Annotated in this window: 60 protein-coding genes, 1 tRNA gene and 1 pseudogene (1 of these 62 running past the window's edge); 40 read left to right on the forward strand and 22 right to left on the reverse strand. The window is 66.0% G+C overall.

All coding sequences use genetic code 11. The features are described from left to right. The first annotated feature begins 595 nt into the window (after positions 1 to 595). Positions 596 to 1837 carry an alkane 1-monooxygenase gene (locus tag ACGF7Y_RS34940; protein ID WP_393241756.1) on the forward strand — a complete coding sequence of 414 codons (1242 nt, stop codon included), beginning with the start codon at positions 596 to 598 and terminating at the stop codon, positions 1835 to 1837. Positions 1838 to 1959: 122 nt separating this feature from the next. Here the strand turns inward: ACGF7Y_RS34940 and ACGF7Y_RS34945 are convergent, their stop codons facing one another. The 4 genes from ACGF7Y_RS34945 to ACGF7Y_RS34960 form a co-directional block, all read right to left on the reverse strand. Then, entirely contained in the window at positions 1960 to 2874 is a 915-nt protein-coding gene (locus ACGF7Y_RS34945; RefSeq protein WP_393241758.1) for a class I SAM-dependent methyltransferase, read from the reverse strand. A gap of 666 nt (positions 2875 to 3540) precedes the next feature. Next, positions 3541 to 4365: an MBL fold metallo-hydrolase gene (locus ACGF7Y_RS34950; RefSeq protein ID WP_393241761.1), complete on the reverse strand. Its 825-nt coding sequence runs from the start codon at positions 4363 to 4365 to the stop codon at positions 3541 to 3543. Positions 4366 to 4517: 152 nt separating this feature from the next. Beyond that, positions 4518 to 5306 (reverse strand): oxidoreductase, encoded by a 789-nt coding sequence (locus ACGF7Y_RS34955; RefSeq protein WP_393241764.1) that lies wholly within the window; start codon positions 5304 to 5306, stop codon positions 4518 to 4520. A gap of 74 nt (positions 5307 to 5380) precedes the next feature. Further along, on the reverse strand, positions 5381 to 5956 hold the full coding sequence (locus tag ACGF7Y_RS34960) for a TetR/AcrR family transcriptional regulator (protein ID WP_393241766.1): 576 nt from the start codon (positions 5954 to 5956) through the stop codon (positions 5381 to 5383). A 175-nt stretch (positions 5957 to 6131) separates the two neighbouring features. Here ACGF7Y_RS34960 and ACGF7Y_RS34965 point away from each other — a divergent pair, with 175 nt between their 5' ends. From ACGF7Y_RS34965 to ACGF7Y_RS34990, 6 genes are all read left to right on the forward strand, one after another. Continuing rightward, complete coding sequence (locus tag ACGF7Y_RS34965) at positions 6132 to 6857, forward strand: GNAT family N-acetyltransferase (protein ID WP_393241769.1); 726 nt, start codon at positions 6132 to 6134, stop codon at positions 6855 to 6857. Positions 6858 to 7173: 316 nt separating this feature from the next. Further along, positions 7174 to 7881 carry a hypothetical protein gene (locus tag ACGF7Y_RS34970; protein ID WP_393241772.1) on the forward strand — a complete coding sequence of 236 codons (708 nt, stop codon included), beginning with the start codon at positions 7174 to 7176 and terminating at the stop codon, positions 7879 to 7881. A gap of 544 nt (positions 7882 to 8425) precedes the next feature. Next, positions 8426 to 9610: a cytochrome P450 gene (locus tag ACGF7Y_RS34975; RefSeq protein WP_393241774.1), complete on the forward strand. Its 1185-nt coding sequence runs from the start codon at positions 8426 to 8428 to the stop codon at positions 9608 to 9610. A gap of 101 nt (positions 9611 to 9711) precedes the next feature. Beyond that, positions 9712 to 10332 carry a TetR/AcrR family transcriptional regulator gene (locus tag ACGF7Y_RS34980; RefSeq protein ID WP_393241777.1) on the forward strand — a complete coding sequence of 207 codons (621 nt, stop codon included), beginning with the start codon at positions 9712 to 9714 and terminating at the stop codon, positions 10330 to 10332. Then, positions 10329 to 11132: an SDR family oxidoreductase gene (locus tag ACGF7Y_RS34985; protein ID WP_393241780.1), complete on the forward strand. Its 804-nt coding sequence runs from the start codon at positions 10329 to 10331 to the stop codon at positions 11130 to 11132. The genes ACGF7Y_RS34980 and ACGF7Y_RS34985 overlap by 4 nt, the downstream gene beginning before the upstream one ends. 104 nt (positions 11133 to 11236) lie before the next feature. Beyond that, positions 11237 to 11310 (forward strand) — tRNA-Pro (locus ACGF7Y_RS34990). 42 nt (positions 11311 to 11352) lie between these two features. Here ACGF7Y_RS34990 and ACGF7Y_RS34995 read toward each other — a convergent pair. The 11 genes from ACGF7Y_RS34995 to ACGF7Y_RS35045 form a co-directional block, all read right to left on the reverse strand. Further along, complete coding sequence (locus ACGF7Y_RS34995) at positions 11353 to 12306, reverse strand: tyrosine-type recombinase/integrase (protein ID WP_393241783.1); 954 nt, start codon at positions 12304 to 12306, stop codon at positions 11353 to 11355. Positions 12307 to 12563: 257 nt separating this feature from the next. Further along, entirely contained in the window at positions 12564 to 12782 is a 219-nt protein-coding gene (locus tag ACGF7Y_RS35000) for a helix-turn-helix transcriptional regulator (RefSeq protein WP_379054456.1), read from the reverse strand. A gap of 15 nt (positions 12783 to 12797) precedes the next feature. Beyond that, complete coding sequence (locus ACGF7Y_RS35005) at positions 12798 to 14495, reverse strand: replication initiator (RefSeq protein ID WP_393241786.1); 1698 nt, start codon at positions 14493 to 14495, stop codon at positions 12798 to 12800. Then, entirely contained in the window at positions 14496 to 15122 is a 627-nt protein-coding gene (locus tag ACGF7Y_RS35010) for a hypothetical protein (protein ID WP_393241789.1), read from the reverse strand. Next, positions 15119 to 15499, reverse strand: a complete 381-nt coding sequence (locus tag ACGF7Y_RS35015; protein WP_393241792.1) for a hypothetical protein — start codon at positions 15497 to 15499, stop codon at positions 15119 to 15121. The genes ACGF7Y_RS35010 and ACGF7Y_RS35015 overlap by 4 nt, the downstream gene beginning before the upstream one ends. Next, the gene (locus ACGF7Y_RS35020; RefSeq protein ID WP_393241795.1) at positions 15496 to 15696 is read right to left on the reverse strand and encodes a hypothetical protein; all 201 of its coding nucleotides are present in this window, start codon (positions 15694 to 15696) and stop codon (positions 15496 to 15498) included. The genes ACGF7Y_RS35015 and ACGF7Y_RS35020 overlap by 4 nt, the downstream gene beginning before the upstream one ends. Continuing rightward, positions 15693 to 16019 carry a hypothetical protein gene (locus ACGF7Y_RS35025; protein ID WP_393241798.1) on the reverse strand — a complete coding sequence of 109 codons (327 nt, stop codon included), beginning with the start codon at positions 16017 to 16019 and terminating at the stop codon, positions 15693 to 15695. The genes ACGF7Y_RS35020 and ACGF7Y_RS35025 overlap by 4 nt, the downstream gene beginning before the upstream one ends. Further along, positions 16016 to 17344 (reverse strand): FtsK/SpoIIIE domain-containing protein, encoded by a 1329-nt coding sequence (locus ACGF7Y_RS35030; RefSeq protein WP_393241801.1) that lies wholly within the window; start codon positions 17342 to 17344, stop codon positions 16016 to 16018. Before ACGF7Y_RS35030 ends, ACGF7Y_RS35025 begins: the two co-directional genes overlap by 4 nt. A gap of 314 nt (positions 17345 to 17658) precedes the next feature. Then, positions 17659 to 18336, reverse strand: a complete 678-nt coding sequence (locus ACGF7Y_RS35035) for a DUF2637 domain-containing protein (protein ID WP_393241925.1) — start codon at positions 18334 to 18336, stop codon at positions 17659 to 17661. Next, a complete protein-coding gene (locus ACGF7Y_RS35040; protein WP_393241804.1) occupies positions 18336 to 18557 on the reverse strand; it encodes a hypothetical protein in 222 nt (73 codons plus the stop codon). The genes ACGF7Y_RS35035 and ACGF7Y_RS35040 overlap by 1 nt, the downstream gene beginning before the upstream one ends. Beyond that, positions 18557 to 19027 carry a hypothetical protein gene (locus ACGF7Y_RS35045; RefSeq protein WP_159930681.1) on the reverse strand — a complete coding sequence of 157 codons (471 nt, stop codon included), beginning with the start codon at positions 19025 to 19027 and terminating at the stop codon, positions 18557 to 18559. The genes ACGF7Y_RS35040 and ACGF7Y_RS35045 overlap by 1 nt, the downstream gene beginning before the upstream one ends. Positions 19028 to 19133: 106 nt before the next feature. Between ACGF7Y_RS35045 and ACGF7Y_RS35050 the strand changes: the two genes are divergently transcribed. From ACGF7Y_RS35050 to ACGF7Y_RS35065, 4 genes are all read left to right on the forward strand, one after another. Further along, positions 19134 to 19487 carry a GntR family transcriptional regulator gene (locus ACGF7Y_RS35050; RefSeq protein WP_393241808.1) on the forward strand — a complete coding sequence of 118 codons (354 nt, stop codon included), beginning with the start codon at positions 19134 to 19136 and terminating at the stop codon, positions 19485 to 19487. 253 nt (positions 19488 to 19740) lie between these two features. Beyond that, a complete protein-coding gene (locus ACGF7Y_RS35055) occupies positions 19741 to 20775 on the forward strand; it encodes a hypothetical protein (protein ID WP_393241811.1) in 1035 nt (344 codons plus the stop codon). Next, positions 20765 to 21253, forward strand: coding sequence for a gamma-glutamylcyclotransferase family protein (locus ACGF7Y_RS35060; protein ID WP_393241814.1), 489 nt, complete (start codon positions 20765 to 20767; stop codon positions 21251 to 21253). Before ACGF7Y_RS35055 ends, ACGF7Y_RS35060 begins: the two co-directional genes overlap by 11 nt. A gap of 1097 nt (positions 21254 to 22350) precedes the next feature. Beyond that, positions 22351 to 22581: a hypothetical protein gene (locus ACGF7Y_RS35065; protein ID WP_393241817.1), complete on the forward strand. Its 231-nt coding sequence runs from the start codon at positions 22351 to 22353 to the stop codon at positions 22579 to 22581. Between the two features lie 224 nt (positions 22582 to 22805). On the opposite strand, the gene ACGF7Y_RS35070 is transcribed toward ACGF7Y_RS35065, so the two are convergent. Next, complete coding sequence (locus ACGF7Y_RS35070; protein ID WP_393241820.1) at positions 22806 to 23234, reverse strand: hypothetical protein; 429 nt, start codon at positions 23232 to 23234, stop codon at positions 22806 to 22808. Between the two features lie 315 nt (positions 23235 to 23549). Here ACGF7Y_RS35070 and ACGF7Y_RS35075 point away from each other — a divergent pair, with 315 nt between their 5' ends. Continuing rightward, entirely contained in the window at positions 23550 to 24224 is a 675-nt protein-coding gene (locus ACGF7Y_RS35075) for a hypothetical protein (RefSeq protein ID WP_393241823.1), read from the forward strand. A gap of 263 nt (positions 24225 to 24487) precedes the next feature. Here the strand turns inward: ACGF7Y_RS35075 and xerC are convergent, their stop codons facing one another. Beyond that, positions 24488 to 25744 (reverse strand): tyrosine recombinase XerC, encoded by a 1257-nt coding sequence (xerC, locus tag ACGF7Y_RS35080; RefSeq protein WP_393241826.1) that lies wholly within the window; start codon positions 25742 to 25744, stop codon positions 24488 to 24490. Between the two features lie 241 nt (positions 25745 to 25985). Next, positions 25986 to 26276 carry a helix-turn-helix domain-containing protein gene (locus ACGF7Y_RS35085; RefSeq protein WP_393241830.1) on the reverse strand — a complete coding sequence of 97 codons (291 nt, stop codon included), beginning with the start codon at positions 26274 to 26276 and terminating at the stop codon, positions 25986 to 25988. A gap of 559 nt (positions 26277 to 26835) precedes the next feature. Here ACGF7Y_RS35085 and ACGF7Y_RS35090 point away from each other — a divergent pair. The 5 genes from ACGF7Y_RS35090 (at position 26836) to ACGF7Y_RS35110 (ending at position 31988) form a co-directional block, all read left to right on the forward strand. Beyond that, the gene (locus tag ACGF7Y_RS35090) at positions 26836 to 27267 is read left to right on the forward strand and encodes a hypothetical protein (RefSeq protein ID WP_393241833.1); all 432 of its coding nucleotides are present in this window, start codon (positions 26836 to 26838) and stop codon (positions 27265 to 27267) included. After that, complete coding sequence (locus ACGF7Y_RS35095; protein WP_393241835.1) at positions 27267 to 28340, forward strand: tyrosine-type recombinase/integrase; 1074 nt, start codon at positions 27267 to 27269, stop codon at positions 28338 to 28340. The genes ACGF7Y_RS35090 and ACGF7Y_RS35095 overlap by 1 nt, the downstream gene beginning before the upstream one ends. After that, on the forward strand, positions 28337 to 29161 hold the full coding sequence (locus tag ACGF7Y_RS35100; RefSeq protein ID WP_393241838.1) for a helix-turn-helix domain-containing protein: 825 nt from the start codon (positions 28337 to 28339) through the stop codon (positions 29159 to 29161). Before ACGF7Y_RS35095 ends, ACGF7Y_RS35100 begins: the two co-directional genes overlap by 4 nt. Before the next feature lie 655 nt (positions 29162 to 29816). Beyond that, a complete protein-coding gene (locus ACGF7Y_RS35105) occupies positions 29817 to 30449 on the forward strand; it encodes a hypothetical protein (RefSeq protein WP_393241841.1) in 633 nt (210 codons plus the stop codon). 930 nt (positions 30450 to 31379) lie between these two features. Then, entirely contained in the window at positions 31380 to 31988 is a 609-nt protein-coding gene (locus tag ACGF7Y_RS35110) for a hypothetical protein (protein WP_393241844.1), read from the forward strand. A 57-nt stretch (positions 31989 to 32045) separates the two neighbouring features. On the opposite strand, the gene ACGF7Y_RS35115 is transcribed toward ACGF7Y_RS35110, so the two are convergent. Continuing rightward, on the reverse strand, positions 32046 to 32909 hold the full coding sequence (locus ACGF7Y_RS35115; RefSeq protein WP_393241847.1) for an ATP-dependent DNA ligase: 864 nt from the start codon (positions 32907 to 32909) through the stop codon (positions 32046 to 32048). Between the two features lie 180 nt (positions 32910 to 33089). Here ACGF7Y_RS35115 and ACGF7Y_RS35120 point away from each other — a divergent pair, with 180 nt between their 5' ends. After that, positions 33090 to 33272, forward strand: coding sequence for a hypothetical protein (locus ACGF7Y_RS35120; RefSeq protein WP_393241850.1), 183 nt, complete (start codon positions 33090 to 33092; stop codon positions 33270 to 33272). A 45-nt stretch (positions 33273 to 33317) separates the two neighbouring features. Here ACGF7Y_RS35120 and ACGF7Y_RS35125 read toward each other — a convergent pair whose 3' ends face one another. Beyond that, positions 33318 to 33884, reverse strand: coding sequence for a hypothetical protein (locus ACGF7Y_RS35125; protein ID WP_393241853.1), 567 nt, complete (start codon positions 33882 to 33884; stop codon positions 33318 to 33320). Between the two features lie 181 nt (positions 33885 to 34065). Between ACGF7Y_RS35125 and ACGF7Y_RS35130 the strand changes: the two genes are divergently transcribed. Further along, positions 34066 to 34470: a phosphoadenosine phosphosulfate reductase family protein gene (locus ACGF7Y_RS35130; RefSeq protein WP_393241856.1), complete on the forward strand. Its 405-nt coding sequence runs from the start codon at positions 34066 to 34068 to the stop codon at positions 34468 to 34470. Between the two features lie 362 nt (positions 34471 to 34832). On the opposite strand, the gene ACGF7Y_RS35135 is transcribed toward ACGF7Y_RS35130, so the two are convergent. Next, positions 34833 to 35534: a hypothetical protein gene (locus ACGF7Y_RS35135; RefSeq protein ID WP_393241859.1), complete on the reverse strand. Its 702-nt coding sequence runs from the start codon at positions 35532 to 35534 to the stop codon at positions 34833 to 34835. Between the two features lie 409 nt (positions 35535 to 35943). Here ACGF7Y_RS35135 and ACGF7Y_RS35140 point away from each other — a divergent pair, with 409 nt between their 5' ends. The 12 genes and pseudogenes from ACGF7Y_RS35140 to ACGF7Y_RS35195 all read left to right on the forward strand — a co-directional run. Then, positions 35944 to 37200 carry a hypothetical protein gene (locus ACGF7Y_RS35140; protein ID WP_393241861.1) on the forward strand — a complete coding sequence of 419 codons (1257 nt, stop codon included), beginning with the start codon at positions 35944 to 35946 and terminating at the stop codon, positions 37198 to 37200. A 451-nt stretch (positions 37201 to 37651) separates the two neighbouring features. Next, the gene (locus ACGF7Y_RS35145) at positions 37652 to 38605 is read left to right on the forward strand and encodes a hypothetical protein (RefSeq protein ID WP_393241864.1); all 954 of its coding nucleotides are present in this window, start codon (positions 37652 to 37654) and stop codon (positions 38603 to 38605) included. Beyond that, positions 38593 to 39396, forward strand: a complete 804-nt coding sequence (locus ACGF7Y_RS35150) for a class II glutamine amidotransferase (protein WP_393241867.1) — start codon at positions 38593 to 38595, stop codon at positions 39394 to 39396. Before ACGF7Y_RS35145 ends, ACGF7Y_RS35150 begins: the two co-directional genes overlap by 13 nt. A gap of 118 nt (positions 39397 to 39514) precedes the next feature. Continuing rightward, positions 39515 to 40738, forward strand: a complete 1224-nt coding sequence (locus tag ACGF7Y_RS35155; RefSeq protein WP_393241870.1) for a hypothetical protein — start codon at positions 39515 to 39517, stop codon at positions 40736 to 40738. Continuing rightward, positions 40726 to 41481, forward strand: coding sequence for a hypothetical protein (locus tag ACGF7Y_RS35160; protein WP_393241873.1), 756 nt, complete (start codon positions 40726 to 40728; stop codon positions 41479 to 41481). The genes ACGF7Y_RS35155 and ACGF7Y_RS35160 overlap by 13 nt, the downstream gene beginning before the upstream one ends. Before the next feature lie 69 nt (positions 41482 to 41550). Beyond that, positions 41551 to 41808, forward strand: a complete 258-nt coding sequence (locus tag ACGF7Y_RS35165) for a hypothetical protein (RefSeq protein ID WP_393241876.1) — start codon at positions 41551 to 41553, stop codon at positions 41806 to 41808. Then, entirely contained in the window at positions 41805 to 42230 is a 426-nt protein-coding gene (locus ACGF7Y_RS35170) for a hypothetical protein (RefSeq protein ID WP_393241879.1), read from the forward strand. Before ACGF7Y_RS35165 ends, ACGF7Y_RS35170 begins: the two co-directional genes overlap by 4 nt. A 35-nt stretch (positions 42231 to 42265) precedes the next feature. Next, complete coding sequence (locus tag ACGF7Y_RS35175; RefSeq protein WP_393241882.1) at positions 42266 to 42742, forward strand: hypothetical protein; 477 nt, start codon at positions 42266 to 42268, stop codon at positions 42740 to 42742. Between the two features lie 187 nt (positions 42743 to 42929). Continuing rightward, entirely contained in the window at positions 42930 to 43244 is a 315-nt protein-coding gene (locus ACGF7Y_RS35180) for a hypothetical protein (protein ID WP_393241884.1), read from the forward strand. Next, positions 43241 to 43450, forward strand: a complete 210-nt coding sequence (locus tag ACGF7Y_RS35185) for a hypothetical protein (protein WP_393241887.1) — start codon at positions 43241 to 43243, stop codon at positions 43448 to 43450. Before ACGF7Y_RS35180 ends, ACGF7Y_RS35185 begins: the two co-directional genes overlap by 4 nt. A 52-nt stretch (positions 43451 to 43502) precedes the next feature. After that, on the forward strand, positions 43503 to 44183 hold the full coding sequence (locus ACGF7Y_RS35190) for a hypothetical protein (RefSeq protein ID WP_393241890.1): 681 nt from the start codon (positions 43503 to 43505) through the stop codon (positions 44181 to 44183). A gap of 14 nt (positions 44184 to 44197) precedes the next feature. After that, positions 44198 to 44257, forward strand: a pseudogene (locus tag ACGF7Y_RS35195) (hypothetical protein); the annotation flags it as partial. 59 nt (positions 44258 to 44316) lie between these two features. On the opposite strand, the gene ACGF7Y_RS35200 reads toward ACGF7Y_RS35195, so the two are convergent. Then, positions 44317 to 45264 (reverse strand): hypothetical protein, encoded by a 948-nt coding sequence (locus ACGF7Y_RS35200; protein WP_393241893.1) that lies wholly within the window; start codon positions 45262 to 45264, stop codon positions 44317 to 44319. A gap of 413 nt (positions 45265 to 45677) precedes the next feature. Between ACGF7Y_RS35200 and ACGF7Y_RS35205 the strand changes: the two genes are divergently transcribed. The 9 genes from ACGF7Y_RS35205 to mobF form a co-directional block, all read left to right on the forward strand. Then, positions 45678 to 46268, forward strand: a complete 591-nt coding sequence (locus ACGF7Y_RS35205; protein WP_393241896.1) for a bifunctional DNA primase/polymerase — start codon at positions 45678 to 45680, stop codon at positions 46266 to 46268. 334 nt (positions 46269 to 46602) lie between these two features. Then, the gene (locus tag ACGF7Y_RS35210) at positions 46603 to 47580 is read left to right on the forward strand and encodes a DUF4192 domain-containing protein (protein WP_393241899.1); all 978 of its coding nucleotides are present in this window, start codon (positions 46603 to 46605) and stop codon (positions 47578 to 47580) included. Positions 47581 to 47613: 33 nt separating this feature from the next. After that, positions 47614 to 48519, forward strand: coding sequence for a DNA-processing protein DprA (gene dprA, locus ACGF7Y_RS35215; protein ID WP_393241902.1), 906 nt, complete (start codon positions 47614 to 47616; stop codon positions 48517 to 48519). 141 nt (positions 48520 to 48660) lie between these two features. Then, entirely contained in the window at positions 48661 to 48900 is a 240-nt protein-coding gene (locus ACGF7Y_RS35220; RefSeq protein ID WP_393241905.1) for a hypothetical protein, read from the forward strand. A gap of 117 nt (positions 48901 to 49017) precedes the next feature. Next, positions 49018 to 50700: a ParB/RepB/Spo0J family partition protein gene (locus ACGF7Y_RS35225; RefSeq protein WP_393241908.1), complete on the forward strand. Its 1683-nt coding sequence runs from the start codon at positions 49018 to 49020 to the stop codon at positions 50698 to 50700. A gap of 155 nt (positions 50701 to 50855) precedes the next feature. After that, a complete protein-coding gene (locus ACGF7Y_RS35230; RefSeq protein WP_393241909.1) occupies positions 50856 to 51392 on the forward strand; it encodes a single-stranded DNA-binding protein in 537 nt (178 codons plus the stop codon). Positions 51393 to 51738: 346 nt separating this feature from the next. Beyond that, positions 51739 to 53265, forward strand: a complete 1527-nt coding sequence (locus ACGF7Y_RS35235; protein ID WP_393241912.1) for a hypothetical protein — start codon at positions 51739 to 51741, stop codon at positions 53263 to 53265. Between the two features lie 91 nt (positions 53266 to 53356). Further along, positions 53357 to 53755 (forward strand): hypothetical protein, encoded by a 399-nt coding sequence (locus ACGF7Y_RS35240; RefSeq protein WP_393241915.1) that lies wholly within the window; start codon positions 53357 to 53359, stop codon positions 53753 to 53755. A 317-nt stretch (positions 53756 to 54072) separates the two neighbouring features. Continuing rightward, on the forward strand, positions 54073 to 55781 hold the 5' end (the start) of the coding sequence (mobF, locus tag ACGF7Y_RS35245) for a MobF family relaxase (RefSeq protein ID WP_393241917.1). 4306 nt of this gene lie beyond the right edge of the window; 1709 of the gene's 6015 nt are visible here — the first part of the coding sequence; it begins with the start codon at positions 54073 to 54075; its stop codon lies beyond the right edge, outside the window.

A 55781-nucleotide genomic window follows, 5' to 3' on the forward strand; every position in this document is an offset into this window, starting at 1 on the left:
GCGGGCTCAGCCCCCAATATTCCAAACGCGGCGGGCCGGGCCGCGCGCCGGGGGGGGGGGGGGGGGGGTTGGGGGGGGGCCCGCCGGCGGGGGGGGGGGGGGGGGGGCGGGGGGCGCCCCCCCCCCCCCCCCCCCCCCCGACCTGCCTGCCCGGCACAGCACAGATCTCAAGTGCGCCGGGCGAGTTCCACCCCCACGATCGTCCCGTGGCTCCCGGCCCCAGGGCCGGCGAGTCTACTTGCACCGAATTTGCTGTCTCACCGTTCGTCAGCTCGTCGATTTCGGTACAGAAAGGTTCGAATGTCGGAGTTGGCTCATCCCCGCCCGCCCGAGCCGCTCAGGTGCGCGCAGCGGTGATACTCGCAGATCCGGCGCGGATCGTTTCGTACCCGACGCGGCGCCCCCTGCCCCGACGGCGCGGGCCGATCCGGTCGGCGGTGCGCCATCGCGAGGCGGACCTCGCCAGCTCAGACAGCAGTTTCGACGGTTCTGCCCTACACGGCAAACTTCTAGCTATCCTGGATAGGCGTGCACGTTGTAGGTGTTGTCCGCAGTCGGAACTGTCGGTTGAGTGTCGTCCTGACGGATCGGCGAGATGACTATGACTATCTTCGAGCACACCCGAGCCCGCGACCCCAAGCGCTACCTCTGGATTCTGGGCTTGATCGCCCCGGGTTGCGCGCTACTGCCCTCACAGCTGGTGTTGTACACCGGGCTGGAGCTGTTCTGGTGGATCGGCCCGATCATCATCCTCGGGGTGATCCCACTGCTGGATTTCGCCATCGGCGACGATGGAAGCAATCCCCGCGACGAAGACTACGAGGCGCTGTCCAACGATCGCTATTACCGCTGGTGCACCTTCCTCTTCCTGCCGATGCAGTTCATCGGCCTGCTGATCGCCAGCTACCTGTGGGCAAGCCATGAGCTGAGCCTGGTCGACAAACTCGGCTTGGCCGTCACGCTCGGCTTCGTCTCCGGGATCGGCATCAACGCCGCGCACGAACTCGGCCACCGCGCCGAACGTCTCGAACGCTGGCTGGCCAAGATCGCGCTCGCCCAGTCCGGCTACGGGCACTTCTTCGTCGAGCACAACCGCGGCCACCACGTTCGCGTGGCCACTCCCGAGGACCCCGCCAGCGCCCGTTACGGCGAATCGCTGTGGCAGTTCCTCCCCCGCACCATGACGGGCGGGTTCCGCTCCGCCCTCACGTTGGAGCGCCAGCGTCTTGCCCGCAACGGCAAACGTTGGCTCAGCCCCAGCAACCATCTCCTGCAAGCCTGGGCGATGAGCGCGGCGTTGTTCACCACCTTGATCGTGGTGTTCGGTCCCGCCGTCATCCCCTACCTCGCCCTCCAAGCGCTCATCGGCGCGGGCCTGCTGGAGACCGTCAACTACGTCGAGCACTACGGATTGCTGCGCGCCCGCCGCCCGGACGGCCGTTATGCCCGTTGCTCGCCCCGCGACAGCTGGAACAGCGACCACCTGGTCACCAACATCTTCCTGTTCCACCTCCAGCGCCACAGCGATCACCACGCCAACCCGGGCCGCCGCTATCAAACCCTGCGCAGCTGCGACGTGGCGCCCCAGCTCCCCGCCGGTTACGCCACCATGGTCCTGCTGGCCATCATCCCGCCGCTGTGGCGCGCGGTCATGGATCCCCGGGTCCTCGCCCACTACAACGGCGACATGACGCTCATCAACACCAAACCCCGTAGACGCAGGCTCACCCTGCCGATCCGCAATCCGCGCCCGCGCGAGAACGTACGGCGGGCCGCGGGGCGCCACACCCCCAGCATGAGCCCGTCGTCGACCGGCGCGACGGAGGTCCGGTTCTGATCGGAGCGGATCGCTGACGCGTCCGTCCGCGACTCGCCGAGGGCCACAGCACGGTGCACAGTTCGCACTCGGCGAGCAGGCAGGCAGATGCCGTGGCGATGCGCCACCGCCGGCGGGCGGACTCAGCGCGGCAGCGGGGACCGGTACCGAGCGTCGGGTTTGAGGCAGGTGAACTGCATAACGTCGATATGCCCACGACGGAAGTACTCGGCCGAGCCGGTGAGATACCGCATGTAGGCGTTGTAGGTGTCGCGCCCGGCCAGCTCGATCGCCCGGTCTCGGTGTTCGTGCAGGGCGTCGGCCCAGCAGTCCAATGTGGTGGTGTAATGCGGTCCCAGTGACTGGACGTCTGCGACGGTGAATCCGGCGTCCTGCGCGTATTCGGTGATCCCTTTGGGGTAGTGGCCGAACGACAGCGGGAGCTGGCCACCGGGGAAGATGGTCTCGCGCAGGAAACGCAAGAAGGCGAAGTCCTCGCTGGTGATCCTGGTGCCGTGCGCCCGCAGATGATCGCGGCTGTGGCTGACCACCGTCTGCAACAGCAGCACTCCGTCCGAGGGCATGATCCGATAGGCGAACTCGAAGAACTCCCCATAGCGGTCCACCGGCAAGTGTTCCATCGCCCCGACGCACACGATCCGGTCGGCACGCCGGTCGAAATCCTCCCAGCCCTGCACTCGCACCCCGCCGTAGGGCCGGCCACGGATCAGCCGGTCGACGAGCATGTCCCGCACGTACCGGTACTGGTTGCGGCTGCGGGTCAACCCGATCGTGTTCACCCCGTAGGTGTCCATGGCGCGCAGCATGGTCGATCCCCAGCCGCACCCGACATCCAGCAGGGTCATCCCCGGTTGGAGATCACATTTGGCCAAGGCGAGATCGATCTTCGCTGTCTGGGCTTTTTCCAGGGTGTCGTCGGGGTGGGTCCACAACGCGCAGCTGTAGGTGCGGGTCGGGTCGAGGAAGAGTCCGAAGAACTCGTCCGGCAGTTCCTCCCGCGACAGGACCTCGCGGTACAGGGGGGCGTACACACTCATGACGGCGGATCTTTCTCGCGAACCAGCACTGCCGTTCAGCGGAAGCCTCCGGGCCCTGACGGCTTCCGGCCGGATACGACCACGAGGTCCGAAGACGCACCGACTACGCGCTGCCGCCGCGGCCGCCACGCCGTCGATCACGTAGCCGACCCCGGCCGACACCTTCACGTTACCTCGCCCACTCTGCGCAGACCTCCCGAACCGGCCATCCAGCAAACACGAGGACAGCGACAGCTCGATTCGCCGCTGCGCGGACGCCAAGCCTTACCCTATGCGGCCGAGCGGCGCGCAGCGGCAAGACCTGCGCGAGTATGCGCGACCGGGCACACCCACGTCTGACCGACGACCGCCCGGGTCGGGTAGCGCACTACTCGGGTTACGATGCCCACAGATAGCTAGGTTTGGCCATACAACACGAAGTCCGCAGCGCCTGTCACCCGGCCTCGGACGGGTCGGTCAGCACTCGGCGCGGAGTTCGGCACGCCACCGCGACAACGTCGTCACGGCGTGCGCGCGCGACCACCCGGCAGGCGTTCGGCACGAATTCGACCGCAGACAGCGGTAGCCGAAAAGGTCGGCATCAATGGGGCGCTGCCGACCCTGCTCGCGTTCGCCGAACCCGGGCACGTGCTCTACGGCAGCGACCGGCCCCGGTAGCCACAGCGGTCAGCTGCTCAGCCGCTCGAACTCCGTCGCGCAATGCGCGGAGAACACCGTCACCGCGTCGCCGTGGTCGCTGACGAGTTCCCGGAGCCGCTGCTGGTTCTCGATGCGGGCCCGCCGCCCAGTGTCCACATACCACTGGAAAACCCGGGTTCCCAAGGGCATCGACGGTTGCGCACGCATTTGGCCGTGGTAGGTGTAGGCGTCCCCGGCGTGCAACAGCCAGCCGTCGCCGGTGTCGACGGCGACGCCGACGTGACCGCGAGTGTGGCCGGCCAGCGGAACCATGAGTATCTGCGGGGGCAGGCCCCGCAATTCGCGCACCGCCTGGAAATCGAACCAGCGCTCCGCGCGACTGTCGGACTCCCCGTAGACCGACCACTTGGGTCCGTGCTCGAACTGCACCGGTCGATACCGGAACTTCTCGCGATGACCGAAGGGCCCTTCGACGGCGTCCAGCTCCGCTCGGTGCACGTGCACGGTGGCCCGGGGGAAGTCGGCGAGACCACCCGCGTGATCGAGATCGAGGTGCGTCACGACGATGTCCCGGACGTCATCGCGGGAGAACCCCAGCGCCTCGACCTGCCGGGCGATCGGCCGATCGAGAACCGGGTGCGATTGCCGGATGAGTTGCCGCCCCACCCACACATCCGGCCGGACCAGCGCCTGCTCGCCGTAACCTGTGTCGACCAGAATCAATCCGGCGGAGTGCTCGATCAACAAGCAATGACACGCCCCGGCCGCTTTGCGCCGAAGCCCCGGCCTGCCGTCGAACAAACGGCCTCCGAAAGGACGGGTTCCCCCGGCATCCAGATGATGGACACGCACCAGTCCGCTCCTATCCGTGCCGTCCGGCGACCCTACCCGCCTACACTTCCGGCCGCGACCCACTCCTACCACGTTCGCCACTCGAACGCCAAGGGCACGAATGTATTTCACTGCGTCGCAGCCGGAACGCGAAGACTCCCCTGCAGCCGAATTCAGGCGATCTTCAATGTGCCACCATCGATGACGTAGTCCGCACCGACGATATTGGCGGCTTTGGGTGACGCGAGGAAGGCGACGAGCGCGGCGACCTCCTCCGGTTCGCTGATCCGGCCGGAGGCGATGCCGAACTGCTCCGGCACGGCCGCGAGCAGTTCCTCCTGCGAAAGCCCCTGAGCGGCGGCGAACTTGGCGCCCACGCCGTGCGGTCCGCGCCACATCGGCGTGCCGACCACGCCGGGTGAGACGGTGTTGACCCGCACCCCGCGCGGCCCGAACTCCTCGCTGAGCCGCTTGGTCAGCGCGGTCAGCGCGGCCTTGGCCTCGCTGTAACCGACCGGCCCCGCCGCCGGAAGATGTTTGTTGATCGACGAGATGGTGACCACCGCGCCGCGCCGCTCCAGCAGGCTGGGCAGTGCCGCGCGGGTGACCCAGATCGCGCTGAACAGATTCAGGTCGAACAGCTCTCGCCATTGCTCGTCCTCGACGTCGAGGAAGCCGCCCAGTTCCAGACGCGCGGCATTCACGGCGCCGACGTTGTTGATCAGGATGTCGATGCCGCCCAGTTCGTCGAGGGCGGTGCCGATCAGCCGGGCCGCTCCCTCCGAGGTGGAGAGATCGACGGGAACCGCTGCGACGCTCGCCTTTTCGAGCTCGGGCGTAACGGTGCGCGCGGCCCCGACCACCCGGACGCCCTCGGCGGACAATGCTTCGGCGACAGCCAAGCCGATGCCTCGGCTGGCACCGGTGACGACGGCGGTCTTGCCGGACAGTTCTAGATCCATGATGGAACCCTTCCTTCTTGAACTACAGGTCAAAAATATGGGCAGCGAACGAGCCCCACGGCGGGCAGTTCGATTCAGAGGGTGGTCAGAGCGGTGTCGATGATGCGATGCAGAGTGGGCGCATCGTAGGTCTTGGCCATCACCCGGAGGCCGACGACGGTGTTCAGCAAGAACTCGGCCATCGATCGCGGGTCGGTATCGGCGCGCACGTCACCATCCCGTTTCCCCTGATCGATCCGGGCCTCCAACGCCGCGATCATATGATCCTGTGTCGCGCGGACCGCCCGGGCGATCTCCGCGTCGTGCCCCGCCATTTCCATGGCGGTGTTCACCGCCAGACAGCCGCGCCGAACGGGCTGCGCGAGATCGGAGTCCGCCAGTCCGCACAGGAAGGCGGCCAGGCAATCGCGGGTGGCGCCCGGTCGGGTCAGGATATCCGCGGCCAACTCGACACCCAGCCGGTCGTAACGGTCGAGAGCCAGGTCGAACAACGCACGCTTGCTGCCGAAAGCGTTGTACAGACTGCCTTTTCCGATGCCGGTGGCCTCGGCCAGCTGCGCGGGCGAGGTGTTGGCGTAGCCGTGGGTCCAGAACGTCTCCATGGCCCGGTCCACCACCGTGTCCGGATCGAAGTTGCGCGGCCTGCCCATGACCCGAACCGTAACCGTTTTAGACCGGCAGGTCAAGAAGGCGTGCGACCGCGGGCCGTAGCTCCGACGCCCCGGCAGGCCACGGTGCCGGAATCGCGTTGAGCGCAACCCGTGCTCGTCGGTCGTGCGTCTCGCTAACGTTCCCGGGTCGGACGCTGTTGTGGAGGAGTGCGCGGTGACCACTGAGTCGACCATCGACGTCGATACCTCGCTGCACCCGCTGGACGACCCGGTGCGTGCGTCGTTGCGCGGCGAGCACCGCCGGTTCGCCGGCTGGGTGGGACGGATCGGGCGCTACGACCCGGAGGTCGCCCGGTTCGTCGGCCACCCGCCGGTGCTGGACGAACAGGACTGGGCCGACCTGGCCACCCTCCTCGGACCGGGCGGCAGCACCGCGTTGCGCGGCCACGGCCACGTGCCCCCGGATGGCTGGACGGTGCTCGACGAAATGGACTCGGTGCAAATGGATGGCACCGCCCTACGCGTCGCGCACGACCCCGAACTGGAAGTCCTCACCGCGGCGGACGTGCCCGAGATCCTGGCGCTGATCGCCCGCACCGAACCCGGCCCCTACGCGCCACGAACCATCGAGATGGGTAACTACCTGGGCCTGCGGGTCGACGGCCGACTGGTGGCGATGGCCGGGGAGCGCTTGCGCCCGCCCGGCTGGACCGAGATCAGCGCCGTGTGCACCGACGCGGAATTCCGTGGCCGCGGCTTCGCCACACGCCTGGTCCGCGCGGTCGGTGCGGGCATCCGGGCGCGTGATGAGACACCGTTCCTGCATGCGCTCGCCCGCAACGCGACGGCGATCGGTTTGTACGAGAAGCTCGGGTTCGCGCTGCGCAAACGTTCGACATTGACGGTCGTGCAGGCACCGCCTGTGCATCACCTGCCATGATGCGCGGCGGCTGATGCTACGTCGCAGGTCGCCGGGCACGTGATTGCCCCATTCACGAAGCGCGGCACCTGAAGCGAGTAGTTCACTACGCACGCCCTCCTATCGCGGAAATGGTCGGCTTGACAAGGCGCATCGACTTTCGCCACGCCTCGCCGGTAACCGGTATGTCGCGTCGACAGCGCGGTGACGCCCGCTGATCGCTCGGCGCGAATGTCACGCCGGTGACCACCCGGCTCGAGAATTCGAACGCGCCGATCCGCGCGTGTTCGACCGGCGATCAGTCGACGCATATTTCACAGCACGGAAAGGCAATGTCATGTCGGATCGCATTCTGTTCTACGGCGCTTCCACCGGGCGCGGGGTCGTCGACTCGATCGACGACGACAACAACATTCAGGATGTCCGGGTCATCCCCGAGGGCGGTTTCGCCCGGGACTGGACACAAATCACCGGACTCAGCGGCGACCGCATCCTGTACTACAGCGCATCCACCGGGCGCGGTGTCATCGGCGCGATCGACGACGACAACAACCTCGAAGACGTCCGCGTCATCCCGCCCGGAAGCTTCGCCCAGGACTGGACACAAATCACCGCACTCAGCGACGATCGCATCCTGTTCTACAGCGCGAGCACCGGCCGGGGCGTCATCGGCGCTGTCAACTCCGCCAACAAACTGAAAGATGTGCGCGTGATCCCCGAGGGCAGTTTCGCTCAGGACTGGACACAAATCACCGGACTCAGCGGCGACCGCATCCTGTACTACAGCGCATCCACCGGCCGCGGTGTCATCGGCGCGATCGACGACGACAACAACCTCGAAGACGTCCGCGTCATCCCGCCCGGAAGCTTCGCCCAGGACTGGACACAAATCACCGCACTCAGCGACGATCGCATCCTGTTCTACAGCGCGAGCACCGGCCGGGGCGTCGTCGGCGGCATCAACGCCGCCAACAAGATCAAGGACGTGCGAGTCATACCCGAAGGCAGTTTCGCCCAGGACTGGACGCAGATCACCGGGCTCTGACCGGGCGGCGCCCGGTAGGGCGGTAGCGGGGCAGGAGAACATGCTCCCTACCGCCGCGCCCGGCGGTGCGAGATCAGTTGTGCGGCTGCCTCTGCCGGACGGTCACCGGGTCCTCGCCGGCTCGGAAAGTTCGCGCTGCGAACGCTGACAGAGCTGAGTATGCTTTCCCAACGTTAGTCGAATTACGCTGCGATCGAACAATTTTGGCGACCGGTCGGTTCGACGGCCGAGTCGGATCGTGGCGCCAATTGCCGGCGACGTACGCAGGGGAGATCGAACGTGTCGAGGTGGCATCGGGCACACGGATGGCCAGGGTTCACAGCCTGGCCGGCGGGCCCGCGACTATTTTCGCCCCCCGCGTGTCACCGGCCGCTCCCCCTCACATTCCTTCGGTAGCCGACCCGGCTATTCGCCCAGAGCCGATCCGCCTACGCCAGAGCTGCCGTGCGGATCTCGGCGTCGATTTCGGATCTCTCTTCCAGGAGCCTGTTTTGACTATCTCCCCATGTCTCGTCTTGCCCTTCGATCGCTACGGTACACGCGGGTGAAGCTGTATTCCGACGAGTTCGCAGCCGACCCCCACGCGGCATACCGGCGGATGCGCAGCGATCACGGCCCGCTCGTCCCGGTGGAGGTAGCGCCGGAAGTATCCGCGACATTGATCATCGATTACCGCACGGCGCTGGACGTTCTCACCGACTCCGCGCATTTCTCGGCCGATCCGAGCGAGTGGGAACAAAGCGTGCCGGCGCGGTGTCCGGTGCCGTGGGCGATGCGGTGGCGGCCGGACGCGTCGCGGACGGCGGGAGACGAGCATGCCCGCTACCGGAACGCCGTCACCGCCGGCCTCGATCGGATCGATCTGCACACACTGCGCGACACGGTGGAACGCACCGCCGTGTCGCTGATCAACGGTTTCTGCGCGGCCGGATCGGCGGATCTGCTCAACGAGTACGCGATCCCGCTGACCGTCCGGGTACTGGAGCAGGTGCTCGGGTTCCCGCCCGAGGTCCGAGAGGACGCGTACACCGCGATGATGAGCCTGCGCGAGGCCGTCGACGCGGCATCGGCGGAAGCGGCGCATCGAACGCTCAGCGCGGCGATGCTAGAGGTGATCTCGGCCAAACGGGCAGCACCGGCAGGAGATGTGGCCTCCTGGCTGGTACAGCATCCGGCGCGGCTGAGCGAGACCGAACTCGTCCATCAGATGGCCATGCTGTACACGACGGGCGCCGAACCGACATGGAATCTGATCGCGGTCACTGTGCTGCTGCTGGTGACCGATGAGCGGTTCGGCGGTGAGCTGCTCGGCGGAGCACTGTCCACTCGCGACGCGATCGACGAGGTGCTGTTCAGCGATCCCCCCGCGACCAATTCCTGTGTCAGATATCCGATTCAGCCGCAAATCGTCGGGAATGTGTGGCTGCCGCAGCATCAACCGGTGCTGATCGGCTTGGCGGCCTGCAACAACGACCCCGCAGCGGTGGCCGGTGACCGCCAGGGCAACCGTTCCCACTTGGCCTGGGGCGCCGGCCCGCACACCTGCCCCGCGCAGTCGGTCGGCATGGTCATCGCCCAAGAGGCGCTCGACCAACTGCTGGATGCGCTGCCGGAAATCCGGCTGGCCATCCCAGCTGCGGAAATGAAGTGGCTCCCGAGCTCCTTCCACCGCGCACCGGCTACGGTCCCGGTCACCTTTCCGGAGTCCCCGCCCCTGAGTCTTCTTTGAGTCGGACGTGAGGGTGGTCTGTTGCACTGCGGACCATCCCACTACTTTTCATCTGTCTAAAACAATTAGCCATTTGTAAAATATGGACTACTCTGGGGGAGGTGCCGACTCATCGCACCCCGGATCCCGCCCATCGCGTTCGCGACGCCGGACGCACCAAACGCTGCCTGCTCGAGGCGGCCTTGGACGAGTTCGCCGCGAAAGGTTATGCGGGGGCCCGGGTCGGCGACATAGCCGAGCGGGCCGGCGTCAACAAGCAGTTGATCACCTACTACTTCGGCGGGAAGGAAGGGTTGTACCGAGCGCTCCAGCAGAGCTGGCTGGAGCGCGAGGCCACCTTCAGCGATCCGGCGCTGCCACTGGCGGAGGTGGTCACGAACTATCTGCGCGACGGGCTGCGCGATCCGCGCGGCATCCGGCTGCTCATGTGGCAAGGATTATCCGATGCCGCGCCGTCGGGAGAGCAGCCGATCTCGGAGAGCGATCTCGCCGAGACCAGACGCCGTCAGGAGCGCGGTGAGATCGCCGCCGACCTCGACCCGGCCGCATTCCAGCTCGCAGTGATGGGCATGGTCATCGCCCCTCTGCTGCTACCGGTCCAGGTGCGTGAGCTGTTCGGCATGGAAGCCCAGACCACGGAATTCGAGCGACGCTACGGCGAACAGTTGCGCCGCATCCTGACCCATCTCACCGATTCCCGTTCCGAAGGAGAGACCCCATGACCTACCTCGTCACCGGCGTTCGCGGCATCGTCGGCCGAGCTGTCGTCGATCAACTGCGCACGGCCGGAAAACCGGTGCGGGCGGCCAGTTCTCGCCCCGCAGACACCACCGTGCCGGACGGTGTCGAACTCGTCGGGCTCGACCCGAGCGACCCCGGATCGGTCGCCACCGCCCTCGCGGGTATCGAGAAAGTCTTCTGCTACGCCGCCGCCGAGGGCATCGACAACTTCATCGACGCCGCGAAGACCGCCGGAGTCGCCCACATCGTGCTGCTGTCCTCCATCGCGGCGGCGAACGGGCACAATCCCATCGGCGCACGCCATCTCGCGGTGGAGAACCCGCTGCGCGCATCCGGCCTGCCGTTGACCGTCCTGCGGCCGGGCGCCTTCGCCGCCAACGCCCGCACCTGGTTTCCCACCATCCGAGCCGACCGCGTCGTCCGCGTCCCATTCCCGGGCCTGCAACTGACGCCGATCCACGAAGACGATATCGCCGCCGCAGCCGTCACGGCCCTCGACGACCCGTCCCACGCGGGCGAGATCTACCCGCTCACCGGCCCCGAATCCCTGTCGCATCGCCAGCAGGTCGCCGCCATCTCCGCCGCCCTGGGCGAGCCGATCGAACTGATCGAGCTGAGTTACGAGGAAGCAGCCGACATCTACTACCGCCCAGTCCTAGATATGTGGGCAGAAGCCGGAACGGAGCCGAGCCCGGTCGGCCCCACTTCGCAGTCGATCACCGGCACACCCGCCCGCACCTTCGCCCAGTGGGCGGTCGACCACGTGAACGACTACCGCTGAGAACACACCCCTCCTCCACTACCCCGCACCCCCTCTGACTAGGCGATTAGCACCGCTCCGGCCTCGTGCGGTAATCTCTTCGAGCGCCCGCACAGCGGGCGCAACGGGCTGTGGCGCAGTTTGGTAGCGCACTTGACTGGGGGTCAAGTGGTCGCAGGTTCAAATCCTGTCAGCCCGACAGACGAGAAAGCCCCTCTGACCAGCGTCGGAGGGGCTTTACTCATTCGCCGACCACCCGCAGAGCGGGACCAGAACGGGACCGCAGATGCTCGGAGAGCTTGTCACCGGCCCCGGTGATCTCCCGCCGGTCCGGGTGGAGGTACCGCTCCGTGGTCCGGCTGTCGGCATGTCCGGCGATCTTCTGGAGCACGTGCAGGCTCACCCCGGCATCGGCCATCCACGTCAGTCCGGTGTGCCGCAGATCGTGTCGCCGAAGATGCTCGTAGCCGAGCTTGGTCACGACCTCATCCCAATGGGTGGCATCCCGGAGCACGCCGGTAGCGATCCGTCCCCCACGCGGACCGCGGAACAGCCGGGCATCGGGGTTGTCGGCCCCGACGATCGCGATGCGCTGGGTCACCAGTTGCCGAACTTCCTCGATCAGCGGAACGTAGCGCACCCGGTTGCCCTTGGTGCCCTTGTCCTCCATACCGCCCGGTCCCGGTGTGGTCTGCCGCCGCACCCGCCAAGTCCAGGTGTCGGTGTCGATGTCACCGACGCGGCAGCCCGAGACCTCGCCGATGCGGGACGCGGTGCACGCGGCGAAGATCACCACATCAGCCCAACCCCGGTAGTGATCTGCCGAACGAGCCACCAGGGCTTCAGCCAACGTCACAAGCGCCGACCAGTTGGGCAACGCCAGCGACCGCGGATCATCGAGTTCGTCCTCGATCTGCTGATAGAGCTTCTGCCAGCCCCGCACTCGCGCCGGGTTCGTCTCCCGAATCTCGTCCCGCACAGCCTGTTCCATCACTCGCACCAGTACGGCCAGACTGTTCTTCACTGTCGATTTGCTTGCGCCGTTGTTGATCCAGCCGACCACCGCGCGATCTACGGCACCGTTGGTCAGCATGGCCACCGGAAGGTGCCCCAGCGTCGGCACCACGCGCTTGCGCCAGCCAGCCATGTACGGGTCGGTGGTCTTCTTCTCCAGACCACGCAGTGCCAACTCCATGTTGGTTTCCCCGTACTCGGAGAGGCGCATCGTCGCCGTCTTCGGGTCTACTCCCTGAGCCGCCTGCCGCTCCAGACGGGCAATCCATGCTTCCGCCTCCTCCCTGGTCTCGAACGGCTCCGAGATAGAAGGTCGCTTTTTCGTCGCTGGATCAGTCCAGCGAACCCGCGCCTTGAACGGACGCCGACCGTAGTCCGAGCGTTCTTCGATGTCGGACGAAAGGCGTACTCCGACAGGGAAACTCGCACGATCAACCATCAGGCTGCCGCCTCAGACGGGTCAGTACGCCGACGCTGCAACCACACCTCAATGTCCCCAGCGGCGTACTTCACCACCCGCGGAGAGACCCGCACGAATGCCGGACCGCACGGTGGATTCGCGGTACGCCACCGCCGCAAACTCGACGGATCGATGCCAAGCAGCAACGCCAATTCCGCCGTCGAATACCACTTGCCGTCAACCAATCGTGTATCCATCAAACTCACCCCTCCCTATGCTGCTTGTCGCATTGCCGAAAGTTGTTGTAGCGCCGCTGGTCCCGCGTCCAGGAGTGCTCTGTTGTACTCGGCTTTCCACGCGAGGCGTTGGGATATCGAGGACATGATCAGGTGATCCCGCGGTGGCACCGCTTGGTCGCCGGGTTCGACCGGGGTGACCTGGAGGTGTGAGGTGTCGGGTTTGACGATGCCGACCAGGGCGAGCAGTTGCCGAACGAATTCGGCGCGTTCGGCCTTGTGGTCGGGGAGGGTTTTGCCCGACCACTGCCGGGAGTTCTTCACCCGCTTGCCGGGCAGCCCGAGCAGGTCACGGCGGTGGACTTTGCCGCGGCAGCGACCGGGCACGGTCTTTTCGTTGACGCCGGCGGGGACGATGCCGAAGCGCAGCCACACCGGGCAGGTCTTGGAGCACGGCACGTGCTGGAGTTCGGCGTGCAACCGGTCGTAGTGCACTGCGGTACGGGTGTTGGGCGGTTCGAGGATTTCCCCGATGGACTTGGTCAGGTACTTGGTGATGTAGCCGATGTGCCGGCCGGCTTCCTCTGAATTGCCGAGCACACCGCGCAGGGTTTTGCGGTCGATCTGGGTGCCGAACCGCACCACATGCGCCGGCTTCGGGTTTTTCACCGTCGCGAGGCATTCTTGCCGCTCATCGAAGGTAGGCAGGACCTCTCCGGTGTCCGGGTCCACGAACGTGAGCTTGCGGTCATCCCACACCGGGACCTTGTCGCCGGGGTAGATTTCCTCCTCCGGGTCGAAGTGGGGCCACCATACTTGGTGGTAGGTGGCGTCGATGACCTGTTTGACCAGCTCGCGGGGGACGGTGCCGCGGATGAGCATGTGGATATGCGGTGCGCCGCGGCGTTGGGGCTCTACGACGCCGTAGTACTGGACGTTCCAGCCGACCGCGCGGCGAAGGTTCTGCATCAGCCGATCCAGCAGGCCGGCGAAGTGCACGATGTCACGTGCCGCGCGAGCGTAGTCGTAGGTGTCCGGGTCGATCGGGGAGCCGTCGCCGCAGGGTTCGCCCTTGCTGTTGACCGCGCCGTCACGGTGCACATGCCCGTAGGAAGGCATGGTGAGCGTCAGCATCATCGAGGGCCGGAACTTGCCGGCGAACTCCCGCCCGATCGTGGTCTTGGCGACCTTCTTACGCGGCAGGTTCGGCGCATCCTGCCGGCGTCGAGTCGAACGCACCCGCCGCTTCTTGCCGGAGACCTCCAACGGCGGCAGCGACTTACGCAGCCCGGTCGCGCGGAGTTGCTTGTCGATGCCTGCCACGTCTTCGGCGGCGTCGTCCATCCGCTGTTGGTCGCCGTCCTGCTTCGCGGCCTGGTAGACGTTGAACAGGTCCGAGCGGCACGCCAACAGGTCTTGCTGCTGTTGGGTGGGTTCGTTCACCTCGTTTACGGGTTCTTCGTCCAGGTGCCAGCCCTCACGGCATTGGGTGATGCGCAGATACCGGTTCTGTTCGGCGCAGGCCGGGCAGACCGAGGCGATGGTGGATTTGCACGGTGCGCCGACGTAGTACTCGGTGAGCGTCTTCGGGTCATACACCCGCATCGGCACCGGCCGACGGCAGATCTTGTGCTTGTCGGCGAGGGCTTCGGCGATGTCCCGGAAATCCGGCATCGCACGGCGCTGGGCCGCGGTCTGCCGGAGCGGGACCACATTCTGTGTGGTGGGTTCCATCTAGGCCGCCTTCGGTCGGGTCCAGTGATCCACCCGCGGCAGGGTGATCGTTTGAGCGAGGGCATCGGAGTGGCGGAAGGCCAGTTCGACCGTTCCGGGACCGGTGATGGTGGCCCGGCAGTCCAACGCCCCGAAGGCGTGCGCCAGGTGCGTGACACGGTTTTCGAAGTCGGCCGGGCAGTGACCTTCCAGCATCCGCACCCGAACCCGATCGGTGGCCGGACCGATCTGCACACCCAACAGACGCGGGATGAACGTGCGGTCGCCGCGGTCGATGCTCAGGTGGCAGGCTTTCATCAGCGTGGCCCACCGCCGGCGGTAGCGGTGCCAGGTCAGGAACCGGGTCCGAGCACGCTGGGTGACCCAGCGTTCGAACATCTGCGGGCGAGCGCGCTGCCACGCCAGCAGTCCCGCGACGGACACCCCGCCGGCCGCGAGACCCACCGGCCACCCCAAGACGATCCACGCCGTGACGACGAGGGCGAGAGGGATGGAGATCATCGGGAACAGGATCAGCCACCACAGGCCGATTGCCACTGCCCACAGAAGGTTGAGCAGCGCCAACGCGAATCGGTCGGACGCGTCCAGGCGGGTGTCTTTGCGGACGTGAACGGTCTTGGTGGTCATCGGTTCGCCTCCATGGTCGAGGGATCGAACAAGGACATCTGCCCGCGACACGGGGCATGAAGATCGGTGGAACACCGCCGCTTGCGGACTTGACTCGCCGCGGCAGCCACGACCGGATTGACGCGTTTGATGGTGTTGTCGCGTCCGACTTTCAGCGAGGCATCGGCATCCACCCGCCGCGGGCCACCGTGTTCGGGGATCAGCTCCCACGCCCCGCGACCGGACGCGGTGGAATCGGTTGCCAGTACACGGGTTTCGTGGATGATCAGCGCGTCGCCGGACAGTGGTCGGTCGTTGATCTCGTAGACGACATCACCGGGTTTCACCTGCGAGGGATGCAGCAGGTAGAAGAACACCGCCGGTTCGGAGGTGCTCATGCTGCTTCGTCCCATCCGTAGCCGTCGTCCAGGTCGGCATCCCAGCCGGGCGCGTGCCCGGTCTCGACCAGCAGGTGCACCGCGATCCCGATCGGGTCGACGCCGCGGCGGTCGAGTTGGCAGCGGCGCAGAGCGCGGGTATCGATCACGGCATCGATGTCGTCATGGGAGGGGATAGAGCGGAGGTTGTTGCTCATGGCAGGGCCTCGATTTCCGGGATGCCGCACACTTCGCAGGTGCGGGAACGGGTGGAGGTGCCCAGCGACCGCAGGGTGGTTTGCCAGGACTCGGGGAAGGAGTGGCCGTGTTCGACACAGCGGGCGGCAGCGAGGCAGCCGTCACAGCGAACCTGGTCGCCGTCATACAGCCAGCCGACACCGCCGCTACGGGCATTGAGGTAGGCCACGGCCTGATTGACGGAGTCGAAGCAGATTCCTTCGTTCCCGTCTTCGGAGTAGATGTCGCCGCAGCCGTCGCAGTACACGACCACGTGTTCCTCGATCACGAATCCCCGCCTCATGCCGCCACCGGCCCATCCGCCGCGGTGCCCTCGCCCAAGTCATCGGGGTCGAAGCCGCTGTAGTCCTCCGCAGGACCGGTGATCTCAGCAGCCGGCGAGTACGCGTCCACGATCGCGTCGATGTCGTCATCGGAGACGAAGAAGGCACGCACCCGCACGAACTCGGTCGTGCCGTCCTCACCGACGTAGCCGACACCCGGTGTCAGGTCGGAGATTTCGTCGCAGCGTGCGCCACGATCCCGCGCGCCCTGCCCGTGCACCATCGCGTTTTGAGTCGGTTCGTCCAGCCGCAGGCCGATGCGCACAGGGAACAGTTGCCGGTTGGGCATCGTTTCCTTGGACGGGTCCTGCAACGCCGCGATCACTGACACCGCCGCCGCACGACCTTGCGAGAGCAGCAGGCCGGTCAGGCGCCGAAACTCTTGCTGTTCCTCCCGCGTGGCATACGACGACAGCGACGCCGCCTCATCGATGATGATCAGGATCAGCGGCTCATCGGTACTGGGGACGATCTTGCGGAGCCCCGCCGTCCGCATCCTCGCAAGCCGTTCGCGCATCAGCTCGACGGCTTCGGCCAACATCTCCAGGATCGTGGTGTTGTCGGTGGCGAAGCGCACGAACAACCGGTTCTCGCCCTTGCCGAACTCCGCGCCGCCCTTCGGATCAGCCAAGTACAAATCGACCAGGCCCGCTTTGATCGCCGGGCCGAGTGCGACGATGATCGACCACAGCACCGAGCCCTTACCCGAACCGGTCGCACCCGCCAGCAGGATGTGTCCGTAGAGCACCCGCACCCGCCAGGAATCGAAATCCTCGGTCACGCCGACCGGGACCGCTTCCAGGTCCACACCCACCCCGGAGGCCAAGCCCGGCAGCGGTGCCGTGTCCGCGAGCGTGTCGAACACCCGCAGTTCGAGACGGACCACTCCCGGATGCGGGAACACCACCCGCACGTCCTGCACCCCGAGCACCTGACACAGTGCGTCGCGGGTTTCGTCCTTGGACCAGTCGTTGCGGGTCTGCCCCGACAACATCAGCAGATCCACCTGAAGCCCGTAGTCGGTGTACACCCAGTCCTCCAGCACCGGGAAACCGGTCTCGACCGACCCCAGTTTCAGCGACAGGAACATGCGCGGACGCTGCTCGGGATCAGCGATCACCAACACCGCCGTGCGCAGCTCGACCGGAGCAGCCGCGACGGCGTCACGGACAGCACCATCCGGTTGCAGGCCCCCACCGCGCGCCGCCAGCGACCGCAGCCACCACCACGCCGACGCCCCCGTGCACATACCACCGGCCAGCATCACCGAACTCGCGATACTCATCTCAGAACCCCCAACCCTGCGGGCCGCGCTCCAACTCACAGAACAAGCGGCACCCCTCCGGAGCCGGGGACGAAGCCGGAGCCTTGCCGACATCAGACCGGCCGAGACCGGCGTCTTCGCAGAACATCACGCATGTGGGCGCAGCCGGAGCCGGACTCTGGGTGGTGGTTGTGGTGGCTACCGCCGAGGAAGACCCAGCCGCCGGAACAGCCGGAGCCGAGGAGACCGAGGAGGTACCCAGCACTCCGACACCGGCCAACAGAGTTACCAGTGACGAAACACCCATCGCTACAGCAGGAACAGAAACAGTCATCTCAACCCCCAACAGGCATAGCGAGCGGCAGCATCGGTTGCTGAACCGGCCGCGGACGAACAGGAACAGGACGGATAGGCCGAACCGGAGCCGTACGCACCACCGCCGGGGCGGCCGGAACGGCAGGTAGCGGAAGCTGAGCCGGTTCGGGATCGAGATCGGGCACGGACTCGACGGCAGGAACAGCCGGCGTGTCGGTCTCTGATACCGGGTCGGGCATGGTGTCGGAGACGGTCTCAGTTGTGGGCTTCTCGGCGCGTTTGCGCTGGGCAGCGCGGAACAGCATCACCCCGCCATGGGTGTCGACCAACAGGGCGATCGGGGCGATAGCTGCGATCACCGCCGCCACCCAGTTCGGAAGCTGTTGCCCATCGGTGAAGGCGTGCAAGCTGTTGCCGGCCACCGACACCACCGCACCCACACCGAGCACCCAGGAGAACCAGCGGCGCTCATCGGGCCGGTTGGACAGCACCATCACCGACACCGTGGCCTGAATGATGGTGCCGTCCACGATCACCGGGAACAGCCACGAATCATCGCGGTCGATACCCGCCAACTCCGCCAGGTCGCGGAGTGTTTCGTAGCTGAGGACGAACGCGGCGACGCCGACACCGACGATGATCAACACCGCCGCCACCAGCGCCAACCGCATCCGCATCGAACGGTCATCCCCGAACATCACGCCACAGCCTTCGAGTCGGTACCCGACGTGGCGATGTAGTCGTTCAGCGCCTTCGCCAACCGGTCGTGCAGCTCGGCCGCGATGTCCGGCGTCATGTACAGATCCCCGGAACCGGTCGAGACAACGACCATGCCGACGCCGAAGACGTACCTCGCCTCCACCCGATCGTCATCACCGCTACGTGTCGACCTGACCTGCATCCACACGTTGATGCTCATCACGCACCCGCCTTCGCGGTGGTGCCGTTGCCGGCCGCGGCGTTGGGCTTCGGGGTGTTGTTGTCGCCCTTGATCCCCGTCGCGCGGTAGACGTAGCCCAGGTACTTGAACTCGCCCTGACCCATCACCTTCGGTTCCGCCGTCAGGCCCTCCAACTCGATGAACCACATGTCGTCGACGATCTGCTCACCCGCCGGCACCGGCTGATGCTGCGAAATGAACGTGATCTCGAACGACGCGCGCTTGCCCTTGCCCTCGCTGGCCTCGTGCGGGTCGGTGACCGTCGCCGTCCACAACGGCAGGCCCGTGCCCTCCCCCGTCTTCGGGTCGAAGTCGAACTTCTGCTCCGGCAGCGCGTTGCGGTCCGGGTTGTACTTGATCGCCGGGCCGATCGGAGCCATCAGAATCAGGCGCTTCGGGAACGCCACCCGCGACTCGATCGAGAACTTGTGACCCTTGCTGATTGCCATGATTCCTCCTGTTGGTTGAGCTGCTACATATCAGTATGCATCAGTATGCGTCAGCTTGGAAGTGGTTGACTTAGATCGGTGCATGTCAGTTGCGTAGACTGAGCCGATGGAGCCCGTACGTGCTGGTCTTGCCGCTTACCAGCAAGTCGTAGAACGGATTAAGGACGAGATTCGGGCCGGTACGCGCCGTCCCAGCGAGCGCTTGCCCGGCAACCGTCGTCTCGCTGAGGAATTTGGGGTCTCACTCGGGACCGCCCAAAAGGCGCTCCGAGTTCTTCAGGATGAGGGCTGGGTCGTCGCCACCCCCGCAGTTGGAGTGTTCGTGGCTGGCGAGTTGCCCACCGAGCCGTCGAACGGTCTGGATGATCTGCGCGCCGAAGTTCATGAACTGCGCAAGATCACGGACAACCTCGCGGCACGCCTCGATCGGATCGAAGGTAGACCCCTGTCCGAAGGCTGATGCCGCGGTTGTGATTTGAGCTGTGCGTTGCATGCATCCATGAGACGTCTGATGGATGTTGCGTCACTACGCCTCGCATGTCGCGTCTATTTCTTGACTGTCACGCCCGTCGCGGTGGCTGTACCGTCTATGTCACGTCCTGTTTGTACCGAGAGGACGGGAGGGGGACAACTTGGCTACTATCCGACTGAAACACCTTCTGCGAGAGCGCCATTGGCAGAAGTACGCAACTTTCTGTCGCGAATATGACCGTGTGGCATGCACTGTTGACCAGGAGTTGCAAGGCACCGCTCCGAGCCGTGGGCAGCTACATCGATGGCTAGGTGGTGAACTCAAGGGCCTGCCCTATCCTGACCACTGCCGCGTACTCGAAGCCATGTTCCCAGGATGGACAGCAGAAGCGCTCTTCGAGGTCGTTGCCGATGTGCCGCGAGCGAACGGGTCAGAGCACGCCGGCGTTGCGCAACTTGTTCGTGCGGTCGAGGAGGCATTCAGCGCGCCGGACGCGCACAGAGCTGCTTGGAGTACTCAGCCAGCTTCCATCGCCCGCATGGCGACCGGCCTTGATGGCGCAATCCGTAGTGACAACGACATTCCCGATGCAATGCACACCATCGCAAAGAAGTTGGTCGCGCTTGCACGAGTGCTCCGGATAGACGCCCAAGAAACTGCCCGACTTGCCAGTCTCGCCGGGCAAGTCGTAGAGCTTGAAATGCATGTGAGCATAGATATTCAGCGCGACGGTCTATCAACCGTTTGCTACAGGCACGAGTTGTTCAATATGAGCGAACAGCCGATAACACGCATAGCGCGTGAAGTATGGTTTGAGCACACGCCAAATGGAATACATATTTCCCCTTCCGATAGTGGAACACGGAAGGTTATCATTCAGCGAATACACGATACGCCCGGATTATCCAAATTTGCATGCCAAATATCGCCTCCAATTCGACCAGGAGAAACTGGGACAATTCAGTACGAATGCAAGGGCGGTCAATTCGTAAGTGATCACTATTGGCGGCAGGGCCTACCCCGCTATACCCGGCACGTGACGATTACTCTGCGGCACAACGAAGTCGGGCGACTTCTTGACTACTCGGCCACTGAAGAACAAGTCAATGGCTCCGAACAGTCCATATCCGAAGATCTTATCTGGGACAATGACGGAGACGACGTCATCGTCACTCTCACCCGCGACTATCTCCGTCCAGGACAATCAGTAACCGTCCGGTGGGATGTTGAACATTTAGAGCGGCAGCGCACGAAGGAGAGTTTGAATGTCGACTGAGACGCGGAGAGTCCACGAGACTCGATTCGACATCCTCGGCTCCGCGGGGGTGAACTCAAAAGAGACGTTACCCCTATTCGCTTACGGAACACTTCAACTTGAGCCCGTACTAGCCGCACTCATCGGACGCCTACCCGAATCCGCCCCTGACAAGCTGGAAGGATGGCGAGTTGCCCGGCTTCCTGACCGTGTTTATCCGGGGCTCGTTCCCGAACCTGGAAAGTCAGCGATAGGACGAGTTCTGAAAGGAATTACACCCGACGAGTGGATGCTACTCGATAGATTTGAAGATAATGACTATGACCTAGTGCCGGTCACACTCGCCAGTGGGACGCGAGCGATGGTTTATACATGGACGAAGCCGGTGGACCGAATGGATTGGCTGCTGGACGAGTTCGCAGCCTTGGAACTCACTCCGTACGTCGAGCGATGCACCGCCTGGCTACAACGTGATCGCGCCCAGCAGCCTGAGTCGTAGCGTGCACACTACTGCGTAGCTTCAACACCACACTATATGTACAGTTAGAACCGTCACGTGAGTGATGCCGAGCGGTGGGACCGCCCTCCACAGACGGCCCCACCTGATGGGTTACCTAATCCACACTCGGCGGACCAGCATGAGCGCCCCGGCGATCACGGCAGCAACTACCAAGACGATGCCGTAGTCGACCGGGGTCTCTTGCTTTCTCCGGCGATGTTTCGCCATCCCCACCACCTCCCTCCTCGGCACGGTGTGGTTGGACCGACTCCACACCGCCCCTCAGCCGGAGGTGCGTTCACCTTACGCGACCGCGGCGACATGACCCCTTGAACCACAACAGGTTCCGACACTTCAACCGTTCGCCCAGGACATCACTCGCAACGGACGACGACTTCACCCGCAGTGGGGCGATCGGCCTTCCGCTTTTGAGCGCAGCCCGCGCGTTGTGCGGGTTGTTGCCGAATTTCGCCATACAGACTCAAGAGCGCCCGCGGCGGCGCTTCGCGCCGCCGCCGCGCTACGACACGCAACCGCGGCTTGCTTCGCTGCGCCGCGGGCGCGTCGAGCGCGTCGGCAGCACTCGTCCGCCGCGGGCGCCGGAGATTCTGTCTGGCCGCTTTCTGCATAACCGAGCAGTGCCGGGCACGCCGGCAGCCGTACCCGATTTACCTCCCGCCGTCGATCCGATCCGTCCGGCCGGGTGCCCGGTCCACCCGCTGTGGTCCCGTCCCGCATCCGTTGCAGAGCAGGAGTTTGCCCGACCGGGTAGGAGGTGGCCCGGTCCGTCAGCAGGTGTCGGGGGTGTAGGGCCACGAACGGACCCGCACGCCCACGACCGAGGAGTGGTCCCGTCGCCCGTCGCCTGGTCGCGGTGATCGGCCACCGTCAAGTCCGACGCCGACGTATTCGCCGCTACCTCGCCATGGTCCCTCTCCGGTGGCGGCCTGACTGATTCGAGGGCTATCACGCCCGCAGCGGGCATCAAGAGCGCCTACGGCGTCACTACGTGATCGGCATTCGCCGACTCTTGACACCCACCACGAGCGTGATCGAGACGCCCTCAGCCAGACCACCACCGGAAAGGAACCACCCACATGCGCAGCGACGAATACGCCGACATCTCCACCAGCGGCGGAGTCTGGGACCCCTTCCCGCCCTGCAAGCACCGCAGCCAGCCCGTCACCCCCGAACGCCTGGTCGCCTACTTCCCGAACCGTCCGTGGCCCTACACCCCCGACACCTGCCAAGCAGGCTTCCTCGACACCACCTGGTACCTCGGCCGCAAACTTCTGCTCTGCAACGGATGCGGGCTCGACGCCACCTAACCGCCCGGGGGGCTTCGGCCCCCCATCCTGCTTCCGAGCCACCGGCAACAACGCCGGACAGCGGCACGGTCAACGACGCCGGTTCCCAGGCTCGGACCCCGGTCCCTGGCTAACCGGGGAACCAGTTGCCCCGCACGGGAGCACCCTTTCCGCCCGTGCGGGGCCACAGCACACCACAACTGCCGAATTCGCCTTAAGGAAGTTCAAGAGCGAGCCGGGCTCCCTCACTCATCGCGACCGTCACCATTGGTCCGACGACGACGAACGGCCTCCACCAACGCAATCTCAGACCCACGCCCCGGCAACAGCATGATCCCCAACTCCGCCACCTCCGCCTCAGCATCCGAATCGAGATCCCAATCGATCAGCACATCGGCACTGGTTCCCCACTCCTCGCCGATGTGCCCGACGATGACATCGATCAACTCCTCTAGGTCGTCCCGCCCCTCAACGATGACCTCGTCCGACTCAGCCTCACCCCAGGTGGCATTCCAGCAGTCCTCTAGCCACCTCAGTTCGACCTCGACCGTCACCGAACGCACTTCGCCGGACGCGGGCGAATCTTGGACTGCGCGAAGGTTCGGACCTGGACGAGTAGCGGCCTTCTGCTCGGCACGCTCACGGGCACGACGCTGTTGACGAGACTCGCTCATCCCTCGATAGTGCCCGCGAATCACCCTGCCGAACAACCACTTCGCGTCCTTCGGCCGCGTGGCCCTGCTGTGCGGTGGCCTGCATTGTGTTCACGCGCCCCTCCAGCGTCAAGAGCGCCTACGGCGTCACTACGTGATCGGCATCCGCCGACTCTTGACCCCGGAGCCTCTACGCGCGAAAGGCAGGCCGATAAGGGGCAGGCGCAGCCAGCCCGCCTCTGGGCGCAACCCACCCCACACCAGGGCCAAAGCGGGCGCTTTACTCGAGCCGGCGAACTAGTCTTCCGTTTACCACGAGCAAGGAGGGAACAACCTGTGGCAGAGATGTCTATGGAGCGCTTGGTGCTTCAGTTCATGGGTGCCTACACCGACCTACAGGACTCCATGCAGTTCATCGTCTACAGCGAGCTTCCCATGGACGAACGAGCCGCTTTCACAAAAAAGAACCCTGACGACCGAATTCTAGATCAGTTCAAGAAAGTTTGCCGCGACAAGCTCAATGTTGCCATCCCGGAGACTCTTTTGGACTGCTACAACGGCGCTAGACCATTCCGCAATGATCTAGCACACCTGCTCAGCATCGAATCGATCGGAGGCAAGAGACCGAATCGGACAATGACGATCATCCGATACGACAACTACACCACTACCGGTGAGTGGGCGAGGCAGAATAAGAAGAAAATAGAAATCACGGAATCCGAACTACGAGCATGGACAGAGGACCTGCGCTACTGCCGGAAGGTCCTGAATGTGATGCTGAAAATTGCGGCGATTAATTCTGAATTCAACCAACCTGACGACACACTAATAGAGGTTTCGTGGATACCCTGGTGGGACGGGCGATGGGGCAAACTCCCGAAGTATGGCGAGGAATGTAGAGCGCCGATTGGGCGGTATCGAGCACAGACGAATCCCCGCAAATACTGGGTTCCCAAACCGGAGTGGACCACCCCGACTCCGAGAGAGATCGTACGAGGGAACCGCCAGTAGCCCACCTCTCGCAGGTAGAGAGCGGGACCAGAACGGGACCACACGCTATGAACGTTGCACGCCGACCAGCACATCTGAAACCCACAGGAACTCTGCAAGCAACGCTCTGACCTGCTATTTCAGCCCCAGGACCGACCTGGGGGTCAAGTGGTCGCAGGTTCAAATCCTGTCAGCCCGACTCAGAAAACCCCTTCCGACCAGCGTCGGAAGGGGTTTTCTCGTTCCGGTGACAAGCTCGGATTCGAGCGGTTCTCACAGAAATCTCACGTTTTCGGGCCGGTGGAGCCCCGAGCCCACCGCTCGAGCACGTCTCGATTGTCCGGAACGGTCTCCGGGACGTCGATGTAGTGCGCCTTGGCCACCGCGCGGGTGTTGCCGAGCTGGCGGGCGGCGCGTTCGGGGTCGCCGTAGGCATGGTCGACCGCGGTGGCCGCGCCTTTGCGGAACGTGCGCGGGGTCACCCAGGCGAAGTTCTCCCCGCGTGCCGCGCGCCAGGTGCGGCCGAAGTTGTTCGGGTTGCGCACCGACCCGTTGCGGGCCGGGAACAGCAGGCCCATCGGGTTGGGGCGGTCGCCGACTTCCAGGTCCTTGACGGCCTCCCGGACTGCCTCGACGGTGTGGGCGGGCAGCAGGATGCGCCGCCACCCGTTGTCGGTCTTGGGGGCGGGTTTACGCACCCATTTCCCCTTGACCTCGACCAAGGTGCCGGTGACGTCGAGGTAGGGCTCGGGCGCATCCAGGTCGATGTCTTCGAGCAGCAGGGCGAAGACTTCGTGCGGGCGCATGCCGGTGCCGGTGATCACGTCGACCACCCACACCACCGTCCAGTCCCGCGGCGGACCACAGGTGTAGGCCGGAGTGCCGGGAATCTCCTCACCGGCCGCCCAGGCCCGAATCTGGGCACGGAACGCCGGTAGCGCGTCCTGATCCTGGACTTTGCCGCGGGCCGGTGGTTTGCGCCGGGTGAACGCGGCGACCCCGTCGATCGGATTGTTGTCGAGCACCCCGTGCCGCACAGCGATCGCCATCATCGCACGCAGAATGATTTTGTGCTGTTTGGCTTTCCGCCGTAAACCCATGGCCACAAGGCGTTTGAGATGGCGGTCGAGCTCACCGGCGGTGGCCTGCCAGATCTGGAGGTTGCCGACCGAGTTCTCGATCTTGATCGTCTTCTTGCCGGCACGCTTGTCGGTGGAGACATAGATCTCGCGGCGATAGTCCTCGACATTGCCTGGGGTGTAGGCGTCGTCCGTCTCCATCTCCATGATCAACTCCGCAGCGAGGTCGATCAGCTTGGTGTTACGGGTGATCCGTGCGTATCCCGACTGTTCCCGGTGATCACGCATGGCTTCGGCGAGGCGGTTACGCGCCTCGTCGGCGGTGTCGCCCATCCGCTCCAGCTGCTGTGGCCCCTGCGCGCTGTAGAAGCGCACCGTCGCACGCCATTTCCCGTTCTTCTGCTTCTTGGGTTTGCCCGGCTGGCCGAAGGTACCAACCGGCTTCGGTAGTCTGCCTCCCATCGATCACCTTTCGATCCGTCGGTGTTGCGCGAGATTCGCCCTGCGATGTCCTGCGGTAGCTGTTGCCCCGTCGGTGCTGCACGGCCCGAGATGCGCGTGATGCTGTCCCCAGACTTCGCTAGACCAGCGGTCGACTTCAAGAGACAAATGTTTGCTAGAAAGTATCTACAAGCTCTTCGGCTCGAGCTGGGCGGTGCTACTGGCTGGTGAGCTTGTCGGGTATGTCGACCCGGAACCATGCTCAGGTCGACACCGCGCCGCTTCCCCCGCCGTTGGCGAGTTGATTTTCTTCCCAGGCAAGGAGGTCACTGACTCGGTAGCGTCGATAGCGCCCCATGCGCGCGAATCGGGGACCACGCCCGGCAGCTGCCCATGCCGAGAGAGTCTTCGCTGGGATCTTGAGTCGGCGGGCGACTTCCTCTGTGCTGAGCCAGATCTCGTCGATGATGCCGTCGTCCGTTGTCCTGTGGCGTTTGCGAGCGCGGCTTTCCTCGCTTGACGATGGCGGTTTGGATGGGGGTCGCGAATGCATGGGTCACCTCAGTTGAAAGGACCCTGTCTGCCGATCTCACCCACCATCCATTGAAGCTTCCCGGCGACGATTACGCCACCGCGCAGGCATCGGGTATGCCAACAACTCCGGATCCAGCGCAAAAGATCTCAATGGCTTCGCAGCCGAGCCTCCTGCCGGGAAACACACCTACAATGACCGGGCTGAGCGACGTGGCGGCGTCACCCAGCACCCGGGGAAGCGAGTCGCCGGGATCCATGGATCCCGGCGACTCGTACCGACCAATCCGCAGACCCGAACAGCCGAATACAGCGCGAACGACAGATGGAATCCGGCAAACACGCCACATTCAGACGCTGGTCAGCACCGACTACCAGCTGGGAGTCCCCTCTCGCGCACAGATTCCCGTCAGATGTGACACTTTTTCGTGCCGCGTGTTGGAGTGCACTCTCACACACGGAGGACGACCAGTGGAAACACGCTCTGACCTGCATAAATTCGTGGCAGATCTGCCACATTACGACAGTGGTGACCCCCTCGAAGAGTTTGCTGGCACTGCCGCCGGGAGGGGTGGTCGGCGGTGATCGCGCCGGTCATCCCACCGCAGTCGCCGTTGCAGGAACTTGTTCACGGACCGCTGGTCACGAACCGCGTGGTCCGTCCCGCCGATGACGATCTTGTCTACGGGCTCTGCTCCGTCGGAGACGGAGGCCGGATCCTCGACAAGATCACCTTCACCGCGCTGGACTGGCGTCCGGGCATGCGCCTGGAGCTGACGTGTCCGGATGCCAGGGTTCTGCTGGCCCGCCCGGTTCCCGCGGGTGGCGTCGCCATGACCGAGGGCGGGTACTTCCGTGTTCCGTACCGGCTGCGGCGCCGGGTAGGTCTGTTGATCGGTCAGCGGGCACTGCTGATCGGGCACCGCAGCCGCCGCGTGCTGCTGATTCATCCGCCCGCCGCGCTCTATGAGTTGTGTGCCGCGAGCCTGCGGCTGCTGAAAGCGGGGGCGTGATGACCGCACTCGCCCCTTCGTCCGCGACTGCGGAGACGGTGGCCGCCGCACGGTTGCTGTTGACCCAGATGGGCATCTCTGCTGCCGATCTCGTAACTCCCGACACGCGGATGCCGACCTTCGAGGAGGTGATCCCCCAGGTTCGGGCTCGGCTGTCCGAAGGCACGCTGCGCACCTACAACACGCATTTCGAGCACCTGCTCGCACACTGGGCCCAGCGCCGCCTCGACGAGCCGACCAAAGCCGACTTCGAAGAGATGGCGGCCCGCATCCAGGCCAACACACGGGTCAACCGCGCCTCCCGTGGCGGGACCAGCGCGGTCGAACACTTCATCAGCGCCACCCGGTGTATCTACCGCTACGCCGAAGACACCGGCTGGATCCGGCCCGTCGACAACCCCGCGCGCAGACTCACCATGCCCACCCGCCAGCCCTCGCACCGGTACGCGATCCCGTCGAATCAGTTGAGCGAGATCTGGACCGTCGCCGCGACCACCGGCAACGACCCCGACCTCGACGCTCTGATCCTGCGGCTGCATATCGAGACCGCCTGCCGCCGTGGTGGCGCCCTCGCGCTGCGTCCGCACGATCTCGACCCCGACCAGTGCCTGGTCTATCTGCGGGAGAAGGACGGTACCGACCGCTGGCAGCCGGTGTCGCCCACCTTGATGCGGCACCTGCTCGAGCACTCCGCCGAACGTCACAGCCCGCGCTCGGAGCAGTTGCTGCGCTACCGCAACGGAAGACCCATCACGTCACGGCGTTTCGACCACATTTGGAAACGGATCGGCCAGACCCTGCCGTGGGTCGCCACGCAGGGGGTGAGCATGCATTGGCTGCGCCACACCACTCTCACCTGGGCCGAACGCACCTTCAGCTACGCCGTCGCCCAGAAGTACGCCGGACACCAAAGCAAGAACAACGGCACCACCGCCACCTACGTCAAAGCACACATCACCGAGGTCGCCGCCGCGGTGGCCGTGCTGACCGGCGAAGCGCATCCGCTCGTGCCCGCGTACGGCACACCGAACCGTCCGCACGACGAGCCCGCGACCGAAGGAACCCTCTCATGACCGAGATCGCGCTCGCCCCGCCCACGGCAATCGAGCGGACGCCACCACCCGAGGCGGTCACACCGAAGTCCCGTGCGCACGGCTTCTTCTGGACGGTGCTCACCGCTGCGGCCACCGTCAGCATCACCGGAAACGCCACCCAAGCTCTACTGCACGACACGGCGTTGCCCGTCGTGGCCGCTGCGGTCGCGATCATCCCACCACTGGCTCTACTGGCGGCGGTGCACGGGGTGACGGTCCTCGCGCGTGCGCACACCGCGACCCGCGCCACACGGTGGGTGGCGACCGCGATGACGGTCCTCATCGCGACCGGCGCATTCTGGCTCTCCTTCACTGCTCTACGGTCGCTGGCGATCACCGCCGAAGTTCCCCAAGGCGAAGCGTGGTTGTGGCCGCTGATCATCGAAGGATCCATGGCCCAATCCACCGTCGCGCTACTCGCCCTCGCCCACTCGACCCCCAGCGACGAGCGTGCGCACGCTGACGACCCGCGCAACTACGACTCCGTACCGCAGGCAAACCCTTCGTTCGCGGACGACGAGCCCGTGCACACGCCACCAGATGTAGTCGAGCCGGTTCTCACGGCACCGCACCTGGCCGACGTCATAAGCCAAGACTTTGCGGACGTTGCGGCGCGTTTGTGCGCACGCGATCCGGCCGGCAGACGAGATCCCGAACTCGTGGCCAGAGCTTTGGCCCACCATCACCGCGACGGTTGGAATTTGACCCGCATTGCCAACGAATTGAACAGGAGTAGGTCGACGATCAGCCGGATACTCAGCGAAGCCGCGGCCCTTTCGCTCCCGCGAAACGGCCTGTGAAACTCAGACCGACGAGCATGATGGCTCATGTCGTGAGTGCCCCTGCCATCTAGTGGCAGGGGCCGCCACGCACGAGCGGGCACCGCTCAGAGGTTGCGCATCCAGGCCAGAGGCTGCCTCGGGAACGCAAGTTCGGTGGTCAGCCACGCTGTGTGCGAATCCCTACGGCACCGTCCGCGTGGCTGTCTCCTATGTCGAGGAGTTGATGTTGCCGCCTGCCGCGCGCTCCATATGCTTGACCGATGCGGATTACGCGACAGCAATGGGGCAGCACCTGGCGCCGAGCCGTAGTCGTTCGTGCGCACACGGGGCGCTCGACGAGGTGGGCAGACAGATAGTCGATGCCACGGCACGGCGGTCCTGAAGGACGCCGAAGCGCAGTGAGGCAGCGGACTGGGTACCGGGGCAAGGCATTCGTCGATAAGGCTGCCGCCCCCACCTTCTCCATTCCATTCCGCCGATACGGAATTGCATGACATAGCTTGGCCGACCAGCACGAGACATCCTGCTTTCGCGCCTCGGATCTTCAACTCCGCCAGTCTGATGACTCCCCGGTCCGCTGGCGATCGCCCACCGCCACTTCAACGCCCGGCACGGCTGCCGTACCGGACACCGTGTTCCTCGGCAGGTGCTGCGGCACGCATACCATGCAAGTATGTCGGTCGAAATAGATTGGGACAGAGTCCACGTCGACACAACGATCACCACACCCGCCAGGAGTACCGGTACCTTCGGCCCAGGCATCTCACAGTGGCACAGCTACGGACAGCTCGGCTCCACCGTGGAGGATGACGAACTCCCTCGCACTATCCTGTGGATGAACGGTGTAACAGTGGACCTCTGGACCCCGAAACACAGCATCTACCACGCCTTGGACGCGATCAGCAGTGATTACGAAAAACTGGCGACAGCAGTGTTCGAGCACGGTCGAAACAGTCTGCGCGACAACGTCGAGGAAACGCTCGCCATGCCAGCATCGCGAGTGGTACTGATCGACAGGGCATCGCTGGAGCCGAATTTTCGTGGGCAAGGCGGCGTAGGCAGACTCCTGATCAGTTACATCCTCAGACAGCTTCTTGGTGACGGCGACGGGATCGCGGTCACCTTTCCCCATCCGTTCGAAGTGGATTCCAATCATCCCCAGTTCGATGCCGAGCTACGAAAGGTTCGACACGTCTGGCAATCGATCGGCTTCTACCCGGTCAATGACGATGTTTGGGTCTTGGATTCAACGTCCACGACGTACTCAGCAGCGATAGAACGCTTGGAAGAAAATCTCGGCGTCTGATTCATAAACGCCTGCCGCACTCCCCACCCTCCTGGACGCACACAGCTCAGCCCGACAACTACGCTGCAGCAGCCATGCACCGGCGATACGTTCACGCCAACATGGTCCGGACAACCCGCATCCGCACTGCCTTACCGGGAACCGTGATCGAGGCAGAACCTTGACTAAAGTTGGTGAGAAGCAATAAGAATGTCAAAGGGCCAAATGACCTTGACCTCCGATGCACATACCAGGCCTAGGAGGACTTGAACCTCCGCACCCCACGACCGCAGAAACTGCTGGTCACGGCTTCGAAACGCCACCCTGCCAGCGGATTTGAACCACATCTCACGACGTTTGGGTACGTTTCAATACGTAAACATACACGTTCCTGGTGACATGCCACCAGGCGAAACACTGGCCCGATGAGTTGTATCGGTGACCGCGCCACCAGGTATCCCGCGACTCCTAGGCGCGATTGCCCCTCCGGAGGCGGGCCTCCCTGATGGGACACGCTTCCCGGCCCAGGTTCGGCCCGTCCATCCCCACCGACTGGGCGCCGGGTGCCTCAGCGGGAACAGCTCGCCCCTCACGCCACCCTCCTGGGGCCGATCCACCAGCGCCCAGTCGCCATTTCGATGTCTGGCCACGCCGGTCACAGCGGCGGATGCTGCGGGGTCGGGCCGATCGGCCGAACCATGGTCCCGCGCTTCTTCCCCACAGGAGCCGAACACCGGTTCGCAGCACTGCCCATTTCAGCCCACGGCCGCCGAACGACACACGATTTGACTCGTCAGCCAATGACGGAAGGGACTTGTCGATGCAGAAGCTCACGAATAGCTCTCGACAGCAGATAGCGAACGGTGTTGGATACCCCACAGAGCTTTCGTTGCAGGTACCAGCACCACAGACGCGCCGCTACAGCGCAACGGCTTGTGAGGGGTTGCCCGTATGGATGTCGATCTGACGTGTCCGCACTGCCACCGACTCGACTGGGTGCAAAGTGTGCCCGCCTTGCATGCCGATGGCGTGTCGACCAGCTTCGGGACAAACGTCTACTCCGGCATGGGAATCGCATCTACTGGCCTGGTGCCGGTGTTCGGCACTGCCACCGTCGACCGCACCCACACAACAGCACTCGCCCACAGCCTCGCCCGTGAGCCCGCCCGCACCCCCGCCGGGTGGCTGACCTTCTTCGCCCTGGTGCTGCTCGTGCCAGCGATGTCATGGATCGTTCCGGCGATCGTTTCGATCGTCCATCCCGTCCCCGGGGTATCGCATTGGGTTGCCGCCCTGGGCACGGTCGTGTTCTTCGGGGGGTTAGCGGCGCCTGGCGCTGTCCTGCTCACTGTCGCGGTGTGCCGTATTCGCCGCAACGGCCAAATCGTGCGGGGACGTCGCCACGCGCATGCGGTGTGGCAGGCCGGTTTCTACTGCCATCGGTGCGGTGTGGCGTTCTGGCCTCAGTCTCCGGCCCCGGGTGTTCCCGCTCGCCAGGCATTCGTCCCGCAGCAGTTCCGCTGGTTGGTGTGGAATGCCGGTGGCTACGCCAACGCCTGATCTCACCGGGCTCGATGACGGGCTCGTCGAGGGATGGCCAGTCCAGCCATAACAGCTTCAAGCCCGGGGGATGTGATCGTCTCGAGTCGGTAGCCGCACCTCGGTGGGATCGATCTCGGCGCGCAATCCCCGCCAGCTCGGATGTCGTAAGGCGCCGACATACTCTCGATACTCGACGGTGCCCACCAGCTGTGGTCTCACCCATCGCGCCGCCGTCATCGGCCACGTTGGTGCCGATCGGTCGAACGGGCTGTCGGTTGTGGTCAATGCCTTCAACCGCTCGAGCAATGCCCGGCGCGCTGCCACTGTGAAGCCGGTGCCGACGTGCCCGACGTAGACCAAACGGTCCGACTCGTCATAGGCACCCAGGATCAAGGAGCCGAGCGCGCCACGCTCGCCGCCGCCGCTGCTGGGAACCCATCCGGCGATGACCACCTCTGTCGTCTGGCGGATCGCCGTCTTCAGCCACAGCCGCGAGCGCGTCCCGGGCCGGTACACGGAGTCGACGCGTTTGCTGACCACACCTTCCAGCCGGTGGGAGGCGGCGGTGTCGAGCATGGTGCCGACCGGGATGTCGGTCCAGTACGGCGGGACGCGTACCCCGGCACCGGTGAGGTCGAGTTCGGCCAGGCGGGCGCGCCGCTCGACATACGACAGGGCCATGGAGCTGGCGCCGTCGAGTTCGAGCAGGTCGAACACGAACAGCTGCACCGGCACCGCCCGCACCAGTTCGCGGGCAGGCCGGGTCAGATGCATGCGCTGCTGTAGCCGGGCGAACGACGGCGCGCCGGTAGCCGGGTCGAGGGCGACGATCTCACCGTCGAGGATCATGTCGGTGCCGGGCGGGCGCTGCGCGAGCCCTGCGGTCAACTCCAGATAGCACACAGTGACGTTGTTGCGGTTGCGACTGAACAATTCCACCGCTCACCGGCGAGACGGCAAATGGCGCGCATCCCGTCCCATTTCATCTCGATCGCCCACCGGCCTGGCGTATCAGGCGGCTGACCTGCGGTCGCCAGCATCGGTGCCGGCACAGACACACCAGACAGCGTATCCCTAGCGAATACCAACCGGGTGGTGTTGTTCGCTAGGGTCGGGCGTGTGCAGTTCGAGGAAGGCTCCCTGATCCACCTGGTCGCGGGCGGGGTGAGCGTGTTCCGCATCATCGAGCTCGGCGTCGACGGTGACCCGACCACAGCGCTCGTGCAAGCAGTCGACGACTCCCCCGGCACCTACCCGTGGCCGACCGACCTGACCCACGCGGTGCCCGCCGAGCAGCCCTAGCCTCGCACCCCCGCATCTGCTCTTTCGACCAGCCTCCGCATTGCCTCAGGTGTTCAACGGGTCCATGGGCAGCGCTGATCGCGGTGACTCTGCGCTGTCGTCGGTGTCGGCGACCGGTGGTGTCCGTGTACGCGGCTGTGCCGTGGTCGGTCCGACACGCTCGAGTTCAGTCGCCGCGACGGCCGCTGAGGAGGATGGTTGCGGTGGTGTGGTGGTGCGAGCGCCGCGGGCGGCGGCGATCAGTTGCCGAGCCAGTTTGGGACTGATCTCGAACAACTCAGCGACATCCTGCTCAGAGCCACCGTGATCACCGATGACGGCAGCGGCCTCGGCCTGGTCGGCGCGGTAGCGGGCGATCTCGCTCCCGGCACGCTCCTCGAGGTCGCTGATCTGCTGCCGCAACGCGGCGATGTTCTGATCACGCCGGGTTTCGCAGGCGGTGATCGCTTCCCAATCGGTGAGGTAGCGCTTGACCGCCTCCTGGATCGCGCGCTCTTTCTGGCGTGCCAGTTCTCGACGCCGTTTGCTGCGAGCGCGTGAGCGTTCCAGTCGTGCCACGAGTTCCGGGGATCGAGGTGTGCGCGGGGAGCGCGGTGGGCGACGCGAGGACATGGCCGGCCTCCTGAAGTCTTCGGGCCCGCCTGTGATTCTCCCGCGCTCGATCCTACCTGCTCCGGCTACCGCCTCCCGGGCGAACCCCGGCGCCTCATCCCCTGTCGCCGACCGCATTCCATCCATCCGAAATCGAGGAGGCCCTGCAATGGCAGCAGTTGCTTCTCCGGCACGGCGACCAATGGCCTCTCCCCCCGCTCGGGAACTGCTGCCCTCGAGTGGTGGTGATGTGCTGGCTTCGGGCCCGGACCTGCTCGGCTACGACCATTACTTGATCAGTCTCAGTGGCGGCAAAGACAGTCAAGCCCTTCTGGATGTCCTCGTGGAACTGTGCGCCGAGGCCGGCGTCCTCGACCGCGTCACGACCGTCCATGCCGACATGGGTCGATCGGATTGGCCGGGCACCGTCGCGCTCGCTCGTGAGCACGCCGAGCACTACGGGCTGCGTCATGAGCTGGTGGCCCGCACCGGCTGCGATCTGCTCGACCGCGTCGCCGAACGCGGCAAGTGGCCGGACAAGGACAGGCGCTGGTGCAAAGTTACCTGCACCATCTCTCGTTCACCAAGGGCGACCCGTCGTCGTTGAACGGAGCGGGCGGTGAACCATGCTTCTGCCGAGGCAACTGCTGGAAGGTCACAACGCGACCACGCTTGTGGTCGAAACCGGTCCTGTTGATGGCGAATCGCGGGTTCGCTCAAACGCAGGACCTAACCCAGGCCGCATCCGGTTGTCCGCCCATGTTGAGATCGCCAACGATGGCCGGGCGCATTCGGGCGAGTGCAGATCGACCATTTATTGTGACGCCGAATCCGTCGACGGCGTATGTCCGAGGTGCCACAGATTGCCACCACGGTCATCCGCTCTACCTGTCGCTCCTGGGACGACTTGCCGTCGCCTTCCCAGGAGAAACACCGCGAGGGAGGCAATCTCGCACGATCGGGTGTTCTTCATCCCGTTCCAAGATCTTTATGCGCCTGTTCGATGAACTCACGGTCGAAGACATCCAGTTCTTCAGACAATCGGTCAATCTCAGCGACGAGCAGCGGACTATCGCGCAGCATTTCTTCGTTGTCTTCGTCTTTCTGAGACCCGAACGGTTTGAGGTGCTGTTCGCTGAATGGAATCAAGTGATCCGCGTTGAACGCCTCGAACTTGTCAACGAGTACATCATCCACGATCCGCGAAGTTTCGACACTACCCACAAGAATTGCCATGGTTCTGGCCTTCAAGGCTGCCACGCCCTTCAGGGCAAACTCGACGAAGGCAGACCGAGCTTCCTCACGACCGGTGGGGTTCCGTGACAATGCACCCCGGACAGGGCCGAGTGCTGCTTGGACCTCGTCCACTGCGGCGAGAAGCTCACTGTACGCCTTTTGCCGGTCCGCTCGCACCACCTGCGCCGCCGCGAGGACCGCATTGCGATCCAAGGTGTTTCTGCTGACATATACAGCCGAACCCGCAGAAACCGCGCCAGACACTATCGCGGCACACAACGCCGCAATCAAGGCGTGCCGCCCATTCCGAGCAGCAACCTTTATGTCTCGTTCTAACTTTGCAGCCGTATCGTCCTCAATCGACGTAGGCGAAGGTCCCTGCGTTGATCCAGAGTCGCCTTCAGGCTCATGTTTCTGTCCCGTGTCCATTGGCAACAGTAGCCTCCTGTCTCCCTGAATATGAGGTGCAGCGATCCCACTCCAGTCTCGTTCAGTCGACGCCGACCGCCAGAGACCCGCACCTTCTTCACTCCACAGGCAGCAAGAACGCCAGACGATCTCTGGCAAGAATGATGTCATCTCATTTGGTGGTACCAGGCAGGGACACACCTATCTCGTCCAGATAGTGCATCACCAATCATCGGGCGCACCTTCAGAGGGATGTCGATGGCTCAAGCGACATCCCGGCCCATCGAGGACTGGGCCGTCTGACGATTCCTGGTGCCCAGATTGCACGGTGTCAGCGGCCCCGGGACCGCGCGAAAGCGGCTTCGCGCATTCATCGGCACCCACCCGCCCCCATCGCCACCAGTCATCACCACCCCTTGCCGAGAGGAGTTTCCGCATGGTCGATGCCGCTGACGGTTTGTTCGCTGTGCCGGATCTTTTCGACGGCGCGGTCGCGGTGTGCTGGTCCTACGGGATGGGAGTGGAAAGCACCTGCGGCGTGGTGCGCACGCTGCTCGAACCGGAGTTCCGGCCGGTGGAACTGCTGGACGACCTGTCCAACCTGATCGTGTTGGTCGCCCAGACCGGTGACGAGTGGACCAGCACCTGCGATCTGGTCGCCGCCCACGTCCTGCCGTTGCTACGACGGCACGCGGTCCGCCTGGTCGAAGTGGCCCGCAAGGGTCCTTCGGCCGCGGACGGCATTGTCGTGTTGCAGGACACTCGCGAACCGGTGCGGCTGCACCCGGATCCGGCGAAGTACGGCTTCTACGCGCTCAGCGACGAGCACCGCGGCAACGGTGTGCTGCCCACCCTCGGCGGCAATCGGACCTGTTCGGCCAAAGCGAAAGGAGTCCCCCTCGACACTTGGCGCGCCACCCATCTGGGGCTCGCGCCGTATGTGCACGCGGTCGGCTACAACGCCGAGGAAACTCGCCGGATCGTCACGGATTCCTCGGTGACGCTGGGTGGGCAGCGTCACCCGATCTACCCGCTGCACGCCGAGGGCTGGTCCCGCGCCCGCTGCCAGGGATACCTGTTCGGGTTGTTCGGGGTGTGGTGGCCGAAATCCTGCTGCCGCCAATGTTGCTTCGTGTCCTTACCCGGGTGGCCTGAGCAGTTGGCGCGGTTCAAGGCCGCGCCGGCGGAGGCGTTCAAGCATGTGGTGGATGAGTATGTCGCCGTCGCGCTCAACCGCAACTCCGGGCTGTTCGGGCCAAATAGGTCGTTGACCGATCGGCTGCGCCGCGGCGGCGCCCGCGACGTCCTCGCCTTGGCGGAGGCGCAGTTGGATCGCTGCCGGTGGGCGGTGTACCGGGTCCGCCGCTGCTACACCGCACCGGCGCGCGCCTGGCGGTCGGTCGACACCGTTGCCTGCGGCAGCCGCGCCGAGACCGGGGACATACTGGGTCGGATCGCCGCCCGCCTGCGGGTCCCGTGCGAGGTCGACGGTGATCACACCCGGGTCTGGCTGACCGCGCACGCGACGACGACCTATCCGCGGTTGGAGGAGTTCTTCGTCGCTGCGCCCGATTCCGTAATGCCGAAACAGCGGACGGGGTTCGAGGCCCGCTGGCACGGCCACGCCGACGACCGGTTGCTCGCCCTCGAGCAGTCCGCCCACGACGCCGTGGCGGACCGCGACGCGGCGTAGCCACACCAGTCATCCCGGTCACACTCCCACCGACTGGTAGGCCGGCGTGTTGTCACTCACGAACGCGTGTGACCGTCGCCCGAGCTAGCCCGCCGCCGCACGCGTATTCGCGGTGCACCACTCACATCACCAACATCCTGTTGCCCCTGAACGCCAGACCGGAGAACGCCTTCCGGGCTGGCGTTCTTTCGTTTCTGGAAGGTGGCGCGTCATGCCCGATACCGTCTCTGTTCCGCCGTGCGCGTTCTGCGGCAGCTGTGATCCCGGTGACCGGTTTCCGGTCGAGGAGCAGTTCGTCTGTCGCCGTTGTGCATCGCGGATATCGCTGTGTGATCGCTGTCGGGAGCCCTCGCTCGCGCTGACCGAGACCGCCGATGAGCATTCTCTCTGCGGCCGGTGTGTTTCCTGGTTTGGGCCGTGCGTGTCCTGCCGCATACCCACTGACCCGCGGGTGCGCACCGACACCGACGAGCCGGTGTGCCTGCGCTGCGCGACCGTGTTGTTCGACCTCTGCTTCGAGTGCGATCGTTACACCGTCGACAGCCGCTACATCGCCGGCGGGCACCGCAGCTGCCCCCGCTGTGTCGAGCGGTTCGACACTTGCCCGCACTGCGGCACCCTCACCCGCCGCGGCCGTAGTTGTGACTGCCGTACCCGCCGCGAGCATGTCTGGCACTACAGCTACAAACCCGACCCCCGCTTCCACGGCGAGGGCCCACTGTTCCTGGGCCTGGAGCTGGAGATCATCGTCCCCGGCTACCGCTATGGCGAATGCGCCTCTCTCGCCGCCGCACATCTGGGGCGGTTGGGTTACCTGAAGCAGGATTCCTCGATCCGCCCGACCGGATTCGAGGTGGTCACCCATCCCATGTCGTATCGGTATGCGATCGAGCGGTTCCCGTGGCCGCTGCTGGCGGCGCTGGAAGACCTCGACTGCGAAACCGACTCCACCGTGGGGCTGCATGTGCACGCCAGCCGCGACGGGTTCGACTCCCCCGCCCACATCTACCGGTGGATGAAACTGTTGTACCGCAACGAATCCGCCGTCTCCACCCTCGCGCGGCGGCGCTCGCATTACGCACCGTTCGACCTGGCGGCGCGGGCCCGGGCGCGCGACACCGCCAAAGGCCCGCAGCACGCCTTGGGCTTGGAGCGGTATCAGGCGATCAACCCCCACCCCCGCAAAACCCTCGAGCTGCGCGTGTTCGCCAGCTCTCTCGATGCCCAGCGAGTACAAGCAGCGCTCGCCTTTACCGCCGCCTCCATCGACTACACCCGCCGCCTGCGCGTCACCGACGTCCGCGCCGGTGGCTGGGAATGGGGCCGCTTCGCCGCCTGGGTCGCTGACCACCCCGATTACCAGCCCCTGCGGGCGGAGATGGAGGACCTGGCATGTGCTTGTTGACGTACATCCCCGGCAACGTCGCCCCGGACCCGGTGGCGTTGGCGATCGGTGCGCAGGCCAACCCGCACGGCCACGGATTCGCGATCGTCGACCAGCGGCGGATCCTCGTCGATCGGGGCATGAATGCCGAGCGGGTGATCGCGGAGTTCACCAAGGCCCGCACCGAGTATCCGGAGGGTCCGGCGTTGTTTCATTCCCGCTACGCCACCCACGGCAGCATCTCGCTGGCCAACTGTCACCCGTTCCGGTTGGGCGGTGACGCTCGAACCGTGCTGGCGCACAACGGGACCCTGCCCAAGCGGGTGCACCCCGGCCCCTACGACCCGCGCTCGGATACCCGGATCGCGGCGGAGGAGTACTTGGCGAAGCAGCCGTTCGGGTCGATCGATACCCACCGCGGCGCGCGGGGACTGGCGTCGTGGCTGGGGTCGAGCAAGCTGGTGATCCTCACCGTCGACCCGGCCTACGACTATCACGCCTACCTGTTCGGTGAGCAGGCCGGGTCTTGGGTGGCCGGGGTTTGGTACTCCAACACCAGCTACCTGCCGCCCGAGCGGCGCTGGCCGGTACGGGGACGCCGGTATCTGTGCGGGTACTGCCAGAAACTCGACCTGCACCGCACCAGCCGCTACTGCGGCGACTGTGGCTGGTGCTTCGACTGCGAAACCGCCTTCCCCGACTGCAGCTGCATCACGTCGCAATCCCGCACCGCCACCACTTCCCGCAACCGCGGGCTGCGCGCGCGGACCGCGGCCCATCGACCCACCCGCTCGCAGGCCACAGCGCCGTGAGGCAACCGCGCGGCACCCTCAGCCGCTGACCCTCCCCATACAGAGCCCCGGCATCTGGCCCGTCTCTCGGGCTGGGTGCGGGGTTCTTTCCATTCCACAGAAAGGGACCCGATTCGTCATGCCCGCATCCGCCCTGGCCGAGCCCGTCTGCGAGGAATGCTCTGCCCGCGTCACCGCCGGGCACCTGATCTCCACGATCGGCGGCGATCGTGTGTGCGCGAACTGCGCGGCCGGGTTGCCGCGCTGCGATGAGTGCGCCGACCACGCCCGCGCTGACACCCTGGCCCGCACGGTCGAAGACACCCTGCTGTGCCGCGAATGCTTGACCGGCTGGCAGCAGTGCGGGGAATGCGACACCTACACCCACGTCGCCCGCAGCGTTGTCGGCGCCAGCACAGAAGTCTGCGCCGAGTGCGCGGCCGGTTACGAGACCTGCCACGACTGCGGCAGCCTCGCCCACCAACTCTATTCCGTCGACAGCGGCAACCGGGTGTGTGAGCGGTGCGCAGACGAGGACTACCACGAATGCTGCGACTGCTTCACCCTCGTCCTGGTCGACACCACCTACTGCGACAGCTGCTTCGACACCTACTCCCCCGCCCATCACGCCGTCCACGACTCCTACTACACCCCCGAACTGCACTTCCACGGCGACGGCCCGCTGTTCCTGGGGATGGAACTCGAGATCAAAACCCCCGACCGCAGCTACCGCGACGCCGTCGACACCGCCGTGGCGCACATCCGGGACCTGGCGTATCTGAAGGAAGACGGTTCGATCTCCTGCGGTTTCGAACTTGTCACGCACCCGATGTCGTATGCATTTGCGCTGCAACGATTTCCGTGGCAGCTGCTGCGTCGGCTGCGGTTGCTGGGCTGCTACACCGATGAGGGCGTCGGCATCCACGTCCACGTCTCCCGCGCCGGTTTCTCCTCCCCCGCGCACGCCTACCGATGGCTGAAGTTCGTGTACCGCAACGAACGCTCCGTCACGACGCTGGCGCGGCGGGCCTCATCGTGGGCGGAGTTCTCCCCACAACAGCGCTCGAGCGCTCAGGACTACGCCAAGGGCAGCCAGGACGGCTACGGCCGCTACCAGGCCATCAACGTCTGCCCGGAAGACACTTTCGAGCTGCGCGTCTTCGCCAGTTCCCTCCATCCTCAACAAGTTCAAGCTGCCCTCGCCTTCGCGGCGGCGTCGGTCGAGTACACCCGCGAGTTGTCGGCGGCGGATATCGCGCGCCGGCGCGGTTGGGAATGGACCGCCTTCACCACCTGGGTGCGCTCGCGCCCGGAGTACTCCCCGCTGCTGGCTGAAATGGAGGCCCTCGCGTGTGCATCTTGACATTCGTCAAACCCGGCATCAATCCCGACCTCGACGCCCTGTCCAATGGGGCGTTGGCCAACCCGCACGGCCACGGCTACGCCGTGCTCACCGACACCGGCATCATCGTCGGCCGCGGCATGAACGCCGACGCGGTGATCAGCGAGTTCGCCACCGTGCGAGAGCGTCATCCAGAGCGTGCGGCGTTGTTCCATTCCCGGCTGGCCACCCACGGCTACCGCGGCGTGGAGAACTGTCATCCCTTCCTGGTCGGTGGTGACGAGCGGACCGTGCTCGCGCACAACGGGATCCTGCCCAGCAACGTCCACCCCCACATCGGCGACGAGCGAAGCGACACCCGCATCGCCGCCGAAGACTTCCTGCCGACCCAGCCATTCGGGTCACTGGATTCCTGGGCGGGCCGCACGCACCTGGAGCGGTGGCTGGGCAGCGACAAAATGGTGCTGCTGACCGTCGACCCTGGCTACAAGCATTCCGCCTACATCTTCAACGAACACTACGGGCACTGGGACGCCGGGATCTGGTACTCCAACCACACCTACCAGACCCACTCTTGGGGCTACACCGCCGCGGACTGGGAGTACTGCCTGGGTTGCGGTGAACTCGACTACGAACAGCCCGGCCCGCACTGCACCGCCTGCGGATTCTGCGCCGAGTGCCTGCGCCCGTTCCCGCGCTGCGAATGCGAGGCGCTCGATGGCCTCGAACGCTACGCCGACCTGATCGAACTCGAGAACGCCTGACACCACCGGTGTCTGTTCCTCCATGCCGTCTCCCGGCATCACTTCCACCTCACCAGAGGGGATCCTTCCGTGACCTACTACCCGAATCTGGCCACCATCCTCATCCGGCTGGGCGATGTCGACGGCCACGCCGTCGTCGTCAGCACCGACGGCAACCATGTGCGGCTGCTACTGCGTGACCGCGACGACCCCGACCACGCTTGGCGTTGCGCCGATCTGGACCCCCACGCCGCCGACACCCTCGCTGCCGTGCTGGCCAGCTACGCCCGGCCTCGCCTGCACCGCCGTGGCGGGTGGTGGCGCCGTCTGCGAGGCGGCCGCCGATGAGCGAACACCACAGCTCGACCCCGCCAGCGGCTGACAGTTCCGAGTGCGAGTTCCTGCGCCAAGTCCTTGCTCGGATCGACCGCTGGTTCGACGACGACGCCAACCTCGACGACCTCGATCACGCCCGCGCCCTGCTGCGCGAGCGCCTGGCCAGCACCATCGCCGCCGATACGCCCGAGGAGAACGTCGAGGGTGGTGATCCGGTGGTCGCGCTCATCGCGACCGAGCTGCACCGGCTCCGCCGCGCGCAGGCGGCGGCCACCGTGATCACCCGCGGCGGCTACACCCACGACCGTGTCCACGTCCAGGCGGTGCATCGCCACTACACCGTGCTGTCCCGCGCCGGCCAGCAGGCCGGGGTGCTGCTGCCGCTGGCGTTCATCGAATCCGTCACCCCGCCCGGCGGCGCGATCCCAGCCTGACCACCGTAATCCCCTCGAAGGAAGGAGATCTGCCGATGCCATCGGTGACCCTGTGGTTCCCACTGTCGAAGGTGATCGACCTCGCCGAGCACGCGATGGCGGCTCCTGGCCATACCCGCTCGCCGTTTGACGATCCCGGACCGGCGGTGCCGTCGCTGATCTGGGTCAAGGACCAGGGCATCCATCTGATGAGCAATGGAATTCCGCGCCAGCCCGGCGAACCCGGCAGCCCCGAGGGCATGGCTCGCGTCGTCTACGCCCTCGGCCACGGACCCAAAACCCATTGGGATCACGGTGCACCGCTCGGTGACGACTTCGCCGAATACCTCGATCTCACCGAGGACTTCGACGGTCACACCCTCATCGACCTGGTCCGCACCTACGCCGCCCGCAACGGTTGGTTCGCCATCACCGTCTCACCGAGCAGCTTCGAAATGATGTTCAGCCCAACCGCGCCCACCCTCACTCCGAGTTCCGGCGCTAACCACCGCCCTTCCCGGCGTGTGAGGTGATTGCGGTGGGAATCGATTCCGTCCGCTACATCGCCCGCCTGCAGACCGACCCCCACTATCGATCGGTCCTGCCCGACGTCGCCCCAACCGCGCGGGTGCTTGTCGCGGGGTATCACGCCGCGTTCGCGACCCCGCCCCAGTCCGGCACCTCGATCGCTGTGTTCCCCGGCGTCGACCCTTTTCCCCCATGGCGAGGGTCACGGCGGTGATGGCGTTGGTGCGCATCGAATACGCCACGCAAGTCGACACCCTCGACAAGGACGGTGGCAGCCGTAGCGGCTGGCAGCGGCAGCTGTTCGATCGGTTGCCGACCGGCCACGGGTGGCGACTGCTGCCCGCCGAGCTCCACAACGGCCGGTGGGTGATCGCGCGCGGCAACCTTGCTGCCGGTGGCTTGCAGGCGCTGCTGCCGCGGTCGGTGAGCACCCAGGTGCCCGCCGCACCCCTCGTTGTCGCGGTGCACGATGTCGTCCCGCACACCGGCCGCCGCTGGCCGTGGTGATCACCCACGCCGCCGACATCGTGGCCTGGATGGAAGCCAACCTGCCCGACCTCGACCCCGACCGGTTCGAACCCTGGGTCGCCGAACCACCGGTCCCGGGAGCGCGCCGCGCGGCAATCGAAATCCGCATCCACGCCCCCGGCGTCGCCGAGCGGGTGCTCCGGATCGAGGTCTCGGCCACACCGATCCAGCCCACCGACTCCTGACACCTGTCCTGCGCCTGTTCATGGGCGCACCACTGCTTGGAGGTGATCTACGTTGACTGAACCCGCACCATCGCCGCGGCCGCCGGTCCCTGTGCGGTTGGCGCACGCGCCGCTGTCGCAGGGGTTGGTGGTTCCGCACATCACCCTCGCCCACCGCGACCGCACCCGCCCGGTCTGGGGCAAACTCGACCAGCAACGACTGCGAGAAACTCTGTGGCGCAGACTTTGTCAAATCTGCGGGCAGCCGCTGGACGACCGCGTCGTGCTCTACATCCGGCCCGCCGACCACCTACGCGGCGTCGCCCCCGAACCCGGCGTGCACCCCGAATGCGGCCACTACTCCCGCCAGGCGTGCCCGATGCTGGCGGGGCGGCAGACCCGCTACAACCCGCACCCGCCCGAGACGTTCGCCCGTTGCGAGGACCCGGCCTGTGCCTGCCATCGGTGGCAGGCCAACGAGCGTGATGCCCGGGAGGCGCCGCGCGAAGGCCAGCCCGCCGACGCCTGGTACGAGGTGTGGATCCGACTGTCGGACTACGCCGTCATCGACGACGCCGGCACCGACACGACACCACCCGTCGTCGGCGTCAACCTGCGCGGGGTCAAGCTGCTGAAGATTCGGAAGGTCCGCGACGCCGCACCCGCCGCCGACCTGACCTCCCGTCCGATCGACCTGCTGCGCGCTCATCTCGCGTTCGCGGCCATGTTCGGCTACGGGGGGTTGCGGCTGTGACGACCTCGCAGAAGATGCTCGCCCGCATCGGCGCGCTGCTACGCAAAGCCGGGGGCACCGACAACCAGTACGGGGTCGAGGCGTTCCTGGCGATGGCGCAACGGCTGGCCACCCAGCATTCGATCGATCTGAATCAACGCAGACCTCCGCTGGCCGGGCTGCTGGGAATGGGTCGAGTTTCTTTCGCAGTGCGCCGTGGAGCGAGGTCGATACGGACGTTGTCGGTGGTGGTGATGACAAACACGCGGTCGCCACGCTTCTTGTCCCAGTCCGCAGGAACGAGGAAGTAGCGGTCGTTGGCGCGGGCGAGCATCAGTAGTCCGCTGTACTGGTAGCGATACTTCGTGTCGGGCATGGTGATCGCATCGATTCTCGATTTTCCGCCCGCAATGGCGAGGCGATCGACACTGAACACGACCACTGCGGGTCGTGACCGTAACCCATGACTTTCCTCGCGTTGTGCGGCGCGGACGCCCTGCACGCTGGCGTAGTACCCGACGGCCCAGAACACGGCGAGGAATATCAGACCTATCAGCGTGATCCGTAACGGCAGAGACCCGTCGGCCGGGCCACGGTGGCTACGTCGGCGGCGTAGCCAACCGTGGTATGTGGCGCGCAGATGCAGGGCGTACCAGATCAATGCGACGCCGACGAGCAGCGTAAGAGGCAGGCCCAGACTCGTCCACGTCGGCAACTGCTCACGCAGGGTGACGCCTACCGCGGCCGCCACGCATAGCAACACCCCGACTACGGTGACTGTCTCCACCCATACCCGCAGCGCCCACCGCGGCCGTCTAGTACGCAACACCACCACGATCGGCAGCGGGCGCAGGGCGAACGCCGCCGCGGCGATCAACAAGACCAGCACCACCGGAAAGAAGGCGCCGTCGAGGCTTCTGATCAGGTAGTCGGACACACCGAAGTCCAGTAGCCGGGCATCGACACCGAAGTGTCCATACCAGGCGCGGGTGTACACCAAACCGACGTAGTAGAGGATCGCCACGGTGAGAGTGGCCTCCGATGTCCCCACCGCCACCGCCACCGCGCGCCGCGACGACGACGCCGTTTCATCGTTCCGCATGATGATCATCGGACGTCGTCGGGACAGAGACGCCAGGAAGCGGCGGCGGGGGAGGCGGCGGAGTTGAGGCCGGAGCCGGAGAAGTAGTAATCCGGGCCCCGGAGTTAGGCTCAATGGGGCCTATCTCCACTGTCGTCGGCAAGGTTTCGGTCAAGCTTACGGTCGTCGGGGCTACCGACGTTTGGGTAAGGATTGTTGAGGCCACTGGATTTTGGGTCGCCTGAGGCTGCGTAACCGTCGGCTGATCACTCTGTGATTGTAAGGGCCCGGTGGTCGAGGTTGTCGGTGTCGCTGACGCCGTTGCGGGAGCCGTGAGCGTCACGCTGGGCGTAGGCTCAGGTCTGGCGCAAGCGAACAGGCAGAAACAAACCGCAACAAGCAGTGGCACCGCACGCATGAGCCCCCCTCGGGACATGGAGAATGAAGCGATTGTTCCACAGACCACTTGTGGCAGTGCGGTTTCCAGCCTCTGCGTTCATGTAGCTACACAGGCCCTGTACTACCGCGCGCCACGCACACCAGCGCTGCGCACCACGATCGCCCGTCTCGGGTGGCGCATCGACAGCCGCGGCCACGGCGGCTATGTCGTCGCCGCAGGATCCCAGCTGCCCGAATGCCCGTACCGCCGCCTCGACGACCGGGCACCGATCCTCTTGCCGCAGTGGCTGACCGGTCTGCTGAGCCCGCCAGCACCGCTCCCGGTTCCCCGCAGCGCTCCGGTGGTCGGTCATCCCGACGCCTACGTGCAGGCGGCGTTGGTCACTCAAAGCGCCCGTGTCCGCGCCGCCTACCCGGGGGTGCGGCATCGCACCCTGCTGTTGGCGGCCAACTCGCTGGGTCGGATCGTCGGTGCAGGGCTGCTCGACTACGCACACGCACACGCCGTGCTCGGTGACGCCGCGCGTATCCATGTCGGCGTCGAGGGTTTCACCGCGACGCAGGCCGACCGCACCATCATCGACGGGTTGACCTACGCCGCCACCCGCACCAGCCGCTGCCACTAACTCGAGGACGCGGAGCTAAAGGCCGGGTCTCACCCGGGGCGGCGGGATCAGGCTGCCTGCAGGGGTCGGGGTTCGCCGGGGGACATCACTTTCGCGTTCCGTTGGTCGAAGCCCGATGCTGCCGGCGCTGGACTGTTGCCCGCTGCTTCATCTGGCGCCGAGGCGCAACGGTGGATGCGCCCCTCCCCTCTCTAGGACGCATCCACCCTCCCCGCCCACGCCCTTGTCATCCCGCCGCCGTCATGCGATGTCGCGCCGCTCGGTGTGCGTGCCTTCCTGCGTCTTCCGCCGTGGTGACGCGTCCCCCTTTTCCCTGGCTTCGAGGAGGTTTGCCGTGTCGTTTGTTGCTGATCCCGGCCGGTTCATTGCCGAGGCTTTGGCCTGGTTGCCGAACCCACCGCACCGGTCGCTGGTGGTGATGAGCTTGCGGGAGCTGGCGTGCTGGCCGGATGCGTATATCGCGGTCGAACGCATCCGCCGCGAAGATCTCTATCTGACCCGGGAGCACCTGGCCACCGTCCCGATCCTGGCCCGCACCCGCGGTTGGTGCGCAAAGCATCGTCCGGACGCGGTCGCGGTCGTCGTGATCGATGATCCGAGTGCGGACACACCGTTTCCCCGCGACGAACACCGCGAGCTGGTGGCCATGTTGCGCGACCAGCTGGCCGAACTGCGGGTCGGAATGCTCGGTGCGTGGTCGGTGACCGGCCCTGCCGCGGGTCATCCGTGGGTGAGCTTGTTCGGCAGCGAGCACGGGCTGCTGCCCTACGCCGCGCCCCGCGGTGACAGTGTCGAGGATCTTCCGCCGGACCTGGTTGCGGATACCGAGCTGGCCGCCGAGGTCGCGACGTTGGTGACGGTGCGTGGCAGTGATCGTGAGCTGTCGCAGGAACGGCTGCGGCTGGTCCTGATGCAGGTGGAGGCGGTCCGCGACGAGGGGGTGCTGTCGGCTGCGGAGGTGGCCGAGCTCGCCGATGCGCTGGCCGACGAGATGGTCCGCGACAGCCTTTATGCCTTCGCCGTCGGTGTCAACGGCGCACGCGGGCAGCGGTTGTGGGCGTTGCTGGTGCGGGGGCTGCCGTCCCCGCACCGCGCACCAGCCGCGATGTTGTGCGCGGTCACCGCCTACGTCCACGGCGACCGCGACCGGGCACTGGCCGCGGTCCGGATCGCGTTGGCCGACGACCCCGACAACGAGACCGTGCAGGCCATGGTCACCGGAATCGACCGCGCCGTACCGGTCGAGGCATTCCGCGCCGTTCTGACCGCCGGGCGCGCGAGCGCCGTGAAGCTCGGCATCGACATCGACTGAACCCGCACCCCGAATCGACCCCGTGGAGGTTGTATGAATCCCGCCGCACCGCAAGCCTCCTCGCGCCGGCTGGCGTGGGCGATCCTGGCTCGAGCTGCCCTGACCGGCGCGCCGGTGGTGCGTGAGCTGATGCGCACGCTCGAGGTCGAGGAGGCCGCCGCCCGGCTGGCCACTGGCGATGTCGTGGCGGCTGTCCCGCGTGACCTGCGCGGTCAGGCTGCCCAGGATCTCGACCGCGCCGACGAGTTCGGCGTTCGGCTGGTCACTCGCGATGACGCCGAGTGGCCGAGGGCTGTGGCCGACCTCGACGGGCCCGGCGTGGCGGCGGGGAGCCCGGTGGCGTTGTGGGTGCGTAGCACACCACGGCACAGTCCGCTGTCGCAGTTCACCGTCGCGGTCGTCGGCTCTCGTGCGGCCTCCGACTACGGGGTGCACGTCACCCATGACCTCGCCGGTGATCTGGCCGAGCGCGGCTGGACGGTGATCAGCGGCGGCGCGTTCGGTATCGACGCCGCCGCCCATCGTGCGGCGCTCAACCGTGGCGGTCGCACGATCGCGGTGGTCGCGACCGGGCTGGGTCGCGCCTACCCGGCCGCGCATCGTGAGCTGTTCGACCGGATCGCCGAGTCCGGGTTGCTCATCTCGGAGTACCCGCCCGATACTCCCGCGGCCAAACACCAGTTCCTGCAACGCAACCGGCTGGTGACCGCGCTGGCGCGGGCGCTGGTCATCCCGGAATCCGCAATCCGTGGCGGCACCCGCAATACCGCCAGCTGGGCGCGCCAGCTCAACCGCCCGGTATTCGCGATCCCTGGCCCGATCTACTCCACGGCATCGACCGGCTGCCACGACCTCATCCGTGACGGTCACGCCCGCCTGGTCACCGATGCACACCAGGTCATCGATGACCTTCACGCCGAGCCCGCCACTCTCGGCTGACCAAGGGGCATCGGCGGGCTGTCACCACGTAGCCGCCGCCCGCAGGCATCGCTGACCTGGCGGCAGCACGTTGTGTCCGTATTCGACCCACCCCGCTCCGGCGGCGTTCAGTGCGCCCCACCGATCCCAGGAGGTTTCTTCATGTCCGCGTCCACCCCTGCCGTGCAGTCCCTCACTCGCGGCGAGTTCGAGCGTCTCGAGCATCTCGGCTACGCGGGAGCCGCGCCCGCCATCACTGATTCGGCGGTGCTGGATCGCTGGCGCGGTGACTACCCGGCCTGGCGTGGCCGCTACTGGGCGTTCCTGGACGACGGCGAGCGCGGTGTGCTGCGGCTGTGCCCGGTCAACGTCGCTCGCCAGAGCGCCCAGCGAGCCGCCTGACCTCTCATCCGAGCGGGCGCTCGCCCGTGTCCTGTTGCCCCCGTTTCCGTCTTCCGGCGCGGCGGCCTCACCTGTAGCCGGTGGGGGTCGCCGCGCCGCTTGTCGTGAGGAGCCGTGTTGACTACTTCCCCCCTGACCGCCGCCGCCGACCCCGGTCCTGACACCGACCCGGTGGCCGTCGAGGAAACCGTGCCTGCCGAGCAGCCCGCCCCCGTGGTCGAGGATCCCACCGTCATCGAAGACATGCCGGTGCCGGATCTGCCCGAGGCCAAGGCGGAGTACCTGGACCCGGCAGAGTTGGTGATCGCCGAAAATGTCCGCAAGAGTTTCGATCTCGCCGCGCACCCGGAGGAAGCGGCCTCGTTCCGGGAGTTCGGTGTCGGTAACCCGATCCGCGCCGAACGCGAGCCCGACGGCTCTGTTCATGTCGTCGACGGGCAGATCCGCACGCTGATCGCCCGCGAGGTCGGGTTGGCGCGGGTGCCGGTGTGGGTCACCGACGCCCCCACCGACGTCGACGCGAAGGAACGCCGGATCGCGCGGACGTTGACCCAGATCAACCTCAACGACCGCCGAATCCCGCTCACCGACACCGACCGCGCCACCGGCATCGCGTTGATGCTCGACCTCGGAGCGTCCGCGACCCGGATCGCGAAAGGGTTACAGCGCACGCGGTCGGAGATTCAGAAGAGCGCCGCGGTCGGTGCCTCCGACACCGCCAAGCAGCTGCTGGAACAGCGCCAGTACGGCCTCGATCAGCTCGCGGTGATCGCCCACTACGAGAACCTCGGCGACACCGACGCGGTCGACCGCCTGGCGGCGGCGGGCCGGTGGAGCTTCGCCTCCACGGCGAAGCGGATCGAGCACGACCGTGCCGAAACCCGCGCCCGCCTTCACGAATCGCTTCTCTATGGCGCGTATGGGTTCGGGGTCCTCGCCGCCGAACCTGACACCAGCGAGCCGGAGCCGGACGTGGCCTACATTCCGGCCAGCGAGCTGGTCACCGCCGCGGGTGAGCCGGTGAGTGAGGAGCTGATCTACGCCGACCCGGCCCGGTGGGTGGTGTATCTCGAGGTTCAGGAGAACGGGCTGCTGGTGGACAGGGACACCGGCGCGATCGTCGACGCGGGCACTGTCGACTGGAGCACCCGTGGCGACCTGTCCGCCGAACCCGCCGACGGGCGGGTGCATGCCGAGCGGGTGCAGTGGCGCGACCGCTGGATCCCGTCCTACTTCCTGCCCGCCAGCGCGCTGGCCGACAGCGGCCTGCAGCAGATCGTCCCCGACACTGGTGACGGCTCCGAGGAAGCCGCCGCGAAGGCGGCAGCTGAGCGGGAGCTGGCGCGCCAGGACCGGCGGCGGGTGATCGAGCTGAACAAGCGCGGGGATGCGGCCAACGCGCGGCGGCAGGAGTTCCTGCCGCGTCTGCTGGCCGGGCGCACCCCGCCGAGGCAGGCGGCGGCGTTCGTCGCCGAATCCATGGCCCACGCCCTGGATCCGGCCGATCTGCGGAAGGTGACCACGCTGCTCGGTATCGGGGGTTCTACTCAGCAGCTGGTTGCCGCGATCCATGCCGCGACACCGTCGCGGGCGTGGATGATCGTGCTCGCCATGCAGGTCGCCGCCGCGGAGGCACCGATCGGCAAGAGCTTCTGGCGCGACAGCTCCGCGGGGACGAAGCGGTATCTGCATTTCCTCGCCGAGGCCGCAGCCGGAACCGAACTCGACTTCGCGCTGGTCGATGTCGAACAGGCCGCCGCCGGAGACATCGACTATCACGACATCGACCTCGCCTCCTGACATCACCACATTCGATTCGCCCGCAGAGGTGAGGCGATCCGCCCGCAGAGGTGAGGCGATCCGGCTGTCGGTGCTGCCACCGAGGTCACTACCTCGGTGGCAGCACGATCCCCGATTCATCCCCACCCGTCCACACCTTGTGAAGGAGCATGCTCATGGCCGGAGACACCCCGCTGACTGTGATCGGGAACCTGACTGCCGATCCGGAGTTGAGGTTCACCCCCGCTGGTCACGCGGTCGTGAATTTCACTGTCGCGTCCACCCCACGGTATTTCGATCGCAACGCCAACGAGTGGAAAGACGCCGAGGCGTTGTTCATGCCGTGCAGCATCTGGCGCGAAGCCGCGGAGAACGTCGCGGAGTCGTTGACCCGGGGTGCTCGGGTGATCGTGTCCGGGCGGTTGCGGCAGCGCAGCTGGCAGACCGCCGAGGGTGACAAGCGCAGCCGGGTCGAACTCGAGGTCGAGGAGATCGGGCCGTCGCTGCGATACGCCACCGCGAAAGTCAACCGCGTCACCCGTCCCGGCAGCGGCAGCACGGGCGGCTTCGGCGCGGACCGGTCACGCTCCCGCGAGCTGGTCGGTGCCGCCGCCTCCACCGGCAGTGGTGGTGACGCGTGGTCGGCGGACTCGTGGGCGGTCACGGGCGCGGGGTCGTTCGGCGGGGCATCGGGCGACGAGCCGACGTTCTGACTGAAGCCTGAAGGGAAGGTCCGGGGGCCGGGGTGTTCGTCTGGCCGGTCGCCCCGCCTTCCTGAGGGCTACCAGGGTGGCGCCCGCCGCGGCTGCGGGCCCGCGCCCGGATCGTGAACGAATTCCCCCCTCGCGCGGCGTCCGCCGGGCCGCCCGCGGCTCGCGTGGTTGTGCGCAGGGGAATTCGTTCCCGCCCGCAGCCGGCGCGTTCCCTCCGCCGCGTCGCTCACCACCCTGGCCGATCGCCCTCAGGCGGGTCGCCCGACCAGCCGCCCACCCCTCGTGTCGCAGAAGGCGCGCGTCGCGGGGTGGGTCCTTTCCCTTTCGCGAGACAGGACATTTCGTCATGACCGAACGCAGTGCCTTCCTCGACGCCATCACCCACATCGAATACCTGTTCACCACCGACCCACGCGCAGCCCGCCGCGCTTTCCCGGCCGTGCTCGACCTGGCGACACCCGAGGACCGCGCGTTCCTCACCGGCCTGGCCGACACCTTCACCCGCTACGACTTCGCCACCGCGCAGCGTCGCCTCGACGCACTGTGGAAATACCACCCCGAGCACCGCGACCGCATCAGCGTCTGCGCCCCGGACACCGACCCCGGCCTGCACCACCGCGGTTTGCCCGAGTTGTTCGAGATCTCCCTCGCCGCCGCGGAACTGCCGCCCATGCCGGTGCGCGAGCGCTACCGGCCCCCGGTCACCCACGCCACGCCGACCCGGCGGGTCGACGCCGTACGCCTCGACCCCGCCCGCATCGCCGCACGAGCGGCGGCTCGCACTGTCCTCGTCGGCGACCACCGCGGCCCCGTCCTCACCCGCGACCACCTGCACGACGCACTCAGCACCGACTACGCCCACACCCTGCTGTTCACCGACATGGGTGTGATCGACCCCGACGACCCGCTTACTACCGCTGCGGTGGAGCCCGTCGATCCCGACACGCGGGTCCGCTACCCCGACCAGCCGCGCGACGCCGAGGAAGCCGCGCTCCTGTGGGATCGTGTCTACCTCGCCTACGTCGCCGGACAGTACGACGACGAGCTCCGCGCCGCCTGGGACGAACAGCGGTTCCGCGCAGCCGAACGCACCGACCGCGACCACGAGTCCTCCCTCGCACAGCTCGCCCGCGACTACCTCGACGCCGCCGACCACCCCGAAGTCGAGCCCCGTAGCCGCGCCCCGCGCGGGCCGCGTCGGCGGCGCACCCGCATCAGCGAGGAGGAACGCTTCGCCTTCGCCGCCGCCCGCACCACCTTGCGGGTACGCGACGATGCCCGGCCCGAAATCCCTGAGCAGGGCAACGGGTTGGACTACGACCACGCCGCGATGGTCACGGTCACCGGGTGGCGGTGCGTGTCCTGCTTCATCGAACGTGCCACGACCGACCAGCGCCCGACCCACGCCCGCGACGGCCGCCTCGTGTCCGACGACGGGCTGTGCGACCTCTGCCGCGCGGACAACCGGCCCGGCATCCCGCCGCTGCCCGAAAAGTTCACCCTCGAACAGTTCGTGTTATCGCGGTGTGAGTTCCTCGCCGCCGCCTACCCGCGCGCCGCGCACGGAATCCTCACCGAGGTGTGGCATCGCGCCGCACCACACCCGATCTGCCGGATCATCACCCGCTTCCTCCACCAGCACCCCGAGCTGGCTCCCGCCTCCGCATCCACGCGTACTCCGTTGCGGCGGACCGCCGCAGGACCGGCGCGCCGCGCCTCGCGGGCGCGGCGGCCGCAGTTGGGTGCCGACCAGCGCCACGGCCGCTGCGACGGCTGCACCCAGCTGACCGTCATCCACACCAACGGCTACTGCACCACCTGCCGCATCCAACTCGGCATCACCCCACACCGCACCAGCGCCCGCGCGGCCTGACCCGACATCTCCCTTCCCCCTGATCACCGGTCCGCCGTGGCTGCCACGCGCCCACGGCGGACCGGCCCACCAGACAGGAGTCAACAACCCCATGTACCGCCGATTGGCGCGCCGCCTGCGCATCCACTTCCGCGACGTCACCTGGCAGCTCGACCTGCCGACGTGGCTCCGCCCAGCCGCCACGATCACGGTGTTCCTCAACGCCGACCGCCCCTCCACGCCCTACCGCTACCACAGCGGGGCACCGCTCGTAGCCGCTTACGAGTACACAGTCCCCGCCGCCAAAGTTTGGTCCGACCAGCTCATGCTCGACCGCGCCTTCGCCACGTTTAACGGATACCCCAAGTATCCCGACGACGACGCGCACGCCGACGCCTGGGCCGCCGCGGGGCATCGATCGCTCTCGGTGGGCGACGTCGTCGCGATCGACGACCGCCACTACGCATGTGAGTCGTTCGGATGGAGGCTCGTCACCGCCCCGCGCGCCTGAGTCCGCGCGACCGACGCCCGAGGGCCGGGATCCCCATGGTCCCGGCCTTCACCACCTTCCCACCCTCACAGGACCACCCTGCCGCCCACACACATCCCCTCGCCCATCCACGCCCATCCCACTTATCCACATCCATACACACGCCATCCTGCTCACTTCTACTACGCCCTCCACAGCTCACCTTCTCTCTCTTCTCAAGCACACCTCTTGCATCCAGGATAACGATTCGATAACAACCAGGGGAAACGCTGGATTTGACTGAAAAATAGTCAAACTGAACCCTGGCAATATTTGCGTCGCGGGCGCTTGATGGATATATGACCGCGACCATTCATAAAGTCGTGGCAGGCAATGGCTATCAGTATTACCTGCGTAATGTCGCCGCGCACGACGCCAGCTCACGTGGCCGTGACAGCTTGGCCGACTACTACTCCGCACACGGGGAAGCACCCGGTGTCTGGCACGGCACCGGTTTGACCGCACTCGGCATCGCCGATGGCGCGGAAGTCACCGAAGAGCAGATGAAATCGCTGTTCGGACTGGGTCGTCACCCGAACGCCGAGCAGGTCGAAGCCGAGGTCTACGACGAGCAGATCCGCCTCGGTGCCAAGCACAAGGATGCGGCGCGCGCGGCCGATAAAGCGTCGCGTTTAGGCAACCCCTATCGCATTTACGCCGAGGTTTCCGCGTTCCGAAAACGATGCGCGAAAGCGTTCGAGCAACACAATATCGCGCACGGAGCAGACCCGCACGACGCCATTCCCGATGCAGAACGAGCGCGGATTCGCACCCATGTCGCGTACGAAATGTTCTGCGAAGAGTATGGGCGCGCGCCCTGTGATGCGCGGGAGTTGTCGGGGTGGGTGGCCAAGAACTCTCGGCCGAATACGACCGCGGTCGCGGGTTTCGACATAACTTTCTCGCCCGTCAAATCGGTGTCGGCGCTCTGGGCTGTGGCGCCGCGGGCGGTCGCGGACAAGATCGAACTCGCGCATCAGCGTGCGGTGCGCGACGCTTTGAGGTGGCTCGAACAGCACGGATTCTTCACCCGGTTGGGCCGCAACGGTGTGCGCCAGGTCGACGTCGACGGCATTGTCGCGGCGTGTTTCACCCACCGTGACTCCCGTGCCGGGGATCCGGACCTGCACACGCACGTGCTGATCGCCAACCGGGTGCGCACGCTAGACGGCAAGTGGCGCACCCTGGACGGGGCCGCGATCTACCAGGCCGTGGTCACCGTGTCGGAGATCTACAACACCCGCCTCGAGCACCACATGGAAGACCTGGTCGGCGTGGAATTCGCCGAACGCCCCGCGGCGGATCCCGCCAAGCGCCCGGTCCGCGAGATCGTCGGCGTCCCGACTCGATTGATCGAAGCGTGGTCTCGACGGGAAACAGCGATCAAGACGCGCGTGGGTGAGCTTGCGGCGGAGTTCCAGCAATGGTTCGGGCGCGAACCTGTCCCAACGGAAATGTATGAGTTGGCGCAACGCGCCACCCTGGAAACCCGCCCGGCCAAACACCACCTGCGGTCACTGGCCGAACAACGCGCCGACTGGCGCGCCGAAGCACTGAGCACGCTGGGTGGCCGGGAAGCGCTGTCACGGATGATCGTCGCGGCCTTGAATCCCGTGCGCACGCCGCGGGTTGCGGTCTCGGCGCAGTGGATCGCCCGCACCGCCGAGCGGGTGCTGGAGGTGGTCGCCGAGCACCGCTCGACGTGGCGGCCCAACAATGTCCGCGCCGAAGTCGAACGGCAGGTGCGCGGACATATCCGTGCCGAAGAGTGGGAACAGGTGACCGAGGCCGTTGTCGCTGACGCGCTCTCGCCCGCCCACTCGATCGCACGCGGTGATCCCGACGTGGCGGATGCGCCCGAACTGGGCCACGTGCCGGAGCTGTGGCGTCGCCGTCACGGTGCCAGCGTGTACACCGCGACCAATTCACAGCTGTACAGCTCGAAGCGGGTTCTGTCGGTGGAACAAGCGTTGATCGAGCTGTCGGTGCAGTCCGGCGCTCGCCAACT

Source organism: Nocardia sp. NPDC047654 (assembly GCF_043205035.1).
Classification (GTDB): domain Bacteria; phylum Actinomycetota; class Actinomycetes; order Mycobacteriales; family Mycobacteriaceae; genus Nocardia.

Coding starts and splice junctions, on each gene's coding strand:
- ACGF7Y_RS34940 (WP_393241756.1), top strand. CDS start 596: ATGACTATGACTATCTTCGAGCACACCCGAGCCCGCGACCCCAAGCGC.
- ACGF7Y_RS34945 (WP_393241758.1), bottom strand. CDS start 2,874: ATGAGTGTGTACGCCCCCCTGTACCGCGAGGTCCTGTCGCGGGAGGAA.
- ACGF7Y_RS34955 (WP_393241764.1), bottom strand. CDS start 5,306: ATGGATCTAGAACTGTCCGGCAAGACCGCCGTCGTCACCGGTGCCAGC.
- ACGF7Y_RS34960 (WP_393241766.1), bottom strand. CDS start 5,956: ATGGGCAGGCCGCGCAACTTCGATCCGGACACGGTGGTGGACCGGGCC.
- ACGF7Y_RS34970 (WP_393241772.1), top strand. CDS start 7,174: ATGTCGGATCGCATTCTGTTCTACGGCGCTTCCACCGGGCGCGGGGTC.
- ACGF7Y_RS34985 (WP_393241780.1), top strand. CDS start 10,329: ATGACCTACCTCGTCACCGGCGTTCGCGGCATCGTCGGCCGAGCTGTC.
- ACGF7Y_RS34995 (WP_393241783.1), bottom strand. CDS start 12,306: ATGGAGTTGGCACTGCGTGGTCTGGAGAAGAAGACCACCGACCCGTAC.
- ACGF7Y_RS35000 (WP_379054456.1), bottom strand. CDS start 12,782: ATGGATACACGATTGGTTGACGGCAAGTGGTATTCGACGGCGGAATTG.
- ACGF7Y_RS35005 (WP_393241786.1), bottom strand. CDS start 14,495: ATGGAACCCACCACACAGAATGTGGTCCCGCTCCGGCAGACCGCGGCC.
- ACGF7Y_RS35010 (WP_393241789.1), bottom strand. CDS start 15,122: ATGACCACCAAGACCGTTCACGTCCGCAAAGACACCCGCCTGGACGCG.
- ACGF7Y_RS35015 (WP_393241792.1), bottom strand. CDS start 15,499: ATGAGCACCTCCGAACCGGCGGTGTTCTTCTACCTGCTGCATCCCTCG.
- ACGF7Y_RS35020 (WP_393241795.1), bottom strand. CDS start 15,696: ATGAGCAACAACCTCCGCTCTATCCCCTCCCATGACGACATCGATGCC.
- ACGF7Y_RS35025 (WP_393241798.1), bottom strand. CDS start 16,019: ATGAGGCGGGGATTCGTGATCGAGGAACACGTGGTCGTGTACTGCGAC.
- ACGF7Y_RS35030 (WP_393241801.1), bottom strand. CDS start 17,344: ATGAGTATCGCGAGTTCGGTGATGCTGGCCGGTGGTATGTGCACGGGG.
- ACGF7Y_RS35035 (WP_393241925.1), bottom strand. CDS start 18,336: ATGTTCGGGGATGACCGTTCGATGCGGATGCGGTTGGCGCTGGTGGCG.
- ACGF7Y_RS35040 (WP_393241804.1), bottom strand. CDS start 18,557: ATGAGCATCAACGTGTGGATGCAGGTCAGGTCGACACGTAGCGGTGAT.
- ACGF7Y_RS35045 (WP_159930681.1), bottom strand. CDS start 19,027: ATGGCAATCAGCAAGGGTCACAAGTTCTCGATCGAGTCGCGGGTGGCG.
- ACGF7Y_RS35050 (WP_393241808.1), top strand. CDS start 19,134: ATGGAGCCCGTACGTGCTGGTCTTGCCGCTTACCAGCAAGTCGTAGAA.
- ACGF7Y_RS35060 (WP_393241814.1), top strand. CDS start 20,765: ATGTCGACTGAGACGCGGAGAGTCCACGAGACTCGATTCGACATCCTC.
- ACGF7Y_RS35065 (WP_393241817.1), top strand. CDS start 22,351: ATGCGCAGCGACGAATACGCCGACATCTCCACCAGCGGCGGAGTCTGG.
- ACGF7Y_RS35070 (WP_393241820.1), bottom strand. CDS start 23,234: ATGAGCGAGTCTCGTCAACAGCGTCGTGCCCGTGAGCGTGCCGAGCAG.
- xerC (WP_393241826.1), bottom strand. CDS start 25,744: ATGGGAGGCAGACTACCGAAGCCGGTTGGTACCTTCGGCCAGCCGGGC.
- ACGF7Y_RS35085 (WP_393241830.1), bottom strand. CDS start 26,276: ATGCATTCGCGACCCCCATCCAAACCGCCATCGTCAAGCGAGGAAAGC.
- ACGF7Y_RS35095 (WP_393241835.1), top strand. CDS start 27,267: ATGACCGCACTCGCCCCTTCGTCCGCGACTGCGGAGACGGTGGCCGCC.
- ACGF7Y_RS35100 (WP_393241838.1), top strand. CDS start 28,337: ATGACCGAGATCGCGCTCGCCCCGCCCACGGCAATCGAGCGGACGCCA.
- ACGF7Y_RS35105 (WP_393241841.1), top strand. CDS start 29,817: ATGTCGGTCGAAATAGATTGGGACAGAGTCCACGTCGACACAACGATC.
- ACGF7Y_RS35110 (WP_393241844.1), top strand. CDS start 31,380: ATGGATGTCGATCTGACGTGTCCGCACTGCCACCGACTCGACTGGGTG.
- ACGF7Y_RS35125 (WP_393241853.1), bottom strand. CDS start 33,884: ATGTCCTCGCGTCGCCCACCGCGCTCCCCGCGCACACCTCGATCCCCG.
- ACGF7Y_RS35130 (WP_393241856.1), top strand. CDS start 34,066: ATGGCCTCTCCCCCCGCTCGGGAACTGCTGCCCTCGAGTGGTGGTGAT.
- ACGF7Y_RS35140 (WP_393241861.1), top strand. CDS start 35,944: ATGGTCGATGCCGCTGACGGTTTGTTCGCTGTGCCGGATCTTTTCGAC.
- ACGF7Y_RS35150 (WP_393241867.1), top strand. CDS start 38,593: ATGTGCTTGTTGACGTACATCCCCGGCAACGTCGCCCCGGACCCGGTG.
- ACGF7Y_RS35155 (WP_393241870.1), top strand. CDS start 39,515: ATGCCCGCATCCGCCCTGGCCGAGCCCGTCTGCGAGGAATGCTCTGCC.
- ACGF7Y_RS35170 (WP_393241879.1), top strand. CDS start 41,805: ATGAGCGAACACCACAGCTCGACCCCGCCAGCGGCTGACAGTTCCGAG.
- ACGF7Y_RS35175 (WP_393241882.1), top strand. CDS start 42,266: ATGCCATCGGTGACCCTGTGGTTCCCACTGTCGAAGGTGATCGACCTC.
- ACGF7Y_RS35180 (WP_393241884.1), top strand. CDS start 42,930: ATGGCGAGGGTCACGGCGGTGATGGCGTTGGTGCGCATCGAATACGCC.
- ACGF7Y_RS35200 (WP_393241893.1), bottom strand. CDS start 45,264: ATGCGGAACGATGAAACGGCGTCGTCGTCGCGGCGCGCGGTGGCGGTG.
- ACGF7Y_RS35205 (WP_393241896.1), top strand. CDS start 45,678: ATGGAGAATGAAGCGATTGTTCCACAGACCACTTGTGGCAGTGCGGTT.
- dprA (WP_393241902.1), top strand. CDS start 47,614: ATGAATCCCGCCGCACCGCAAGCCTCCTCGCGCCGGCTGGCGTGGGCG.
- ACGF7Y_RS35220 (WP_393241905.1), top strand. CDS start 48,661: ATGTCCGCGTCCACCCCTGCCGTGCAGTCCCTCACTCGCGGCGAGTTC.
- ACGF7Y_RS35230 (WP_393241909.1), top strand. CDS start 50,856: ATGGCCGGAGACACCCCGCTGACTGTGATCGGGAACCTGACTGCCGAT.
- ACGF7Y_RS35235 (WP_393241912.1), top strand. CDS start 51,739: ATGACCGAACGCAGTGCCTTCCTCGACGCCATCACCCACATCGAATAC.
- ACGF7Y_RS35240 (WP_393241915.1), top strand. CDS start 53,357: ATGTACCGCCGATTGGCGCGCCGCCTGCGCATCCACTTCCGCGACGTC.